56 protein-coding genes (1 of these 56 cut by a window edge) are annotated in these 57,052 nt (G+C 73.4%); 40 read left to right on the forward strand and 16 right to left on the reverse strand.

The features are described 5' to 3' along the window. Window positions 1-87 precede the first annotated feature (87 nt). From IEX22_RS11170 to IEX22_RS11180, 3 genes are all read right to left on the reverse strand, one after another. Window positions 88-435 carry a DUF2200 domain-containing protein gene (locus IEX22_RS11170; protein WP_188668494.1) on the reverse strand — a complete coding sequence of 116 codons (348 nt, stop codon included), beginning with the start codon at window positions 433-435 and terminating at the stop codon, window positions 88-90. 72 nt (window positions 436-507) lie between these two features. Further along, window positions 508-1,035, reverse strand: a complete 528-nt coding sequence (locus IEX22_RS11175; protein WP_188668495.1) for a DUF1697 domain-containing protein — start codon at window positions 1,033-1,035, stop codon at window positions 508-510. Beyond that, complete coding sequence (locus IEX22_RS11180; RefSeq protein ID WP_188668496.1) at window positions 1,032-1,832, reverse strand: IclR family transcriptional regulator; 801 nt, start codon at window positions 1,830-1,832, stop codon at window positions 1,032-1,034. The genes IEX22_RS11175 and IEX22_RS11180 overlap by 4 nt, the downstream gene beginning before the upstream one ends. A gap of 81 nt (window positions 1,833-1,913) precedes the next feature. Here IEX22_RS11180 and leuC point away from each other — a divergent pair, with 81 nt between their 5' ends. From leuC to IEX22_RS11210, 6 genes are all read left to right on the forward strand, one after another. Further along, window positions 1,914-3,362 (forward strand): 3-isopropylmalate dehydratase large subunit, encoded by a 1,449-nt coding sequence (gene leuC / locus IEX22_RS11185; RefSeq protein WP_188668497.1) that lies wholly within the window; start codon window positions 1,914-1,916, stop codon window positions 3,360-3,362. Window positions 3,363-3,374: 12 nt separating this feature from the next. Further along, a complete protein-coding gene (gene leuD / locus IEX22_RS11190) occupies window positions 3,375-3,971 on the forward strand; it encodes a 3-isopropylmalate dehydratase small subunit (RefSeq protein ID WP_188668498.1) in 597 nt (198 codons plus the stop codon). Window positions 3,972-4,210: 239 nt separating this feature from the next. Further along, window positions 4,211-5,539, forward strand: coding sequence for a UDP-N-acetylglucosamine 1-carboxyvinyltransferase (gene murA, locus IEX22_RS11195; RefSeq protein WP_188668499.1), 1,329 nt, complete (start codon window positions 4,211-4,213; stop codon window positions 5,537-5,539). 40 nt (window positions 5,540-5,579) lie between these two features. After that, the gene (locus IEX22_RS11200) at window positions 5,580-6,401 is read left to right on the forward strand and encodes a lysophospholipid acyltransferase family protein (RefSeq protein WP_229659970.1); all 822 of its coding nucleotides are present in this window, start codon (window positions 5,580-5,582) and stop codon (window positions 6,399-6,401) included. Further along, entirely contained in the window at window positions 6,398-7,444 is a 1,047-nt protein-coding gene (locus tag IEX22_RS11205) for an NAD(P)H-dependent glycerol-3-phosphate dehydrogenase (protein ID WP_188668500.1), read from the forward strand. Before IEX22_RS11200 ends, IEX22_RS11205 begins: the two co-directional genes overlap by 4 nt. Then, a complete protein-coding gene (locus tag IEX22_RS11210) occupies window positions 7,441-8,595 on the forward strand; it encodes a D-alanine--D-alanine ligase family protein (protein ID WP_229659971.1) in 1,155 nt (384 codons plus the stop codon). Before IEX22_RS11205 ends, IEX22_RS11210 begins: the two co-directional genes overlap by 4 nt. 37 nt (window positions 8,596-8,632) lie before the next feature. Here the strand turns inward: IEX22_RS11210 and IEX22_RS11215 are convergent, their stop codons facing one another. Further along, a complete protein-coding gene (locus IEX22_RS11215; RefSeq protein ID WP_229659972.1) occupies window positions 8,633-9,205 on the reverse strand; it encodes a DUF3515 domain-containing protein in 573 nt (190 codons plus the stop codon). Window positions 9,206-9,396: 191 nt separating this feature from the next. Between IEX22_RS11215 and IEX22_RS11220 the strand changes: the two genes are divergently transcribed. The 5 genes from IEX22_RS11220 to rsmD all read left to right on the forward strand — a co-directional run bounded on the left by IEX22_RS11220 (window position 9,397) and on the right by rsmD (window position 15,614). After that, a complete protein-coding gene (locus tag IEX22_RS11220) occupies window positions 9,397-10,461 on the forward strand; it encodes an LCP family protein (RefSeq protein ID WP_188668501.1) in 1,065 nt (354 codons plus the stop codon). A gap of 62 nt (window positions 10,462-10,523) precedes the next feature. Beyond that, window positions 10,524-11,606 carry a thiamine-phosphate kinase gene (thiL, locus tag IEX22_RS11225; protein ID WP_188668502.1) on the forward strand — a complete coding sequence of 361 codons (1,083 nt, stop codon included), beginning with the start codon at window positions 10,524-10,526 and terminating at the stop codon, window positions 11,604-11,606. After that, the gene (locus IEX22_RS11230; RefSeq protein WP_229659973.1) at window positions 11,596-12,690 is read left to right on the forward strand and encodes a DAK2 domain-containing protein; all 1,095 of its coding nucleotides are present in this window, start codon (window positions 11,596-11,598) and stop codon (window positions 12,688-12,690) included. Before thiL ends, IEX22_RS11230 begins: the two co-directional genes overlap by 11 nt. A gap of 44 nt (window positions 12,691-12,734) precedes the next feature. Next, on the forward strand, window positions 12,735-14,984 hold the full coding sequence (locus IEX22_RS11235) for an ATP-dependent DNA helicase RecG (RefSeq protein WP_188668558.1): 2,250 nt from the start codon (window positions 12,735-12,737) through the stop codon (window positions 14,982-14,984). A gap of 66 nt (window positions 14,985-15,050) precedes the next feature. Next, a complete protein-coding gene (rsmD, locus tag IEX22_RS11240; RefSeq protein ID WP_188668503.1) occupies window positions 15,051-15,614 on the forward strand; it encodes a 16S rRNA (guanine(966)-N(2))-methyltransferase RsmD in 564 nt (187 codons plus the stop codon). 46 nt (window positions 15,615-15,660) lie between these two features. Here rsmD and IEX22_RS11245 read toward each other — a convergent pair whose 3' ends face one another. Further along, window positions 15,661-16,899 carry an aminotransferase class I/II-fold pyridoxal phosphate-dependent enzyme gene (locus tag IEX22_RS11245; RefSeq protein WP_188668504.1) on the reverse strand — a complete coding sequence of 413 codons (1,239 nt, stop codon included), beginning with the start codon at window positions 16,897-16,899 and terminating at the stop codon, window positions 15,661-15,663. Window positions 16,900-17,011: 112 nt separating this feature from the next. On the opposite strand from IEX22_RS11245, the gene coaD reads away from it, so the two are divergent. From coaD to mutM, 5 genes are all read left to right on the forward strand, one after another. Further along, window positions 17,012-17,497: a pantetheine-phosphate adenylyltransferase gene (gene coaD / locus IEX22_RS11250; RefSeq protein ID WP_188668505.1), complete on the forward strand. Its 486-nt coding sequence runs from the start codon at window positions 17,012-17,014 to the stop codon at window positions 17,495-17,497. 113 nt (window positions 17,498-17,610) lie between these two features. After that, window positions 17,611-18,150 carry a YceD family protein gene (locus IEX22_RS11255; RefSeq protein WP_188668559.1) on the forward strand — a complete coding sequence of 180 codons (540 nt, stop codon included), beginning with the start codon at window positions 17,611-17,613 and terminating at the stop codon, window positions 18,148-18,150. A gap of 15 nt (window positions 18,151-18,165) precedes the next feature. After that, complete coding sequence (rpmF, locus tag IEX22_RS11260; RefSeq protein WP_076692848.1) at window positions 18,166-18,369, forward strand: 50S ribosomal protein L32; 204 nt, start codon at window positions 18,166-18,168, stop codon at window positions 18,367-18,369. 58 nt (window positions 18,370-18,427) lie between these two features. Further along, the gene (rnc, locus tag IEX22_RS11265) at window positions 18,428-19,279 is read left to right on the forward strand and encodes a ribonuclease III (RefSeq protein ID WP_188668506.1); all 852 of its coding nucleotides are present in this window, start codon (window positions 18,428-18,430) and stop codon (window positions 19,277-19,279) included. 18 nt (window positions 19,280-19,297) lie between these two features. Further along, complete coding sequence (mutM, locus tag IEX22_RS11270) at window positions 19,298-20,254, forward strand: bifunctional DNA-formamidopyrimidine glycosylase/DNA-(apurinic or apyrimidinic site) lyase (protein ID WP_188668507.1); 957 nt, start codon at window positions 19,298-19,300, stop codon at window positions 20,252-20,254. Between the two features lie 158 nt (window positions 20,255-20,412). On the opposite strand, the gene IEX22_RS11275 is transcribed toward mutM, so the two are convergent. From IEX22_RS11275 to IEX22_RS11285, 3 genes are read right to left on the reverse strand one after another with little or no spacing between them, the layout of a single operon-like run. Then, window positions 20,413-21,423, reverse strand: coding sequence for an NAD-dependent epimerase/dehydratase family protein (locus IEX22_RS11275; protein ID WP_188668508.1), 1,011 nt, complete (start codon window positions 21,421-21,423; stop codon window positions 20,413-20,415). After that, window positions 21,420-24,101 carry an alpha/beta fold hydrolase gene (locus tag IEX22_RS11280; RefSeq protein WP_188668560.1) on the reverse strand — a complete coding sequence of 894 codons (2,682 nt, stop codon included), beginning with the start codon at window positions 24,099-24,101 and terminating at the stop codon, window positions 21,420-21,422. Before IEX22_RS11280 ends, IEX22_RS11275 begins: the two co-directional genes overlap by 4 nt. Continuing rightward, window positions 24,095-25,120 (reverse strand): 3-oxoacyl-ACP synthase III, encoded by a 1,026-nt coding sequence (locus tag IEX22_RS11285; RefSeq protein ID WP_188668509.1) that lies wholly within the window; start codon window positions 25,118-25,120, stop codon window positions 24,095-24,097. The genes IEX22_RS11280 and IEX22_RS11285 overlap by 7 nt, the downstream gene beginning before the upstream one ends. Window positions 25,121-25,374: 254 nt before the next feature. On the opposite strand from IEX22_RS11285, the gene smc reads away from it, so the two are divergent. Then, window positions 25,375-28,953 (forward strand): chromosome segregation protein SMC, encoded by a 3,579-nt coding sequence (gene smc / locus IEX22_RS11290; protein ID WP_188668510.1) that lies wholly within the window; start codon window positions 25,375-25,377, stop codon window positions 28,951-28,953. Window positions 28,954-29,011: 58 nt separating this feature from the next. Here smc and IEX22_RS11295 read toward each other — a convergent pair whose 3' ends face one another. Then, window positions 29,012-30,313: an MFS transporter gene (locus tag IEX22_RS11295; protein WP_188668511.1), complete on the reverse strand. Its 1,302-nt coding sequence runs from the start codon at window positions 30,311-30,313 to the stop codon at window positions 29,012-29,014. A gap of 110 nt (window positions 30,314-30,423) precedes the next feature. Between IEX22_RS11295 and ftsY the strand changes: the two genes are divergently transcribed. The 3 genes from ftsY (at window position 30,424) to IEX22_RS11310 (ending at window position 33,566) form a co-directional block, all read left to right on the forward strand. Further along, a complete protein-coding gene (ftsY, locus tag IEX22_RS11300) occupies window positions 30,424-31,566 on the forward strand; it encodes a signal recognition particle-docking protein FtsY (RefSeq protein WP_188668561.1) in 1,143 nt (380 codons plus the stop codon). Between the two features lie 324 nt (window positions 31,567-31,890). Then, window positions 31,891-33,231, forward strand: coding sequence for an ammonium transporter (locus IEX22_RS11305; protein ID WP_188668512.1), 1,341 nt, complete (start codon window positions 31,891-31,893; stop codon window positions 33,229-33,231). Beyond that, the gene (locus IEX22_RS11310; RefSeq protein ID WP_188668513.1) at window positions 33,228-33,566 is read left to right on the forward strand and encodes a P-II family nitrogen regulator; all 339 of its coding nucleotides are present in this window, start codon (window positions 33,228-33,230) and stop codon (window positions 33,564-33,566) included. The genes IEX22_RS11305 and IEX22_RS11310 overlap by 4 nt, the downstream gene beginning before the upstream one ends. A gap of 77 nt (window positions 33,567-33,643) precedes the next feature. Here the strand turns inward: IEX22_RS11310 and IEX22_RS11315 are convergent, their stop codons facing one another. Further along, entirely contained in the window at window positions 33,644-33,949 is a 306-nt protein-coding gene (locus IEX22_RS11315) for a DUF6480 family protein (RefSeq protein WP_188668566.1), read from the reverse strand. 219 nt (window positions 33,950-34,168) lie between these two features. Between IEX22_RS11315 and ffh the strand changes: the two genes are divergently transcribed. From ffh to IEX22_RS11415, 20 genes are all read left to right on the forward strand, one after another. Next, window positions 34,169-35,758: a signal recognition particle protein gene (gene ffh / locus IEX22_RS11320; RefSeq protein ID WP_188668514.1), complete on the forward strand. Its 1,590-nt coding sequence runs from the start codon at window positions 34,169-34,171 to the stop codon at window positions 35,756-35,758. Then, on the forward strand, window positions 35,755-36,243 hold the full coding sequence (locus IEX22_RS11325) for an NUDIX domain-containing protein (protein ID WP_229659974.1): 489 nt from the start codon (window positions 35,755-35,757) through the stop codon (window positions 36,241-36,243). Before ffh ends, IEX22_RS11325 begins: the two co-directional genes overlap by 4 nt. Window positions 36,244-36,349: 106 nt before the next feature. Continuing rightward, window positions 36,350-36,958: an alpha/beta fold hydrolase gene (locus IEX22_RS11330; protein WP_188668563.1), complete on the forward strand. Its 609-nt coding sequence runs from the start codon at window positions 36,350-36,352 to the stop codon at window positions 36,956-36,958. Between the two features lie 52 nt (window positions 36,959-37,010). After that, the gene (locus IEX22_RS11335; RefSeq protein ID WP_188668515.1) at window positions 37,011-37,883 is read left to right on the forward strand and encodes a VOC family protein; all 873 of its coding nucleotides are present in this window, start codon (window positions 37,011-37,013) and stop codon (window positions 37,881-37,883) included. Window positions 37,884-38,075: 192 nt separating this feature from the next. Then, window positions 38,076-38,492, forward strand: a complete 417-nt coding sequence (rpsP, locus tag IEX22_RS11340; RefSeq protein ID WP_188668516.1) for a 30S ribosomal protein S16 — start codon at window positions 38,076-38,078, stop codon at window positions 38,490-38,492. After that, complete coding sequence (locus tag IEX22_RS11345; protein ID WP_188668517.1) at window positions 38,489-38,737, forward strand: RNA-binding protein; 249 nt, start codon at window positions 38,489-38,491, stop codon at window positions 38,735-38,737. Before rpsP ends, IEX22_RS11345 begins: the two co-directional genes overlap by 4 nt. Before the next feature lie 171 nt (window positions 38,738-38,908). After that, complete coding sequence (gene rimM / locus IEX22_RS11350; RefSeq protein ID WP_188668518.1) at window positions 38,909-39,529, forward strand: ribosome maturation factor RimM; 621 nt, start codon at window positions 38,909-38,911, stop codon at window positions 39,527-39,529. A gap of 3 nt (window positions 39,530-39,532) precedes the next feature. Then, a complete protein-coding gene (gene trmD / locus IEX22_RS11355; RefSeq protein WP_188668519.1) occupies window positions 39,533-40,267 on the forward strand; it encodes a tRNA (guanosine(37)-N1)-methyltransferase TrmD in 735 nt (244 codons plus the stop codon). A gap of 210 nt (window positions 40,268-40,477) precedes the next feature. After that, window positions 40,478-40,819 carry a 50S ribosomal protein L19 gene (gene rplS / locus IEX22_RS11360; protein ID WP_188668520.1) on the forward strand — a complete coding sequence of 114 codons (342 nt, stop codon included), beginning with the start codon at window positions 40,478-40,480 and terminating at the stop codon, window positions 40,817-40,819. A gap of 70 nt (window positions 40,820-40,889) precedes the next feature. Next, window positions 40,890-41,546: a signal peptidase I gene (gene lepB, locus IEX22_RS11365; protein ID WP_188668521.1), complete on the forward strand. Its 657-nt coding sequence runs from the start codon at window positions 40,890-40,892 to the stop codon at window positions 41,544-41,546. Between the two features lie 54 nt (window positions 41,547-41,600). Further along, window positions 41,601-42,539, forward strand: a complete 939-nt coding sequence (gene lepB / locus IEX22_RS11370) for a signal peptidase I (RefSeq protein WP_229659975.1) — start codon at window positions 41,601-41,603, stop codon at window positions 42,537-42,539. Between the two features lie 4 nt (window positions 42,540-42,543). Continuing rightward, complete coding sequence (gene rnhB, locus IEX22_RS11375) at window positions 42,544-43,374, forward strand: ribonuclease HII (protein ID WP_188668522.1); 831 nt, start codon at window positions 42,544-42,546, stop codon at window positions 43,372-43,374. 66 nt (window positions 43,375-43,440) lie between these two features. Further along, a complete protein-coding gene (locus tag IEX22_RS11380) occupies window positions 43,441-43,749 on the forward strand; it encodes a DUF2469 domain-containing protein (protein ID WP_188668523.1) in 309 nt (102 codons plus the stop codon). A gap of 44 nt (window positions 43,750-43,793) precedes the next feature. After that, window positions 43,794-44,765: an alpha/beta hydrolase fold domain-containing protein gene (locus IEX22_RS11385; protein WP_188668524.1), complete on the forward strand. Its 972-nt coding sequence runs from the start codon at window positions 43,794-43,796 to the stop codon at window positions 44,763-44,765. 119 nt (window positions 44,766-44,884) lie between these two features. Beyond that, window positions 44,885-45,253 (forward strand): YraN family protein, encoded by a 369-nt coding sequence (locus IEX22_RS11390; protein WP_188668525.1) that lies wholly within the window; start codon window positions 44,885-44,887, stop codon window positions 45,251-45,253. A 1-nt stretch (window position 45,254) separates the two neighbouring features. Continuing rightward, the gene (locus IEX22_RS11395; RefSeq protein WP_188668526.1) at window positions 45,255-46,793 is read left to right on the forward strand and encodes a YifB family Mg chelatase-like AAA ATPase; all 1,539 of its coding nucleotides are present in this window, start codon (window positions 45,255-45,257) and stop codon (window positions 46,791-46,793) included. Beyond that, entirely contained in the window at window positions 46,790-48,130 is a 1,341-nt protein-coding gene (locus IEX22_RS11400) for a DNA-processing protein DprA (RefSeq protein WP_188668527.1), read from the forward strand. Before IEX22_RS11395 ends, IEX22_RS11400 begins: the two co-directional genes overlap by 4 nt. Before the next feature lie 88 nt (window positions 48,131-48,218). Further along, window positions 48,219-49,190: a tyrosine recombinase XerC gene (locus IEX22_RS11405; RefSeq protein WP_188668528.1), complete on the forward strand. Its 972-nt coding sequence runs from the start codon at window positions 48,219-48,221 to the stop codon at window positions 49,188-49,190. Window positions 49,191-49,265: 75 nt separating this feature from the next. After that, complete coding sequence (locus IEX22_RS11410; protein ID WP_188668529.1) at window positions 49,266-50,030, forward strand: hypothetical protein; 765 nt, start codon at window positions 49,266-49,268, stop codon at window positions 50,028-50,030. 170 nt (window positions 50,031-50,200) lie between these two features. After that, complete coding sequence (locus tag IEX22_RS11415) at window positions 50,201-50,704, forward strand: DUF3145 domain-containing protein (RefSeq protein WP_188668530.1); 504 nt, start codon at window positions 50,201-50,203, stop codon at window positions 50,702-50,704. A gap of 157 nt (window positions 50,705-50,861) precedes the next feature. Here IEX22_RS11415 and IEX22_RS11420 read toward each other — a convergent pair whose 3' ends face one another. The 6 genes from IEX22_RS11420 to aceE form a co-directional block, all read right to left on the reverse strand. Continuing rightward, entirely contained in the window at window positions 50,862-52,097 is a 1,236-nt protein-coding gene (locus IEX22_RS11420; RefSeq protein WP_188668531.1) for a beta-ketoacyl-[acyl-carrier-protein] synthase family protein, read from the reverse strand. A gap of 81 nt (window positions 52,098-52,178) precedes the next feature. After that, complete coding sequence (locus IEX22_RS11425) at window positions 52,179-52,427, reverse strand: acyl carrier protein (protein WP_188668532.1); 249 nt, start codon at window positions 52,425-52,427, stop codon at window positions 52,179-52,181. 147 nt (window positions 52,428-52,574) lie between these two features. Beyond that, window positions 52,575-53,633, reverse strand: a complete 1,059-nt coding sequence (locus tag IEX22_RS11430; RefSeq protein ID WP_188668533.1) for a beta-ketoacyl-ACP synthase III — start codon at window positions 53,631-53,633, stop codon at window positions 52,575-52,577. Continuing rightward, window positions 53,630-54,583 carry an ACP S-malonyltransferase gene (locus tag IEX22_RS11435; RefSeq protein WP_229659978.1) on the reverse strand — a complete coding sequence of 318 codons (954 nt, stop codon included), beginning with the start codon at window positions 54,581-54,583 and terminating at the stop codon, window positions 53,630-53,632. The genes IEX22_RS11430 and IEX22_RS11435 overlap by 4 nt, the downstream gene beginning before the upstream one ends. Window positions 54,584-54,660: 77 nt before the next feature. After that, window positions 54,661-55,941 carry a PucR family transcriptional regulator gene (locus IEX22_RS11440; RefSeq protein WP_188668535.1) on the reverse strand — a complete coding sequence of 427 codons (1,281 nt, stop codon included), beginning with the start codon at window positions 55,939-55,941 and terminating at the stop codon, window positions 54,661-54,663. 169 nt (window positions 55,942-56,110) lie between these two features. Beyond that, window positions 56,111-57,052, reverse strand: partial view of a pyruvate dehydrogenase (acetyl-transferring), homodimeric type gene (aceE, locus tag IEX22_RS11445; RefSeq protein ID WP_438816626.1) — the 3' portion only. It continues 1,797 nt past the right edge of the window; 942 of the gene's 2,739 nt are visible here — the last part of the coding sequence; the start codon falls outside the window, past its right edge — the gene reads right to left on this strand; it ends in the stop codon at window positions 56,111-56,113.

The following is a 57,052-nucleotide window of genomic DNA, read 5'->3' on the forward strand; positions in this document are numbered from 1 at the left end:
CACCACCCCGTGAACGACGAAGCGGGGCCCTCCCCGGCCAGGAAGGGCCCCGCTTCACCCTGCCCCCTTGACAGGAACGACTACATATCAGTCGACCCGGCGGAGAATCTTCTCCATCGGGCGACCCTTCGCGAGTTCGTCGACGAGCTTGTCGAGGTAACGGATGCGGCGCATCAACGGGTCCGCGACCTCCTGCACCTTCACCCCGCACACCGAGCCGGTGATCCGCGCGGAGGCCGGGTTCAGCGTCGCGGCGGCGAAGAAGTCCGCGAAGGTCGTCCCGTCCCGCAGATGACGCTCCAGGGTGGCCTGATCGAAGCCGGTCAGCCACCGGATGACCTCATCGACCTCGGATCGGGTGCGGCCCTTTCGCTCCGCCTTGGCGACGTAGAGCGGGTGGACCGACGCGACGCTCGAGGTGAAGATGCGGCTCATGCCCTCAGGCTAGAGCGCGTGGGCCGCCGGAGCGGCGACCGGCGGGCGACCCGCGACCTCACGGTACCGCGGTCAGTCGGCCGCGACGACCTTGAGCAGCGTGCGCAGATTGCGCGTCGTGGTGGTCTCCTTGAAGCGTTTCTTCGCCGACACCTTCGTCAGGGGCGACGCGAGCGTTCCCCCCACCGGCGCCGTCCAGGCGATGGCGTACCGGTCCAGCCGTACCGGCTCGTCGCCTCCGGCCGCCACCGCGGCGGCCACCAGCTCGTCGAGCGCCGCCGGGTCGGACGCCAGCGTGACGTAGGCGTGCTCGTCCGCCGAGTCGGCGGGGAACGGGCAGGCGGCCGCGATCCGCTCCACCGCCTTCCGGGACAGCACCACCACCCAGGCGTCGTAGCCGAACGCGTCCCGGAGCCGCTGCTCGATCGTGGCCTTGGCCTCCGCTGCACTCAGCGTCGTCGAACAGAGCACGTTGCCGGAGGCGAGCAGGGTTCGCACCTCGGTGAGCGGGTCGTCGTCGAGGGCGGCGCGCAGCTTCGCCGAGGTGATGGTCACCCCGCCGACGTTGACGCCGCGCAGGAAGACGGCGAAGCGGTTCACGCGCGCCCGCGCCGTGGGGCGGCGGAGAGGCCGTCCGCCGAGAGCTGCTCGGCGGCATCCCCGAGTCCGTCCGCGCCGGCCTCGGCGGCCGACCGCAGGGCGTCGGTCAGCTGCCGGGCGGAGCGCACGACGACGTCGGCGTGCAGCCGGCCCGGCTGCCGGGTGAGCCGTTCGATCGGCCCGGAGATCGAGACGGCGGCGATCACCCGGCCGGACGGGGCCCGCACCGGGGCGGAGACCGACCCGACGCCGGGCTCCCGTTCGGCCAGGCTCTGCGCCCAGCCGCGGCGGCGCACCCCGGCGAGCACGGTGGGGGTGAAGCGGGCGCCCTGCAGACCCTCGAGCAGGCGATCGTGGTCCTCCCACGCCAGCAGCACCTGGGCGGCCGAGCCGGCCCGCATGGACAGCTGGGTGCCGACGGGAATGGTGTCGCGCAGGCCGATCGGGCGTTCGGCCGACGCGACGCACACGCGCCGATCGCCCTGCCGGCGGTACAGCTGGGCGCTCTCCCCGGTCGCGTCCCGCAGGCCGATCAGCACCGGACCGGCGGCGGCGGTGAGCCGGTCCTCGCCGGCGGCCGCGGCGAGCTCCACCAGCCGGGAGCCGAGCACGAAGCGGCCCTGCACGTCCCGGCCCACCAGGCGATGGTGCACGAGGGCGAGCGCGAGGCGGTGCACGGTCGGGCGCGCGAGCCCGGTCGCCGTGACCAGCTGGGCGAGCGTCGTCGGCCCCGCCTCCAGCGCATCGAGCACGAGAACCGCTTTGTCGATGACGCCGACTCCACTAGAGTTGTCCATGTACTGATATTGCCGTCTCAATATTCGAGACGCAAGCCCGGCTCGGGAACGGCCGGACACGACGACGAAGGAGTGAGGGTCGTGGGCAGGACACTGGCGGAGAAGGTATGGGACGACCACGTCGTGCGACGGGGCGAGGACGGCCAGCCCGATCTCCTCTACATCGACCTCCACATGCTCCACGAGGTGACCTCGCCGCAGGCGTTCGAGGGGCTGCGCCTGGCCGGCCGGCCGCTGCGCCGGCCCGACCTCACGATCGCCACGGAGGACCACAACACCCCCACGATCGCCATCGACAAGCCGATCGCCGATCCGACCAGCCGCACCCAGATCGAGACCCTGCGCGCCAACTGCGCGGAGTTCGGCGTCCGGCTGCACTCCCTCGGCGACGCCGAGCAGGGCATCGTGCACGTCGTCGGTCCCCAGCTGGGGCTCACCCAGCCGGGGCAGACGGTCGTCTGCGGCGACTCCCACACCTCCACGCACGGTGCCTTCGGGGCGCTGGCGTTCGGCATCGGCACGTCCGAGGTGGAGCACGTGATGGCCACCCAGACGCTGCCCCTGAAGCCGTTCAGGACGATGGCGATCACCGTCGAGGGCGAGCTGGGCGAGGGGGTCAGTGCCAAGGACATCATCCTGGCCGTGATCGCCAGGATCGGCACCGGCGGCGGGCAGGGCTACGTCCTGGAGTACCGCGGTTCCGCGATCCGGGCCCTGTCCATGGAGGCCCGGATGACGATCTGCAACATGTCCATCGAGGCCGGTGCCCGCGCCGGCATGGTGGCCCCGGACCAGACCACCTTCGACTACGTCGCCGGCCGGCCGCACGCGCCCACCGGTGCCGACTGGGACGACGCCGTCGCCGCCTGGTCGCAGCTGCACACCGACGACGACGCCGTGTTCGACGCCGAGGTGTTCCTGGACGCGAACAGCCTGGAGCCGTTCGTCACGTGGGGGACCAACCCCGGGCAGGGTGTCTCGCTCTCCGAGACCGTGCCCGACCCCGAGAGCTTCGGCGACGAGGACACCAAGGCCGGCGCCCGGCGGGCGCTGGAGTACATGGATCTGACCGCCGGGACCCCGATGAAGGACATCCGCGTCGACACCGTGTTCCTCGGGTCGTGCACCAACAGCCGGATCGAGGACCTGCGCGCCGCCGCCGACGTCATCCGCGGCCGCACGAAGGACCCGGCCGTGCGCATGATGGTGGTGCCGGGATCGGCCCGGGTCCGGCTGCAGGCCGAGGCCGAGGGCCTGGACCGCGTGTTCACCGACTTCGGCGCCGACTGGCGCTTCGCGGGCTGCTCGATGTGCCTGGGCATGAACCCGGACCAGCTGGCGCCGGGGGAGCGCTGCGCGTCCACGTCGAACCGCAACTTCGAGGGCCGGCAGGGCAAGGGCGGCCGCACCCACCTGGTGTCCCCGGTGGTCGCGGCCGCGACCGCGGTGCGCGGCACCCTGTCCTCGCCGCTGGACCTGCCCCCCGCCGGCACGCCGGTCTCGCCCGCGCCCGAGCCCGTCGCCGTCTGAGAGGAGACACCCATGGACAAGTTCAGCAGCCACCGCGGCATCGGCGTGCCCCTGCGCCGATCGAACGTCGACACCGACCAGATCATCCCCGCCGTCTACCTCAAGCGGATCACCCGCACGGGGTTCGAGGACGGGCTGTTCGCCGGCTGGCGCAAGGACGAGGACTTCATCCTCAACCGGGAGCCGTACGCCCGCGGCAGCGTGCTCGTCGCCGGACCCGACTTCGGCACGGGCTCCAGCCGGGAACACGCCGTGTGGGCCCTGAAGGACTACGGCTTCGCCGCCGTGCTCTCCTCCCGGTTCGCCGACATCTTCCGCGGCAACGCGGGCAAGCAGGGCCTGGTCACCGCGCAGCTGGGGCAGGCCGACATCGAGCTGATCCTCAAGGAGCTGGAGAACGCGCCGGGCACCGAGGTCGACGTCGACCTGGTGAACCAGGTCGTCACCTGCGGCTCGATCGTCGCCCCGTTCGAGATCGACGCGTACACGCGGTGGCGCTTGATGGAGGGCCTCGACGACATCGGCCTGACCCTGCGCCACGCGGACGACATCGCCGCCTTCGAGGCGCAGCGGCCCGCGTACAAGCCGACCACGCTGCCCGTCCGGTGAGCCGCGTCATCGCCGCCCGTGTCGCGCGTGAGCAGCGACCGCCGCGCTGACCTGCGCCCGCGATCGGCTCGTGCCGTGGTGAACGCCACGAGCCGATCGGGATGATCAGCGCGTCCTCCCGTGTTGCACCGGGGTGCGTGCGTCATGCTCTTATGCTTGACGTCAGGCCGGCGGGCGCCGTCCCGCCGACGACAGTGCTGACAGCAGCAGAGCAGTATCGATGAACGAGGTCTTGATCCATGGCACGTGTGTTGACGATCCGGGGTGGTGTTCCCCTGGCCGGTCGGGTGACCGTCCGCGGCGCGAAGAACCTGGTTCCCAAGGCCATGGTGGCGGCCCTGCTCGGCAACGAGCCCTCCGTGCTGCGCAACGTCCCGGAGATCAAGGACGTCACCGTCGTGACGAATCTGCTCAAGCTGCACGGCGTGGAGGTGGCGAAGGACCCGGTCAGCGGCGATCTCACCCTCGACCCGACGCACGCGACGCAGGCGAACCGCGCCGACATCGACGCGCACGCCGGGGACTCCCGGATCCCGATCCTTCTGGTCGGGCCGCTGATCCACAGCATCGGCGAGGCGTTCATCCCGGACCTCGGCGGCTGTCGCATCGGGGATCGGCCCATCGACTTCCACCTGTCCGTGCTGCGCAAGTTCGGTGCCATCGTGGAGAAGGGTGACGCCGGCATCCACATCACCGCCCCGCGCGGCCTCAAGGGCGCCAAGCTCGAGCTGCCGTTCCCGTCGGTCGGCGCCACCGAGCAGGTCCTGCTCTCGGCGACCCGCGCCGAGGGCATCACGGAGCTGCGCAACGCCGCGACGGAGCCCGAGATCCTCGACCTGATCGCCGTGCTGCAGAAGATGGGCGCCATCATCAGCGTCCTGACCGACCGCACCATCCGCATCGAGGGCGTCAAGAGCCTCGGCGGTTACCAGCACCGGGCCCTGCCGGACCGCATCGAGTCCGCGTCGTGGGCCTCGGCGGCCCTGGTCACCCGCGGCGACATCTACGTCGAGGGTGCCAAGCAGCAGGACATGATGACCTACCTGAACGTGTTCCGGAAGATCGGCGGCGCGTTCGACATCGACGACGCCGGCATCCGGTTCTACCACCCGGGCGGCAAGCTCAGCCCCCTCGTCCTCGAGACGGACGTGCACCCCGGGTTCATGACGGACTGGCAGCAGCCCCTCGTCGTCGCGCTGACCCAGGCGGACGGCGTCTCCATCGTGCACGAGACGGTGTACGAGAACCGGTTCGGCTTCACCGACGCCCTGGTGCGGATGGGCGCGAACGTCCAGCTGCACCGCGAGTGCCTCGGCAGCGTGCCGTGCCGATTCGGGCAGCGCAACTTCCTGCACTCCGCCGTCATCTCCGGCCCCACCCAGCTCAAGGGCACCGACATCGACGTGCCGGACCTGCGGGGCGGATTCAGCCACCTGATCGCGGCGCTGGCCGCGACCGGCACCTCGCACGTGACCGGCATCGAGCTGATCAACCGCGGGTACGAGCGGTTCACGGAGAAGCTGGAGGGCCTCGGCGCCGACTTCGACCTGACCACCACCGATCGCTGACACCGCCCGCTGCAGTGCAGCAGTGGCACGGGAGGATGACGTGACGCCGCAGAACGCGCCTGTCGACAGTCGGCAGATCTGGACGTTCCGGAGCCTGGCCGCCGTCGTGCGGCCCGGCCTCAACGCCCTGATCTCCCACACGTGGCGGGGCGCCGAGCGACTGCCCCGGGACACCGGTTTCATCGTGGTGCCCAACCACGTCACCGAGATCGACCCCCTGATCGTGGGCCACTTCCTCTACAACCAGGGGGTGTTGCCGCACTTCCTGGCCAAGGAGTCCCTGTTCCGCGTGCCCGGCCTCGCGGCCCTGCTCCGCTGGACCGGGCAGGTGCCCGTCTCGCGCGGCGCGACGACGGCGGGCGGTTCACTGGAGGTCAGCCGGCGCGTGATCGACGAGGGCGGGGGGATCATCGTCTACCCCGAGGGCACGCTGACCCGCGACCCGGACCTGTGGCCCATGCGGGGACGTACCGGGGCGGCACGGCTCGCGCTGCGGACCGGCGCCCCGGTCGTGCCGGTCGTGCACTGGGGCGCCCAGGACCTGTTCCCGCGCTACGCCAAGCGGCTGCACCCCTTCCCGCGCAAGCACGTCACGGTGGTCGTCGGCGACCCGGTGGACCTCTCCGAGTTCGCCGGGCAGCCGCTGACCCGCACCGTGCTCGCCGCCGCGACCGAGAAGATCATGGCCGCCATCACCGACGAGCTGGCCCGGCTGCGCGGTGAGGAGCCGCCGGCCGTCCGCTGGGATCCGGACCAGCATGGTCAGCCCGCCACCGGCCGCCACTTCGACGCCGGGACCGACGGCGCCGGTGCCACCGAGGCCGGCACCGAGGCCGCGGGCGACCGCGCGGACGACCGGTGACGCCGGCCCGCTTCTCGCGGATCGCGGTCATCGGCGCCGGCAGCTGGGGCACCACGTTCGCCAAGATCCTCGCGGACACGGCAGCGGCCTCCGCCGAACCGGGGCAGCCGACCGAGGTGCGGATCTGGGGGCGTCGCACCGCCGTCGTCGAGGACATCACGACCCGGCACCGCAACGACGCGTACCTGCCCGGCATCGCCCTGCCGACCACGCTGACCGCGTCCACCGACCTGCCCGGCGTCCTGCACGGGGCGGACCTCGTCGTCCTCGCCGTGCCGGCGCAGTCGCTGCGCGCCCAGCTGCCCCGGATCCGGGAGCTGCTCGCCCCGGACGCCGTCGTCGTGTCCCTGATGAAGGGGCTCGAGCTGCACACCAACGCCCGGATGAGCGAGGTGATCACCGCCGGGCTCGGCCTGCCGGCCGAGCGCGTCGTGGTGGTCTCCGGGCCGAACCTGGCGATGGAGATCGCCCGGGAGTCGCCGACCGCGTCCGTGGTGGCCTGCGCCGACGAAGCCGTCGCCGCGCGGGTGGCGGCCGCCTGCTCCCCGTCCTACTTCCGGCCCTACACCAACACCGACGTGGTCGGCGTGGAGTTCGGCGGCATCGTCAAGAACGTGATCGCGCTCGCCGTGGGCATCTGCGAGGGCCGGCAGATGGGGGACAACGCGAAGGCGTCCGTCATCACCCGCGGCCTGGCCGAGACCACCCGGCTCGCGCTCGCCCTCGGGGGACGGGTGGAGACGATGGCCGGGCTCGCCGGCCTCGGCGACCTCGTGGCCACCTGCTCCTCGCCGTTGAGCCGCAACCACACCGCCGGCCGGCTGCTCGCCACCGGCCTGAGCGCCGAGCAGGTCACCGCGACGATGCGGCAGACCGCCGAGGGCGTCAAGTCGGCCCGCCCGGTGCTCGACCTCGGCCGCAGCCTCGGCGTGCGGATGCCGATCACCGAGAACGTCGTCGCGGTGCTGGACGGGGAGATCTCCGTCGACGAGCTCGCCCCGCGCCTGCTCGACCGCGACCTGAAATCCGAAGGAGAACAGTGACCGAATCCGCCCAGCCCGGGACCGCCGCTCGCGGACAGGACGGGAGGATCCGCGTCGCCGTGCTGTTCGGGGGTCGGTCCAGCGAGCACGCCGTCAGCTGCGTCACCGCCGCCGGCGTGCTGCGCGCCATGGACCGCCGCCGGTACGACGTCGTGCCCATCGGGATCAGCCGGTCCGGCCAGTGGGTGCAGATGGACGACGCGCGGGTGCAGGCCTTCAGCCTCGACGGCGGTGCCCTGCCGGCCATCGAGGACGCGCACGCCACCGTGGTCACCGCGCCGGGTGCCGGCTCGCACGAGCTGCTCGTGACCGCGCCCGGCGAGCCGCCGCGCAGCCTCGGCACCGTCGACGTCGTGTTCCCGCTGCTGCACGGCCCGTTCGGGGAGGACGGCACCATCCAGGGAATGCTCGACCTGCTCGGCGTGCCGTACGTCGGTGCGGGCGTGCTCGCCAGCGCCGTCGGCATGGACAAGGACTTCATGAAGATCGTGTTCGAGCACGCCGGCCTGCCGGTGGGCCCGTACGAGTCGATCACCGACCGGCAGTGGGCGAACGACCGGGCCGGCTGCCTGGATCGGGTGGCCCGGCTCGGCCTGCCGGTGTTCGTCAAGCCGGCCCGCGCCGGATCGAGCATGGGCATCACGCGGGTGACGGACCCGGCGGCGCTGGAGGCCGCGATCGAGACGGCCCGCGAGCACGACCCCAAGGTGGTCGTCGAGGCCGGCATCGTCGGGCGGGAGATCGAGTGCGCCGTGCTGGATCGCCCCGCGCCCGAGCGACCGATCGCGAGCCTGCCCGGGGAGATCGTCGTCGCCGACGGGCAGCACGCCTTCTACGACTTCGACGCCAAGTACGTCGACGCCGCCGCGGCCGAGCTGAGCTGCCCGGCGGACCTGCCCGCCGAGGCGACCGCCCGGATCCGGCAGCTGGCCGTCGAGGCGTTCGAGGCGATCGCGGCCGAGGGGCTCTCCCGGGTGGACTTCTTCTACACGCCCGAGGGCGACCTGCTGGTCAACGAGATCAACACGATGCCCGGTTTCACCCCCATCTCGATGTACCCGCAGATGTGGGCCGCCACCGGGGTGGACTATCCCGAGCTGATCGACCGGTTGCTGGAGCTGGCGCTGGGGCGGAGCACGGGGCTGCGCTGACCGCGGTCGAGTCGAGTCGGGGCGGGTTCGGCGCCGGTCAGCCGGTGCTCGGCAGCGGGACGTCCCGCACGTCCAGGCACTGACGGGTCCGGGGCAGGGCCGAGACCGGGCCGGCCAGCTCGACCAGCACGGTGCTGGACGCCGCGCGGCTGGTGTCCAGCAGCAGCTCCACCGCCGGTTCGCGCCCGTACGTGGTCAGTCGCCAGGTGTCGTTCTTCTCCTGGACGGCGATCCAGTCGACACCGTTGACGCTGACGCAGCGCTCCGTCGTCGGTCCCGGCGGGCGGACGCCGCACCGCAGCACCGCCGCCGAGGGGTCGCCCCAGGCGGCGGTGGCCTGGCTGGTCGTGGTGCGCCGGGTCTTGCCGGCGAGCTCGTGCGGCAGGGCGATCATCACGGGCGCACACCGCGGGTCGTTGGACTGCGCGGCCGGGGCCACGTCCACGGTCGGAGCACACCCGGTGAGAGTCGCCGCGATGCCGGTGACGGCGACGACGGCCGCCGTGCGGGTGCGGTCGATCCGGCCGGGCCGGTTCCAGGCCCTCCGGCCGGCTCCCGCGTCGTCCGCGGTCGGGGCGGCGGACGGACGGGGGCGGAGACGGAACGGCACAGCGCGAGCCTATCGGGGTTCGACCCGCGGACAGAGCGCTGGCGAGGCACGTCGCCGGTCGCCGTGAGCCGCCCCACCGGGACGCGGGCAAGATCACCGGCGGCGTGCAGCATCCGGCCAGCGGCACCCCTTAGGATCGTCAGGACCTTTGACGTCGCGTGACCGGGCCGGGCCCGGATGCAGGAGGACAGATGGACGAGCCGGGCACGGCGGACACCCGCCCGCTGGGGCCGCACGCGGCCTCCGAGCAGCGGGTCGCCGCCAGGAAGAAGCTCCGCCGCAGGCGCCTCACCCGCACGATCGTGCTCGCGGTGATCGCCGTCGTCGCGATCGTCGCCATCGTGATCGGCACGTACGTCGGCGGCATCGCCCGTACCTTCGACGAGAAGACGGTGAAGCTGGAGAAGGTCTTCCCCGACGGGGACCGGCCCGAGGCGGCCGGCGGGGGCGCCCGCAACATCCTGCTGCTGGGCAGCGACACCCGGGGCAGCCTCGCCGACCTCAACAACGCCGACGGCAGCGACCAGCGCGCCGACACCATCATGCTCGTGCACATCCCCTCGGACGGGAAGGGCATGTACGCCATGTCGATCATGCGCGACTCCTGGGTGGACATCCCCGGCTCCGGGGAGGGCAAGATCAACTCCGCCATGGCGATCGGCGGCATCCCCCTGCTGGTACAGACCCTCGAGGGCATGCTCGGCACCCGCATCGACAACGTGACCGCCCTGGACTTCGCCGGCTTCGAGAAGCTGACCGACGCCATCGGCGGCGTCAGCGTCAACGTGCCCCAGGACTTCAAGGCCATCGACGGGCTCGAGTTCACGGCGGGGGAGCAGGTGCTCGACGGCGCCCACGCGCTCGCGTTCGTCCGGGAGCGGCACGCGTTCACCGACGGCGACTACCAGCGGGTGAAGGACCAGCAGCTCTACCTGAAGTCGCTGATGAACACGCTGCTCTCCCCGGCCGTGCTCGCGAACCCGGGCATGGTCGCGAACGCCGTCTCGGAGTTCTCCCCCTACCTCGGCGTCGACCGCACGCTCACGTCCGGCGAGCTGATGGGCCTGGGCTGGAAGCTGCGCAGCGTGCGCGGCGGGGACGTGCACATGTTCACCCTGCCGAACTCCGGCACCTCCTTCTCCAGCGACGGCCAGTCGATCATCGTGGTCGACGAGCAGGCCGTGGCGGAGGTGGGCAAGGCGCTGCGGGACGACACCATGGCCCAGTACATCGCCGACCACCCGGACGGTCAGTAGTCCCGGCCGGTGGGCGGACCGCCCGCGGGGAATCGTCGGTGCACCCGGTTAGGGTCGGGTGCATGACCAGCTCGGGCGCGCCGGCGCCATCCGATCCGCCCCCCGGCCTCGGCGACCAGGGGGATCCCGCCACCCGCGTCGGGGCCCTGAGCGAGGCGCAGCTGCTGGCGGCGTTCCTGCCGCGGCTGCCGCAGGCAGCCCCGGAGCACGGGCACGACGTCGGCAACGGCGACGACGCGGCGGTCCTGCGGATCGGCGACGAGCGCGTCGTCGTCACCGTCGACACGCTCGTCCAGGACCTGGACTACCGCGCCGTCTGGCCGAACGGGCGCGTCACGCTCGGCCACGACGTCGGGTTCAAGGGCGTCGCCCAGAACCTCTCCGACCTCAACGCCATGGCCGCACACCCCGTCGGGCTCCTGGTCAGTCTCGCCATGCCGCCAGGCACCCCGGTGGACTGGGTGCTCTCGCTGGCCGACGGCATCGCGGACGCCGTGCGCGCGCTCGGCGCGCAGGGCTGCACGGTGGCCGGCGGTGACCTCTCCGGCGCGCGGGAGGTGGTGCTGACGATCACCGCCCTGGGCCGGCTGGACGAGGCCGGCCCGGTGCTGCGCAGCGGTGCCCGTCCCGGCGACGAAATCGCGGTCACGGGGCGCGTGGGGGAGGCCGCCGCGGGCCTGGCGCTGCTGGACGCCGCGGTACCGGCCGGCACGGCCCAGGGCACGACCGGGCGGGAGCGGGCGCTGGTCGAGGAGCTCGTGCTCGCCCAGCTGCGTCCCCGGCCGCCGCTGGGAGCCGGGGCCGTTGCCGCCCGCGCCGGCGCGCATGCGCTGATGGACGTCTCCGACGGCCTCGTCCGCGACGGCGAACGGCTCGCCCGGGCCAGCGGCGTGCGCGTCGACCTGGACACCGCGCGGCTGGCCCCGTTCGCCGACCGGCTCGCCCCGGCCGCCGCCCTGCTCGGTGCCGATCCGCTGCGCTGGTGCCTCACCGGCGGGGAGGATTTCGGACTGCTCGCGGCCTTCCCACCGGGCACCGTCCCGCCCGGATTCACTGCGATAGGCTCGGTCGCGGACGGCCCCGCGGAACTGCTGGTCGACGGTCGTCCGTCGCCGACGACAGGATGGGATCACTTTGCAGCCTAGGGCCGGGTCCTCCACCGCGGTCATCCACCGCTGGCTGACCCACGCCGAGGCCGTCCTGACCGACCACCGCAGCGAGCTGAACGCCATCAACGTCTTCCCGGTGCCGGACTCGGACACCGGGTCCAACCTGGTCCAGACCGTGACCGCCGCCGTGGCCGGCCTGCCGGCGATCCCGCAGCCGCCCCATCACGGGGAGGACCGCGCCGCGAACGGCGTCGTCGACCTGGGGGCCATCCTCGGGGCGGCCGGCGCCCAGGCGTTGGAGCACGCCCGCGGCAACTCCGGCACCATCCTCGCCGTCATGCTCAGCGCCATGGCCGAACCGCTGGCGGGGCAGTCCCGGCTCACTCCCCCCACCCTCGCCGCCGCTCTCGAACGCGCCAGCGTGCGCTGCTGGTCCGCGCTCAGCGACCCCGTCCCCGGCACCATGCTCTCGGTGATCGAGGCGGCCGCGGCGGCGTGCGCCCGGCACGCCTCGGGCCGTGACGGCGACGAGAGCCACGCCGGCCTGGTCGCCGTGCTCGACGGCGTGCTCGACGCGGCGGCGACCGCGGTCGAGGCCACCGAGGAGCAGAACGACGTCCTGGCGCGCGCCCGCGTCGTCGACTCCGGCGCCGTCGGTCTGCTGCTCATCCTGCAGTGCCTGCGCTGGGCGTTGACCGGCGACCCGGTGGCCGTCGAGCCCCTCGAACACCTCGACGGCCTCGACCACGGCGGCCACGTCGAGGCGATGGACGGCGTCGAGATCATGTGCAGCATCAACCTCAGCCCCCTCGACGCCGCCAGCCTGCGCATCGCGCTCGACGAGCTGGGCGACTCGGTGATCCTCACCGCCATCACCCCGGTCGGGGAGCAGTCCGCCGGGGTCGCCGGCTCCGGTACGGCCGGCGCTGGTACGGCCGGCTCTGGTACTGCCGGCTCTGGTACTGCCGGCTCTGGTACTGCGTACCGGTGGCGTCTGCACGCGCACGTCCCCCACGACGCCCACGACCGCGCGCTCGCCGTCATCAGCGGCAGCGGCAGCCCGGAGAACCTGGTGGTCTCCTCGCTGCGCGCCGAGGAGACGCCGGAGCCGCACCAGTGACCGGGCCGGCGCCGCAGCGCCGGCGCTCCGCCTCCGCACCGAGGATCCTCGACCCGCGGGCGCACCGGCTCGACCGCGTCCTCGGCAAGGCCAACGCCACCAAACTGGAGAAGGGCCTCGGCCTGCGCACGGTCGGGGCCCTGCTGAACCACTTCCCGCGCCGCTATCTGGAGCGCGGGGAACTCCAGAGCATCGCCGGGCTGCCCATCGACGAGGAGGTCACCCTCATCGCGGAGGTCCTCTCCAGCTCGCAGCGACCCATGCGCAACCGGCGCGGCAGCATCGTCGAGGTCGTCATCACCGACCGGGACGCGCTGCGGCCCGGCACCCTGACCCTCTCCTTCTTCTCCGGCTACCAGGCCTTCCGGGACCTGCAACCGGGGGTGACGGCGCTGTTCAGCGGCAAGGTCAGCGTCTACCGGCACCAGCCGACGCTGACCAACCCCCACTACCTCCTCCTCGAGGACGACACGACGGGCGAGGACCTGGCGAACCGGCCCATCCCGGTCTACCCGGCCACGGCGACGCTCACCAGCTGGTGGGTCGCCCAACGGGTCGCCACCGTGCTCGCCCACCTGGGCATCACGGGCGACCCGGACGACGCCGTGCGCCTGCCCGACGTCGTGCCCGCCGGGATCGCCGCGCGCGAACACCTCGGCGACCTCGTCACCGCCTACCGCGACATCCACGCCCCCGCCGAGGTCGCCGACGCCTACCGGGCCCGGCACCGGTTCCGGTACCAGGAGGCGCTCATCCTACAGACGGCGCTCGCCCGGCGCCGGGCCGAGCAGCAGGCGCAGGTCGCGGTGGGGCGGCCCCGGCGGGACGACGGGCTGCTGGCGGACTTCGACGCCGTCCTGCCCTTCACCCTCACCACGGGGCAGCGGGAGGTGGGGGAGAGCCTGGACGCGGCGCTGTCCGCCGACCATCCGATGAACGCCCTGCTGCAGGGCGAGGTGGGCTCCGGCAAGACCCTGGTGGCGCTGCGGGCCATGCTGCAGGTGGTCGATGCGGGTGGGCAGGCGGCCCTGCTCGCCCCCACCGAGGTGCTCGCCGCCCAGCATCACGCCTCCATCACCTCGACCCTCGGCCCGCTCGCCCAGGCCGGCATGCTCGGTGGTGCCGAGCACGCCACCCGGGTCGTGCTGCTCACCGGGAGCATGTCCACCGCCGCGCGCCGCGAAGCGCTGCTCGCCGCGGCGTCCGGGGAGGCCGGCATCGTCGTCGGCACGCACGCGCTGCTGTCCGAGACCGTCCAGTTCGCCGAGCTGGGCCTCGTCGTCGTCGACGAACAGCACCGGTTCGGCGTCGAACAGCGGGACACGCTGCGCACCCGGGCCGGCGTGCCACCGCACCTGCTCGTCATGACCGCCACGCCCATCCCGCGCACCGTCGCCATGACCGTCTTCGGGGATCTCGGCACGCTCTTCCTCGACGGGCTGCCCGCCGGCCGCGCCCCCATCGACACCCACATCGTCCCGCTCACCGAGCACCCCGTGTGGCGGGAGCGGATCTGGCAGCGCGCCCGCGAGGAGGTCGACGCCGGCCGGCAGGTCTACGTCGTCTGTCCCAAGATCGAGGGCGACGGCACCGGGGCCCGGGCCGGCGGCTTCGACGACGGCGACGGCGTGGAGCTCGAGCTGGCCACGGACGACGACGGCCCGGACTCGAAACGCGCGCCGCTGGCCTCCGTCGAGGACACCGCCGCGGCGCTGCGGCGGGCGCCCGCGCTGGCCGGGGTGCGGATCGGCGAGCTGCACGGCCGGCTCGACCCCGGCGACAAGGTCGCGACCATGGCCGCCTTCCACCGCGGCGATCTGGACGTCCTCGTGTCCACGACCGTCATCGAGGTCGGGGTCGACGTCGCCCGCGCCACCCTGATGGTGATCCTCGACGCCGACCGGTTCGGCATCTCGCAGCTGCACCAGCTGCGCGGCCGCGTGGGCCGCGGGGGACTGCCCGGGACGTGCCTGCTCGTCACCTCCCTCGAGGAGGGTCACCCGTCCCGCGCCCGGCTCGATGCCGTCGCGAGCACGACCGACGGCTTCCGGCTCGCCGAGGAGGACCTCAAGCTGCGACGCGAGGGCGACATCCTCGGCGCCCGCCAGTCCGGCGGCCGGTCCACGCTCAAGCTGCTGCGGGTGATCGAGGACGAGAAGATCATCGTCGCGGCCCGGCAGGACGCGCAGGCCATCATCGAGGACGATCCCGGGCTCACGGGCCACCCCGTGCTGGCCGGCGCCATCGACGACTACCTCGACCCCGAGGCCGAGGAGTGGCTGGACCGTGGCTGACGACAGGGCCCGGAACCGGGTGCGCACCGCGACCGACGCGACGAATGCCGTCCGGCAGGGGGCGGCATGAGCCGGATCATCGCCGGGATCGCCGGTGGGCGCGCCCTGGCCTCCGTGCCCGGGGACCACACGCGCCCGACGACGGACCGGGTCAAGGAGTCACTGTTCTCCGGCCTGGAGGCCGCCGACGCGATCCGCGGGGCGTTGGTGCTGGACCTGTTCGCCGGGTCCGGCGCGCTCGGCCTCGAGGCCCTCAGCCGGGGCGCCCGCCGGGCCACCCTCGTCGAGGCGGCTCGTCGGGCCGCCGACGTCTGCCGCCGCAACGCGCGCCTGCTGCAGGCGGAGCTCGGTCCCGCGGCCGTGCGGGTCAGGCAGGAGAAGGCCGCGTCGTTCCTCGCCGAGCCGGACCCGCACGGCTGGGATCTGGTCTTCCTCGACCCGCCCTATCCGATGCCCGAGCCCGAGCTCGCGGGCGTGCTGGCCCTGCTGCGCCCGGCCCTGGCCGCCGGTGCCCTGGTCGTCGTCGAGCGCTCCTCCCGGTCCCCGGAGCCGACCTGGCCGGACGGCCTCGAACCCGTCCGCGACCGGAAGTACGGCGAGACCCGGCTCTGGTACGCCTCGCCGGCCTGAGCGCCGCCCGGACCGCGCCCTGCCTGCCCCGGCGCGGGCAACGCCGTCAGCCGGCCGACCCGAAGGCCGTGAGCCGTCGCACCGCCTCGGCCAGCACGTCCTCCCGCTTGCAGAACGCGAACCGGATCAGCCGGGATGCCGTCGCGGCCGCCGCGCTGCCGGGATGGCAGAACGCGGTGAGCGGGATGGCGGCGACCCCGGCCGCGGCCGGCAGCCGCCGGCAGAGCGCCGCGCCGTCCGCGACGTCACCACCGAGCAGCGGCGTCGCATCGGCGACGACGAAGTAGGTGCCCGCCGGCACGGTGACCGCGAACCCCGCGCCGCGCAGGCCGTCGACGAGCAGGTCGCGCTTGCGCTGCAGGGTGGTGGCCAGGCCGGTGTAGACGTCGTCGCCCAGTCCCAGGCCCAGCGCCACCGCACCCTGCAGGGGGCTGCCCGAGGAATAGGTCAGGAACTGCTTGACCGTGCGCACCGCCGCGACCAGCGGTGCCGGTCCCGTCAGCCAGCCGACCTTCCAACCGGTCACCGAGAACGTCTTGCCGGCGGAGGAGATGGTCAGGGTGCGTTCCGCGGCGCCGGGCAGGGTCGCCACCGGCACGTGCCGCAACCCGTCGAACGTGAGGTGCTCGTACACCTCGTCGGTGACGATGATCGCGTCGTGCCGGGCCGCCGCCTCCACGAGGGGCGCCAGCACGTCGGCCCCGAACAGGGAACCGGTCGGGTTGTGCGGGTTGTTGAGCAGGACGACCCGGGTGCGGTCGGTGACGGCGGCGGCCAGCTCCTCCGGGTCGGGCAGGAAGTCGGGTTCGCGCAGCGGCACGGTGGTGTGCCGGGCGCCCGTCAGCTCGATCAGGGCGCCGTACGAGTCGTAGAACGGCTCGACGGTCAGCACCTCGTCGCCGGGCCCGGCGAAGGCGAGCAGCGCGGCCGCGATCGCCTCGGTGGCCCCGGTGGTGACGATGACCTCCTCGGCCGGATCCACGGTCAGCCCGTAGAACCGCCGTTGGTGGGCGGCGATCGCCTCCCGCAGCACCGGCACGCCGCGACCGGGCGCGTACTGGTTGGCGCCGTCGGCGATGGCGCGCCGGGCCGCCTCCAGCATGGCGGCGGGACCGTCCTCGTCCGGGAACCCCTGGCCGAGGTTCACCGCGTCGTGCGCGCCCGCCAGCGCCGTCATCTCCTCGAAGATCGTCCCCGCCAGCGTGCCGTCCGCGTCGAGCAGGTTCGCGCCCCGCGCGGCCCGCTGCCAGGGGGCGACCGGGGTGCCGGTGTTCGTCGTCGTCATGGGACCAGTCTGTTCCCTCCGGTGCCGCCGATCCATCTCGCGCGCCCGGTGGCGGCGCGCGGATGACGCCGCCACCCTGCCCGTGAGGCGGGCCGTCGGTACCATGCGGAGTATGCGTCGCGCCGTCTGTCCCGGATCCTTCGACCCCCTGCACAACGGGCACCTGGAGATCATCGCCCGGGCCAGCAACCTCTTCGACGAGATCATCGTGGCGGTGTCCACCAACCCGGCCAAGCGGTACCGGTTCAGCCTGGACGAACGGCTGCAGATGGCGCGGGAGACGCTGTCCGCGCTGCGGGGCATCACCATCGAGGCGATGGGGGAGGGCCTGCTCGCCGACTTCTGCCGCCGGCACGGGGCCGACGCCATCGTCAAGGGGGTGCGGACGTCCGCCGACCTGACGTTCGAGGTGCCGATGGCGACCATGAACCGGCACCTGACCGGCGTCGAGACGGTGTTCCTCGCCGCCGACCCGGCGTACGTGCACCTCTCCTCGACCCTGCTCAAGGAGGTCGGCTCCCTCGGCGGGGACATCTCCGGATTCGTGCCCCGCTCGGTGTACCGGCGGATGACCGCACCACCCGCCGGACGCGCCTGACCGGCCCGCTTTTGAGGTATCGGGGTCCGGCGGGCTAGAATGGTCAGTCGGTCATCTGTTCTTTTTCGGGAGTCGTCATCAGCCGCCCTCATCAGCGCCAGGCACAGGATGCCCTGGTGGTCAGTGTCCGGGAACTGCAGCGCAGTCCCGGGGCGATGCGTGCTCTCGAGGAACGGATCGGGGCTCCGGAGGAGTTCGGAACCCCGACGATCGGCATCCCCGCAGGCTCGGACATCGAGCTGGACCTGCGGCTGGAGGCGGTGCACGAGGGTGTCCTGGTGTCCGGAACGGCGACGGCCCGCGCGGCCGGCGAGTGCGTCCGGTGTCTGGACCCCATCGCGTACGACCTCACGGTGGACGTGCAGGAGCTGTTCTTCACCGACCCCGAGCCGGCGACGGACGAGGACGGCGAGGCCCTGCCCCGGGTCGAGCACGAGAGTGTCGACCTGGAGCCGCTGCTGCGCGATGCCTTCGTGACCGACCTGCCGTTCCAGCCGGTGTGCAAGCCCGACTGTCAGGGCCTGTGCCCGCAGTGCGGGGTACGGCTGGAGGACCACCCGGGTCACCGGCACGAGTCGCGCGATCCGCGCTGGGACGCTCTGGAGTCCCTGCTGACGGACCCGGGCGAGACCGACCAACGCAAGAGCAACTGAAGAAAAGAGTCAATCGTGGCTGTTCCCAAGCGGAAGACCTCCCGCTCGAATACGCGTTCCCGCCGTGCCCAGTGGAAGGCCGAGGTGCCCACCCTGGTCAAGACCGTCGAGAACGGCCGGGTGTCCTGGAGCCTGCCGCACACCGCCAAGGTCGTGACGGACTCCGCCGGCACCCCACTGTTCCGCGAGTACAAGGGCCGCAAGGTCGCCGACGTCTGAGATCCCCGCGGTCTCGGCCGGACCCGCCGTTCGCGGTGGTGTTGGCCCGACCCGTCCGATGAGCGATCTCGACTGGCTTCAGGAGCAGCTCGGCGTCACGATCGACGCCGAGCTGCTCTCGCTTGCCCTCACGCACCGCTCGTACGCCTACGAGCACGGCGGCATCCCCACCAACGAGCGCCTCGAGTTCCTCGGCGACTCGATCCTCGGCTTCGCCGTCACCGACTTCCTGTTCCGGGAGAACCCGGACCTCTCCGAGGGTGAACTCGCCAAGCTGCGCTCCGCCGTCGTGAGCACCCGGGCGCTGGCCAACGTCGCGCGCGGCCTCGGCGTCGGGGACCACATCCACCTCGGCCAGGGCGAGAAGATGACCAACGGCCGGGACAAGGCGTCCATCCTCGCCGACACCATGGAGGCCATCTTCGGCGCCACCTACGTCGACCGGGGCATCGAGGTGGCTCGCGACCTGGTGATGCGCCTGGTCGGCCCGCTGCTCACGGACGCCGAGGCGCTGATGGCCAGCACCGACTGGAAGACCAGCATTCAGGAGTACGCGGCGTTGCGGCAGCTCAGCCCCGTCGACTACGACGTCGTCGGCGAGGGCCCCGACCACGCCCGCCGTTTCACCGCGACGTTGACGATCGCCGGCGAGGTCTACGGCGTCGGGCGCGGGCACTCCAAGAAGGAAGCCGAGCAGGAGGCCGCGGCCGCCGGCTGGCGCGTGGCCGCCAAGCGCACCGCGGTGCTCGGCACCGAGAACGGGCACGGGCCGCGGCCCGCCGGCGCTGCTGCCGGTGCCGCCGGGAACCCGGCAGCGACCAACGGCCAGCGGTCCGCGGCGCGCGACGCCGCGCCCCACCCGGCCGCGACCGCCGACCTGGCATCGGCCGACGCCGAACCCGCTTCCTGACCGGCCGGACCGCCGACCGTGCCGGAGCTACCCGAGGTCGAGGTCGTCCGCCGCGGGCTCGCCCCGTGGGCCGTCGGCCGGACCGTGACCGACGTCGACGTGGTCGACCCCCGGTCGATCCGCCGCCACCCGGGCGGCACCGAGGCCTTCACCGCCGCGCTGACCGGACGTCGGTTGACCGCCGCCGTCCGCCGCGGCAAGTTCCTCTGGCTGCCGTTGGCCGCTCCCGGCGCGGACGCTGAGCCGACCGCCCTCGTCGTGCACCTGGGCATGAGCGGACAGGTGCTGATCCAACCCGCGGCCTCGCCCGACGAGAAGCACCTGCGGATCCGGCTGCGCCTCGATCCCGCGGCCGACGCACCCCCGAGCGACGGTCCCGAGCGCCAGTTGCGTTTCGTCGACCAGCGCATCTTCGGCGGCATGCACGTCGACCGGCTCGTCTGCACCGAGGACGGCGCGCCGGGCGGGTCCGGCAGCGAACTGACGCTGATCCCCGCCAGCGCGGCGCACATCGCCCGCGACCCCCTCGATCCGGCCTTCGACGTGGCCGCGTTCACCACCCGACTGCGGCGCCGCCGCACCGGCATCAAGCGCGCCCTGCTCGATCAATCGCTCATCTCCGGCATCGGCAACATCTACGCCGATGAGTCCCTGTGGCGGGCACGACTGCACTACGCCCGGCCCACCGAGACGCTGCGCCGGCCCGAGGTCGAGCGGCTGCTGGCCGCGTGCCGGGAGGTGATGGGCACCGCGCTGGACGCCGGCGGCACCAGCTTCGACGCGCTCTACGTCAACGTCAACGGCCAGTCCGGGTACTTCGACCGGTCGCTCGCCGTCTACGGGCAGGCGGGCCGGCTGTGCCCGCGCTGCGCCGCGAACGGCCGGCACAGCGTGGTCCGGCGCGACTCCTTCATGAACCGGGGCTCCTTCACCTGCCCCGTGTGCCAGCCGAAGCCCCGCCGCGCCCGCTGGTAGGGCGCGTTCCGTCGGCTCCGGGCACGACGGTGCGACGGCGACATCGAGTGGGACGCCCGTGACCCGTGTGGCGTGCGCGCTGTCTCATGGGCCTCATCCGTCACACTCGCGGTAGCCCTTGCGCCGCCGCTGGCGGACTGTCCCCGCGTTCCGGCGGCCTAGCCGCCGTAGTGCGCCGCCAGGCGGGCCAGGCCGTCGTCGATGGTGACCGCCGGCGTCCAGTCCAGCACCTCGCGGGTGCGCCGCTGGTCGAACCAGTGCGCCGTGGAGAGCTGCTCGGCGAGAAACCGCGTCATGGGCGGCTCGTCGGTGCTGTCCTTCGGGAAGCGCCGGACCCGCCACGCCGCCTCGATCACCCCGCCCGCGGCCCGGGCGACCCGGCCCGACACGTGCCACGCCGGCTCCGGCACGCCCGCGGCCCGGCAGATGCCGCCGATCAGCTCGCCGACCATGCGCGGCTGCCCGTTGGTGACGACGAGGGCCTGCCCGTGCGCCTGCTCCATCCGGTGCAGCCCGGCGACGATCGCGGCGGCCGCGTTGTCCAGGTAGGTGGTATCGATCAGGGCGGCGCCGGCGTCCAGCAGCGGCAGCCGGCCGCGCCGGGCCCGGTCGACCACCCGCTCCACCAACTGGGTGTCGCCCGGTCCCCAGACGATGTGCGGCCGGATCGCGGTGACCCGGAACCCCGGGGCGTCGGCGGCGAGGGCGAGCAGTTCGGCGGCGGCCTTGGTGCGGGCGTAGTCGCCGCGGGCGTGCCGCGGGTCGGCCGGACCGGCACCGGCACCGACGAGGGACGTCCCGTGGTGGGCCACGGAGGGGGAGGAGACGAACACGACGTCGCCGACCCCGGACGAGCGGGCGGCGTCCAGCAGGGCGGCCGTCCCGTCGACGTTGACCGCGACGAACTCACGCGGGTCCCCGGCGAAGGACACCTTCGCCGCGAGGTGGATGACCGCGTCGACGCCGCCGACGGCACGCGCCAGGGCCTCCGGGTCGGTCATCGCACCGAGGACGTCGGCCGCGGCCGGTACCCGCGCCGGGCGGCGCTGGAACGTGCGGACCGTGTGCCCCTGGGCGACGAGAAGCCGCGCGACGGCGGAGCCGAGCAGCCCGCTGGCCCCGGTGACGAGCACCCGGCGGGAGCCGTGCCTGCCGGACCCGGCGCTCACGGCGCGGACACCCGCTTCCCGGCCAGGACGTCGGCTGCCCAGCCGGCCAGCGCGGTGCGGTCCACCTTGGAGTTGTGCCGGATGTCGGTGGGCAACCGGCGCACCTGCAGCACGGCCGCGAGGTCGAGGTGGGGGAGTACCGGGGCGAGCGCCGAGCGCAGGGCCTGCGCGGTGTGCCGCGGCGCGGGCCCGTCCGTGCGGGCGCCCGGGTCGGTCTCGACGACGGCGACCGCGACCTGCGCACCCGCCGGGCCGACCCCCACCAGGGCGGTGCGGGCGACGCCGTCGACGGTGGACATCCGCTGCTCGGCCTCGACCGGCGTGACGGGTCCGGCGCTGGTGCTCAGGACGTGCTGCAGCCGCCCCTCGACCCACAGTCGGCCGGCCGCGTCGAGGTGGCCGACGTCGCCGGTGCGGTGCCAGCCGCGATCGAACGCCGCGGCCTCGGTCCGGTACAACCGGTCGTAGTGGTCCTTGACGTGCGGGGCGGCGACGAGGATCTCACCGGACACGCCCGGGACGCCGGACGGGTCGCCGACGGGTGAGCCGGCCGCGTCGAAGGCGCTGATCGCGACACGCGCACCCGGCACCGGCGTGCCCACGCAGACCCCGTTGCCGGCGCCCGTCACTGTACCGGCGGAACCGGGAGCGACCAGCGCGTCGGCCGCGGCGGCCCTGATCCCGGGCAGGTCGATGTCCGTGATCGGCAGCGCCTCGGTCATGCCGTACGGGGTGTGCAGCCGGGCGTGCGGCACGAGCGCGGCGACCGCGGTGAGCAGCGGTTCCCCGATCGGGGCGCCGGCGGACAGGAGCAGGTCGACCCGGGCGAGGGTCTCCCGCTGGACGCCGTCGAGCCCCTCGGCGGTCGCGAGCACGTTGACCAGCGCGGCGGGGGAGGCGAACACGGCGGTCGCTTCGACGGCCGCGGCCGCGTCGGCCAGCGCGGACGCCGTCAGCGTCGCCGGCGCGGTCACGTCCATGGCCGGGCTCACCGACGTCGCGCCCAGCGCCGGCCCGAGCAGCGCGAACGGCGCGAAGGCGGCCACCAGCGCGGTGCCGGGGGCGAGGCCGTAGGTGGTGGACACCGCCCGGCACATCGCGGCGAGCTGCCGGTGCGTGTAGGCGACGCCCTTGGCCGGTCCGGTGGACCCGGAGGTGAACAGGATCGCGGCCGGATCGTCCGGCTGCGGCTCGTGACCCGGATCCGCCGGTGCGGGCGCCGCGTCCCCGGCGGCGAGCACCTCGGCGAGGCTGTGGTCCACGCCGAGCACCCGGCGGGTCACCGGGTCCGGGGTGCGCATCGCGATCCGCCGGCCCGGCCAGCCGAAGGCCCGGGCAGCGACGAGGGCGCGGTCGATGCCGATCACCCAGTCCGGCCCGGCGCCGCGCACGGCGCGGGAGAGCCCGCGGGGGCCGAGGCCGGCGTCGGCGACGACGATCACGGCGCCCAGCCGCAGGCTCGCGTAGATCAGGCAGGTCAGGTCGATGCCCGGAGGCACCAGCAGACTGATCCGGTGCCCGGGGCGGACGCCGACGGCGAGCAGGCCGCGGCGCAACCGGTCGACGCGGGCGGCCAGGGCGTCCCAGCCCAGGCGCGCAGCCGTGCCCCCGGGGCCGCCCATGTCGACGACCGCGGTGGCGGTGTCGTCGGCCCGTTCCTCGAGGGTCGCCCACAGGGGCCGGTGGTCGCGGTCGGCCAGGGTCAGGCGGGACCCGCGCCCCTGGTCGGTGTCGGGGCGGTCGGCCGGCAGTCGGCGGTCGAGCCAGTCGAGGACCGTGGCGGCGACCGGGGCGTCCTCGATGACGAGATGGCCCGCGCCCTCGAACCGGTGGACGTCCGCGTGCGGGAGCCGGTCGATCAGGTCGCGCAGGTACCGGTCCGAGAAGATCGGGTCCTCGGGTCCCCAGAGCATCAGCGCGGGCACGGTCAGGGCGCGGATCCCCTCCGCGATCCGGTCCAGCTCCGGGAAACTCGGGGTGCCCGCGTCGACCGGGATGTCGGCGACGAACTGGCCGACACCACCGCGGCGGCGGGTGTGCCGGTACGGGGTCCGGTAGGCGCGGCGGACGGCCGGGTCGAGGGCCGGCCGGGCGAGGCCGAGGGTGACGTCGATGAACGCCGTCGTGCCCACCGTGCCGGGCCGGTGCACGGCCGGGTGCAGCGCCAGCCGCAGCGGCCACGGGATCGGCGTGCCGGTGGGCTGGTGGACCGCGGTGTTGGTCAGCACGACGCCGGCCAGCAGGTCGGGGTGGTCCAGGGCCCAGCCGAGGCTGATGCTGCCCCCCCAGTCGTGACCCACCGTGACGACGGGCCCGGTCACCCCGAGCGCGTGGGTGAGGTCCCCGAGGTCGGTCACGCGGTCCGCGAGCCGGCGCGGGCCGGTGCGGGCGGAGAGGCCCATGTCGAGCTGGTCGACGGCGATCACCCGCCAGGGGCCGCCCTCCTCCGCGGTGCGGCGGGCGGCCGGCTCGAGGAGGGAGCGCCACAGGTAGCTCCACGTGGGGTTGCCGTGCACGCACAGCAGGGTGCCGGCGGGTTCGACGTCGGCGGGCAGCAGGGCGGCATTGTCGAGCACGTGCCAGCGGTGCACGGCACCGGCGTCGACGGCGGCGGAGGAGGTGACCGGCAGGTACCGGGAGCAGCCCTCCGGTACGCCGGGCCAGGCGGATGTCACCAGGCGATCTCCAGCATCGCCGTGTTCAGGCCGGAGCCCACTCCCATGCACAGCACCCGGTCCCCGGCGTTGAGCGTCTGCGACTCCGTGGCCAGGGTCATCGGCAGGGACGCCGGACCGACGTTGCCCCAGGTCGGGAAGGTCATCGGCACCCGCGACTTGTCCAGCCCGACGGCCTCGATGATGGCGTCGGTGTGGATGGTGCTGACCTGGTGGGTGACGTAGCGGTCCATGTCGGTCCAGTCCCACCCGTGTTCGTGGGCCTCGCGCCAGGCGTCGGTGACGAGGGCGAGACCGCCCTTGAGCAGACCCCCGTGGTCGGTGTACATGCCGCCGACCCCGCCCACACACAGCTCGTGGTGCTCGCTGCCGGCACGGGAGACGCCGCCGACGATCCGATGGGAACCGGGGTGCGCGTCCGCGGGGCCGAGGACCGCGGCCGCGGCGCCCGAGCCCAGCGTGAGCGTGGCGAACTCGCGGTTGAAGTCGGCCCGCGTGGCGTCCGGGCCGTTCAGCCGCTCGATGGTGGCCTCCTGCGTGGCCTGCGCGTCCTCGCCGTTGACGATGACGGCGTACTGGATCTGCCCGGCGTCGATCATGTTCGCCGCGAGGGAGATGCCGTTGACGAAGCCGAGGCACGCGTTGGCGACGTCGAAGTTGAGGGCCGAGGACGGCAGGCCGAGCCCGTGGTGGATCTTCACGGCGACGGACGGCTCGAGGTTGGCGCGCGTGACCGACGTGTTGATCAGCAGGCCGACCTGGCCGGGCTCGATGCCGGCGGCGGCCAGGGCCTTCGCCCCCGCCTCGGTCGCGGCGTCGTCGAACGCGGTGCCCGGGGCCCACCAGCGGCGTTCCCGGATGCCGGCCACCCGTTCCAGCAGCTTGCGGGAGAGCCGCAGGCGCTTGAGCGCCCCCGCGAGCCGGTCGTCGAACTCCGTGCTGGGGACCACCACGGGCGCCTCGATGCTCGTGACGGAGAGCAGGGCGGTGTTGCGGTGGAGGAAGGTAGCGTTGCCGGTCAAATCACGAGCTTTCGTCGTCTGGAGCTGGCTGGAGCAGCGCGGCCCGCAGCGTCGCCGGAGCCACGCCCCGGGGGGACGCGGCCCACGCCGGGCCTGGTGGACGCGACACGAGTCTCTACCACTATGGACCGTCACCGCCCCTGCCTGCATATGCGCCTCCGTGAATACTATCCGTGCTTACCGATACGCTGGACCCCAGCGCGGCCGGATCCGGTGCGCCATCTCACCCCTGGTGCGGCGACGGGAGGGCCACGGTGCACCTGAAGACGCTCACGGTGCGCGGCTTCAAATCGTTCGCGTCGGCGACCACGTTCCAGTTCGAACCGGGCGTCACCGCCGTCGTCGGGCCCAACGGATCGGGCAAGTCGAACGTCGTCGACGCCCTCGCCTGGGTGATGGGGGAGCAGGGCGCCAAGACCCTGCGGGGCGGCAAGATGGAGGACGTCATCTTCGCCGGCACCTCCGGCCGGCCGCCGCTGGGCCGGGCGCAGGTGTCCCTGACCATCGACAACACCGACGGCGCCCTGCCGATCGAGTACACCGAGGTCACCATCTCCCGGACCCTGTTCCGGTCCGGGGGCTCCGAGTACGCCATCAACGGCGCCACCTGCCGGCTGCTCGACATCCAGGAACTGCTCTCCGACTCCGGGCTCGGCCGGCAGATGCACGTCATCGTGGGCCAGGGCCAGCTCGACGCCGTGCTGCACGCCACCGGGGAGGACCGCCGCGGGTTCATCGAGGAGGCCGCCGGCATCCTCAAACACCGTCGCCGCAAGGAGAAGACGGTCCGCAAGCTCGAGGCGATGCAGGCCAACCTCACCCGGCTCACCGACCTCACCGGGGAGATCCGGCGGCAGCTGACCCCGCTCGGCAAACAGGCCGCGGTCGCCCGCCGCGCCCAGCAGGTCCAGTTCGAGGTCCGCGACGCGAAGGCCCGGCTGCTCGCCGACGAGCTCGTCACCCTGACCGAACGCCTCGCCACCGACCTGGCCGACGAGGAGGCCATGCGCGCCCGCCGCGCCGAGCTGGAGACCGGGCTCGAGGCCGGCCGGGAACGGCAGGGCGAACTCGAGGCGGCGGCAGCCCGGGCCACGCCGGCCCTGAACGCCGCCCGGGACACCTGGTACCAGCTCTCCTCCCTGCGGGACCGGTTCACCGCGCTCGCCCAGCTGGCCGAGGAGCGCCGCCGGCTGCTCGGCAGCGCCGAAGCGCCCGCTCGCAGCGGCCGGGACCCCGAGCAGCTCGAGCAGCAGGCCGCCGCCGTCCGCGCCGAGGAGACCGAACTCGGGCGGGCGCTGGAGGCGGCCCGTGGGACGTTGACCGCGGCGCTCGACGCCCGTGCCCGCGCCGAGGCCGACGCCGCCGCCGAGGACAAACGCCTCACCGCCCTGATGCGCGCCGCCGCCGACCGGCGGGAGGGCATCGCCCGGCTCACCGGGGCCGTCGGAGCCGCGCGCACCCGCGTCGAGTCCGCCGAGGCGGAGCTCGGCCGGTTGCGGGAGATGATCGCCGACGCCACGGCCCGCGCCGAGGGTGCCCGCTCCGAGTTCGCCGCCCTGGAGGGCCAGGTCGCCGGGGTCGAGGAGGGGGAGGAGGGCCTGGACGCCGCGTACGAGCAGGCCAGCGCCCGCGTCGAGCAGCTGGAGGCGGAGCTGGAGACCGCCCGGCAAGAGGAGCGCGACGCCGAGCGCGAGCGGGATGCGCTCACCGCCCGGATCGAGGCGTTGCAGGTGGGCCTGGACCGCCGTGACGGCGCGGAGACCCTGCGCGGTGCCGTGCTCGAGGGGCGGCTCGACGGGGTGGTCGGCGGCGTCGCCGAGCTGGTCGGGGTGGCCCAGGGCTACGAGCCGGCCATCGCCGCCGCCCTGGGCGCCGCCGCCGAGGCGCTCGCCGTCACCGACCACGAGGCCGCCGAGCGGGCCCTCGACCTGCTGCGCGAGCGGGACGCCGGCCGGGCCGACCTGCTCATCGACGACGCCCCCGCCCTGCCGTCGCTGCTGCCGGCCGACGCCGCCCTGCCCGCGGGCGCGACCCGTGCCACCGCGCTGATCCGCGCCGACGAGGCGCTGGGCAGCACGCTGGACAGCCTGCTCGCCGACGTCGTGGTCGTGCCCGACGCCCGGGTCGGCGCCGCCGTGCTCGCCGCACACCCGCGCGCCCGGGTGGTGACCGAGGACGGCGACGTGTTCACCGCCGTCAGCGCCCACGGCGGCGCCGCCAGCGAGGCCAGCCTCATTGAGCTGCAGGCGGCGATCGACGAGTCGCGGACCGCGCGCGACGCCGCCACCGCCCGCTGGGAGCAGGCCCGCTTCGCCCAGTCCGGCATCACGGCACGGCTCGCCGACGCGAAGACCGAGGCCGACGCCGCGCTGGACGACCTGCACACCTCGGACGCCCGGCTCGCCGCCGTCGCCGAACGGCTCGCCGGCTTCGGCTCCGCGATGCGGTCGGCCGAGGCGGAGCGCACCCGGCTGGACGCCGCCGTCGAGACGGCCCGCGCCACCATCGAGCGGGAGCAGGCCGCCCTGGCCGCGGCGGCCGACCGGCTGACCGCCGCCCGGGAGGCGCCCGAGGAGGCCGCGGAACCGGACACCGACCGCCGGGACGAGCTCGCGGCCGCGGCCACCGCCGCCCGCGCCGCCGAGATGGAGGCGCGGCTGAGCGTGCGCAGCACCGAGGAGCAGCTGACCTCGTGCAGCCAGCGGGCCCAGTCCCTGGAGCGGGCCGCCCGCACCGAGAAGGCCGCCCGGGCCGAGGCGGAGCAGCTGGCCCGCCGCCGCCGATACCAGGCGGGCAAGGCGCTCGCCGTCGGGTCCGCCGCCGTCGTCGTCGCCGACCACGTGACCGTCTCCCTCGAGTTGGCCGCCGCCGCGCGGGACGCGGCCGAGCAGACCCGCGCCCGGCTGGACGCCGACCTGACCGAGATCCGCGGCGGCAACGAGGACATCGGCCGGGAACTCGCCCAGCTGGTGGACAGCGTGCACCGGGACGAACTGGCCCGGGAGCGGCAGCGCGCGGCGATCGAGGCCCTGCAGAACCGGGCCGCGGACGAGCTCGGCCTGAGCGCCGAGAACCTGATCGCGGAGTACGGGCCGGAGGTGCCCGTGCCGGTCACGGCGCCGGTCGAGGACAAGTGGGCCGACCTCGGGCCGGCGACCGTCGAGACGGTGCCGTTCGTCCGGGATGAGCAGGCGAAGCGGCTGCGCAGGGCGGAGCGGGATCTCGCGGCGCTCGGCAAGGTCAACCCGCTGGCGCTGGAGGAGTTCGCGGCACTGGAGGAGCGGCACCAGTTCCTGTCGAGCCAGCTCGAGGACCTCAAGTCCAGCCGGGCGGACCTGCTGCAGATCATCGCCGAGGTGGACCAGCGGGTGCAGGAGGTCTTCGGCGCCGCCTTCGCCGACACCGCCGCCCAGTTCGAGCACGTCTTCTCCCGGCTGTTCCCGGGCGGCGAGGGCAGGCTCGTGCTCACCGACCCCGACGATCTGCTCGCCACCGGTGTCGAGATCGAGGCGCGGCCGGCGGGCAAGAAGGTCAAGCGGCTGTCCCTGCTCTCGGGCGGGGAGCGGTCCCTGACGGCGGTGGCGCTGCTGGTGGCGATATTCATGGCCCGGCCCAGCCCGTTCTACGTCATGGACGAGGTCGAGGCGGCCCTGGACGACACCAACCTGCAACGCCTCATCGGCATCCTCGAGGAGCTGCGCGCGTCGAGCCAGCTCATCATCATCACGCACCAGAAGCGGACGATGGAGATCGCCGACGCCCTGTACGGGGTGAGCATGCGCGGTGACGGCGTCTCGGCCGTCATCAGCCAGCGGATCGGGGTTCTTCACTAGCTGTCCCGCAGGAGGGGTCACGTCGAAGGTGGCCTGCAGGAGGGCTGCCTTGCCGGCGTCAGCTGCCTGCCGGCTCCGTCGTCGTCGCCGGAAGCGTCTCGCGCGCCACCAGCCACGGCACCATCGCCAGCAGGCACACGGCGCCGGTGACGGCGAAGGCCCACCCGTAGGAGAGGGTGTCCACCAGGAAGCCGGCCAGCAGCGGGCCGATGATCGTGCCCGTGTCGGCGGCCATCTGGAACGCGGCGAGCACGCGGCCCGAGCTGCGCTCCGGCCCGATCACGTCGGCGACCGCGGCCTGCTGCGCCGGGCCGAGTAGCCCGGCACCGACCCCGGCGACGATCGAGGCCACGATGAAGACGGCGACGTTCGGCACCAGCCCGAGGGCCATCGTCGCGATCCCCGTGGTGGCCAGCCCGGCGAGCACGAGCGGACGGCGTCCGTAGGCGTCCGTCAACCGCCCGGCCAGCGGCAGCGCGAGGGCGTTGCCGACGGCGAAGATCGCCAGGGCGGCGCCGGCCAGCGCCGGTCCGGCGCCCAGCGCCGCGGTGGCGAACAGCGGCACCAGCGCCACCCGGACCCCGAAGACACCCCACCCGTTGGCGAAGCTGGAGCCGATCGCCGCCCGGTAGGCGCTGTCCCCGAAAGCCGTCCGGAGGGGCAGCACCGGCGGAGTCCCCGCCTCGCCGCCGATCGTCGCGGCACTGCCGGTCGCGGCGCGCAGACGCACGAACACGAACGCCGCGGTCGCCAGCAGCAGGAGGCCGTAGACGACGAACGGCACCCGCAGGCCCAGGCCGCCGAGCACGCCGCCGACCACCGGGCCGGCGATGTTGCCGAGCAGGAACGAGCCGGCGTAGTAACTGGAGATCCGCCCGCGGGCCCCCGCCGGGGCGAGCCGCACGATGAGCCCGAGCGCCGAGACCGTGAACATCGTCGACCCGAGGCCACCGAGGCCCCGGAACAGCAGCAGCTGGACGTAGTCGGTGGCGAAGGCACAGGTCAGCGACGAGAGTCCGACGATCGCCAGTCCCGCCACATAGACCGGCCGCTCACCGAGTCGCTCCACCAGTCGGCCCCCCGCCGGGGCGAACACCAGCCGGGCGAGGGCGAAGACGCTGACGATGGCGGCGGCCGCCGTGGTGCCGACGTCGAAGGAGTGGGCCAGCTGGGGCAGCACGGGCGCGACCAGGCCGAAACCCAGCGCGATGACGAAGGCCGCCGCGATGAGGACGAGGATGGCCGGCGGGATCGGGGTCCGCGGCGCTCGCGGCCGCCGGCGGCGTGACCCGGCCGGCAGGGCGCGGTCGGCGGGCGGAGGCACGGGGGCGGGCGCGGGATGGGGCGGAGGAGTCGGCATGGCAGGACGAGTCTGCCACGCGGTGCCGGCCCGGCGGCCGGGCCCGCACCGATCCGCCGGCGCGGGGACCGTGAGAAGCTGGCGGGGTGAATGGTGCACTCGACCCCGTCATGATCATCGTCTTCGTCGTCGCCGCGATCGCCGTCATCGGCACCGTGCTGATCGCGCTGGTGCGCACCACCCGGCGCCCCCGCGGCGGCGCCCGCAGCCCCTACACCTCCACGCGGGACGCCAACGACCCGGGGCCCGGCGGCGTCGGCACCCTCGACCGGCCCGAGCTCGCCGAGCCGGGTACCACGGCACCGCCCGCCCCCGAGATCGAGCGGCCCGCCGCGGTCGGCGGCCGCCTCGTCCGGCTGCGGGATCGGTTGTCCCGGTCCAACTCGACGCTCGGCCGCGGTCTGCTCACCCTGCTCTCGCGCGAGACCATCGACGAGGGCGTGTGGGAGGAGATCGAGGAGACCCTGCTGCTCGCGGACCTCGGCACGGAGCCGTCGATGCAGCTGGTCGACGCCCTGCGCGAGCGGGTGCGGGTCGAGGGCACGCGCGACCCCGAGCGGGTCAAGGCGATGCTGCGTGAGGAGCTCCTTCGCCTGGTCGACCCGACCATGGACCGCACCGTGAAGACCACCCGGCATGACGGCCGGCCCGCCATCGTCCTCGTCGTCGGCGTCAACGGGACCGGCAAGACCACGACCGTCGGCAAGCTGGCCCGTGTGCTGGTCGCCGAGGACAAGGACGTGCTGCTCGGTGCGGCGGACACCTTCCGCGCCGCCGCCGCCGACCAGCTGGCCACATGGGGGCAGCGGGTGGGCGTGCCCACGGTGCGCAGCGACGTCGAGGGCGCCGACCCGTCCTCGGTCGCCTACGACGCCGTCCGCGCGGGTATCGAGGTGGAGGCCGACGTCGTCATGATCGACACGGCCGGCCGCCTGCAGAACAAGGCCGGCCTGATGGACGAGCTCGGCAAGCTCAAGCGCACCATCGAGAAGCAGGCCACCGTCGACGAGGTGCTCCTCGTCCTGGACGCCACGACCGGGCAGAACGGCATGACCCAGGCCGCCGTGTTCGCGCAGGTCGTCAACATCACCGGCATCGTGCTGACCAAGCTCGACGGCACCGCCAAGGGCGGCATCGTCGTCGCCATTCAGCGGGCGCTCGGCGTCCCGGTCAAGCTGGTCGGCCTCGGCGAGGGGCCGGACGACCTGGCCCCGTTCGACGCCGGGGACTTCGTCGACGCCATCATCGACTGACCTTCCCTCGTCCTTCCACCCCTTCACGCCAGCTCGTCACTAGATGTTCCAGAGCGGCCGATTCCGGCCTCGTTCGAGCATCTATTGACGAGCTGGCGTGGTTGGTGTGCCCTGACGGGCCGGTTCACCTGATCGAAACACGCCGGTGACGGCCCTTTTACCCGCGATCCCCATCCGTAACGCCCCGGCAATGCACCCCGCCGGGCCGTGAAACACGCGCCCACCATGCTCGAGATCGGGGCACGGAGCCGTCCCGCCGCACGACCGCGGCCCGACCGCTCCGTCGCATCGGATCGAATGACCTCTTCGAGGAAGGGTATGGGCATGGACACTGGCGCAACCGCCTGGGTGCTGGTCTCGGCCGCACTGGTCCTGTTGATGACGCCGGGTCTGGCGTTCTTCTACGGCGGCATGACCCGCGCCAAGGGCGTGCTGAACATGATGATGATGAGCTTCGGCGCGCTGGCCCTGGTCGGCGTGCTGTGGGTGCTGGTGGGCTACTCCATGGCCTTCGGCACCGACATCGGGGCCGGTCTGGTGGGCAATCCGTTCGAGAAGTTCGGGCTGCAGGGCGTGCTCGACACCGGGGACGGTGCGGCGATGTCCGGCAGCATCCCCGAGATCGTGTTCGTCGGCTTCCAGGCCGTCTTCGCGATCATCACCGTCGCGCTGATCTCCGGGGCGATCGCCGACCGGGCGAAGTTCGGCGCCTGGATGCTGTTCGCCGGGTTCTGGGCCGTGCTGGTCTACTTCCCGGTCGCGCACTGGGTGTTCGACTTCAACACCGACTCCAACGACAACAACATCGGCGGCTGGATCGGCCAGGGCCTCGGGGTGATCGACTTCGCCGGCGGCACCGCCGTGCACATCAACGCCGGTGCGGCGGCGCTCGCGCTGGCCCTCGTCCTCGGCAAACGCAAAGGCTTCGGCAAGGACTCCGGGCACCGCCCGCACAACCTGCCGCTGGTGATGCTCGGCGCGGGCCTGCTGTGGTTCGGCTGGTTCGGCTTCAACGCCGGCTCGGCGCTGGGCGCGAACGCCGTCGCCGGGTACGCGTGGATCAACACGCTGGTCGCCCCGTGTGCCGCGATCCTCGGCTGGCTGCTGGTCGAGCGGCTGCGCGACGGGCACGCCACGTCCCTCGGAGCGGCGTCCGGTGCGGTGGCCGGGCTGGTCGCCATCACGCCGGCCTGCAGTTCCCTCACCCCGCTGTGGTCGATCGTGCTCGGCCTGATCGCGGGCGTCGCCTGCGCCCTGGCCGTCGGCCTGAAGTACCGCTGGGGCTACGACGACTCCCTCGACGTCGTCGGCGTGCACCTGGTGGGGGGCATCATCGGCACCCTGTTCATCGGCCTGGCCGCAGACCCGGGTTCGCCCGCCGGTGCCACCGGTCTGTTCTACGGCGGCGGGCTGACCCAGCTCGGCCTGCAGGCCATCGGTGCGTTCGCCGTCCTGATCTACTCGTTCGCCATCGCGTTCGTGCTCGCCTGGCTGATCTCCAAGTCCCTGGGCTTCCGCATCAGCGAGGAGCACGAGGTGACCGGCGTCGACCTCACGCAGCACGCCGAGACGGCCTACCAGTACAACGAAGCCGGAGGGAACTTCCACGCGGGACGGCACCTGGTGCAGACTCCCGACGGCGCGATCGAAGAGGTGTCTGCATGAAACTGGTGACCGCGATCATCCGACCGGAGAAGGTCGACGACATCCGCTCGGCCCTCGAGTCCTACGGCGTCCGCGGGCTGACCGTCTCCCACGCCAGCGGCTACGGCCGGCAGCGGGGCCACACCGAGGTGTATCGGGGGGCGGAGTACACCTCGGACCTGCTGCGCAAGACCCGCGTCGAGATCCTGGTCCCCGATCACGCCGCCTCGGACATCGTCGACGTCCTCGTCTCCACCGCCAACACCGGCCGCGCCGGGGACGGCAAGGTCTGGATCACGCAGGTCGAGGAGGCGGTCCGGGTTCGCACCGGCGAGCGCGGCGACGCCGCGGTCTGACCCCCGGCCCCGACCACGGCACCGCCCGGCATCGTGCTCACGATGCCGGGCGGTGCCGTGGTCCGTGCCGGTCCGGGCTACTCGTCGTGGCCCTGGTCCCCGCTCATCTGGTCCTCCGCGGGCGGGGTCTCCCCGGGAGGGACGCCACCGCCCGGTTCCAGCCCCGTGACGCGATCGCGCTCGGGGTCCGGGTGCGGGTCGCCCGCCGCGGACGGCGTCGAGTCGGCGCCGGTGGCGGCGTCCTCCGACGCCGCCTCGGGTCCCGGGGGAGCGGCGTCCGGCTCCGTCGCGCGGGCCGCCGGGTCGTCGCTGCCGGTCTCGGTGATCGGGCCGGGGCCGATCGGGTCGCTCGGCACGCTGCCGGTGCTGGCGTTCTCGCTCACGGTTCCTCCTCGTGCGTCGTCCCGCCGCGCAGGAGCTGCGTCGCGGTCCTGCGAGCCTAGGGTCGGACCGCGCCCCCGGACAAGCAACGCCGGGGGCACCGGCAGGGGTCGCCTTGCTAAGCTGGGTCACTGGTCGCACGCCACGGCCGGCCCGGCGACCGACGCCCGCGATGCCCGGCCCGCGGTGTCCACCCACCGACGAGAGAAGTCTGTAGAACCGTGTTCACTTCACTGTCTGATCGGCTCACCGCCACCTTCAAGAACCTGCGCGGCAAGGGCCGCCTCAGCGAGGCCGACGTCGACGCCACCGTGCGGGAGATCCGGCGCGCGCTGCTCGACGCGGACGTCGCCGTGCCCGTGGTGCGCGAGTTCACCGCCAGCATCCGCGAGCGCGCCCTCGGGGCCGAGGTGGCTGCGGCCCTGAACCCGGCGCAGCAGATCGTCAAGATCGTCAACGAGGAGCTCCAGGGCGTCCTCGGCGGCGCGACCCGGCGGATCCGGTTCGCCAAGCACCCGCCGACGGTGATCATGCTCGCGGGCCTGCAGGGCGCCGGCAAGACGACCCTGGCCGGCAAGCTCGGCAAGTGGCTGGCCGCGCAGGGCCACAAGCCGCTGCTCGTCGCGGCGGACCTGCAGCGTCCCAACGCCGTCACCCAGCTGCAGATCGTCGGCCAGCGCGCCGGCGTCGGCGTGTACGCGCCGCACCCGGGCACCACGAGCGAGGCTGACGTGCCCACCGGGAACCCGGTGCAGGTGGCGCGCGACGGCGTCACCGAGGCACGGAACAAGCTGCACGACGTCGTCATCATCGACACCGCCGGTCGCCTCGGCGTCGACGCCGAGATGATGCAGCAGGCCGCCGACATCCGCGCGGCGACCAGCCCCGACGAGGTGCTGTTCGTCATCGACGCGATGATCGGCCAGGACGCGGTCAACACGGCGCTCGCCTTCCAGGAGGGCGTCGCCTTCACCGGCGTCGTGCTCTCCAAGCTCGACGGCGACGCCCGCGGTGGTGCCGCCCTGTCCGTCGCCTCGGTGACAGGCCAGCCCGTCATGTTCGCCTCCACCGGCGAGGGCCTGGACGACTTCGAGCTGTTCCACCCGGACCGGATGGCCGGCCGCATCCTCGACATGGGCGACGTGCTCTCCCTGATCGAGCAGGCCGAGCGCTCCTGGGACAAGGCCGAGGCCGACCGGATGGCGAAGAAGTTCGCCGACCAGGAGGACTTCACCTTCGAGGACTTCCTCGCCCAGATGCAGCAGATCCGCAAGATGGGCTCGATGAAGAAGATGCTCATGATGATGCCCGGCGCCGCCGGCATCCGTGAGCAGCTCGAGAACTTCGACGAGCGGGAGATCGACCGGGTCGAGGCGATCGTCCGGTCCATGACCCCGCACGAGCGGGTCGCCCCGAAGATCATGAACGGCTCCCGGCGTGCCCGCATCGCCCGCGGTTCCGGCGTCACCGTCTCCGAGGTGAACCAGCTGATGGAGCGGTTCACCCAGGCGCAGAAGATGATGCGGCAGATGGCCCGCGGCGGCGGTGTCCCCGGCATGCCGGGCATGGCCGGCCCGGGGGGCTTCAACTCGCCGCGCAAGAAGGGCAAGAACGCGAAGGCCGCCAAGAGCTCCCGTTCCGGCAACCCGGCCAAGCGTGCCCAGGAGGCCGCGGCCGCTCAGGCGCGCCGCGAGCGGGGTAGCCAGCCGGTCAACACCGGGGCCGCGTTCGGCAAGGACGCCGGCGCGGAGGACTTCGACCCGTCGGCCCTGAACCTGCCCGCCGGTTTCGAGAAGTTCCTCGGCAAGTGATCGACTCCTACCTCAGCGAGCCCGAGCTCGCCGCGTTCATCGCCACGCTGCCGCGTCGTCGGCTCGCGGCGGGCGCGCTGATCCGGGACCCCGACGGTCGCGTGTTGATGGTCCAGCCCAACTACAAGCAGGGCTGGGAGCTGCCCGGGGGCACGGTGGAGGCCGGCGAGGACCCGCGGACGGGCTGTACCCGTGAGGTGCTCGAGGAGGTCGGCCTCGACCTGCCGGTGGGCCGGCTGCTCGTCGTCGAGCACGGCATCTCCCACGGTGTCTGGGGCGACGCGACGATCTTCCTCTACGACGGCGGCACGATCGACGCCGACACGGCGGTCAGCGTGCAGGCCGAGGAGCTGCTCGGTTATCGCTTCGTCCCGCCCGCCGACGTCGCGACCCTGGCGATGCCGGGACTGGCGAACCGGATCGCCGTCGGGCTGGCCGCCCTCGCGGACGGCCAGACGCGGGAACTGGTCAACGGCCGGGGCTGAGTCCCGGACGCCGCGGGTGCCGTCGCCTCCGGGCCGGTACCTGTTGCTCGAGGCCGCCGACCGCGCCGGGACCGTCCCGGGACCGTCGGTGGCGGATGCCAAGGTGGTGGACATGAAAAGAGTGGTCTTCGTGCACGGGTCCGACGGCGCGGGAGCGGCCGCCTGGCCGGAGCAGCACCTGCTGGCGGGGCGGTGGGACTGCCTGTTCCTGCGCCGCAGCGGCCACGAGGTCGCCGGCCAGGTCCGGGAGCCCGACGTCGACGTCGATGCCGCCTCGATCCTGAGCCATCTGGCCGCCGCCGGCGGCGGTCACCTGGTGGCGCACGACGTGGGGGCGGTCAGCGCCCTGCTGGCCGCCGTCCGGCGCCCCGACCTGGTCAGGTCGCTCACCCTGTTCGAGCCGGCCGCCTTCGCCCTGACCCGAGACCTTTCCGTCACCGCGGCCCACCTGACGGCGGCGCAGCCCGCGATCCCGCCGGTGCCCGCCGCCCTCGTCGACCGCGACACGCGGCCCGACCTCGGCATCGTGCCCGGTGTCCCGACCCTCGTCGTCACCGGCGGCTGGGAGCCGCTCTACGAGGAGGTCGCGGGATTCCTCGCGTCCACCGGCGCCCGCCACGTCGTCGCCGGCCGGGACCACCGTCCGCAGGACGATGCCGAGGGGCACGCCGTGCTCACCGCGTTCCTCACCGGGACCGCGCGGGCCGCGGCGTGACCCGCCGGCTCCCCGCGGGAATGTCCGCCGGCACCCGCGCGTTGGGATAAACATGAAGCTTCAAGTAAATGACCGTCTGCCCGACGACACCGCCATGGGCGTGCTCACCCTGCGCGCCGGTGACCTGCCCGCCCTGGTCGGCTACTACCAGGCCGCGCTCGGCCTGACCGAGGTCGCCTCCGACGCCGACGGCGTGCTGCTGGGCCGCGGCGGCGCCGGCCTGGTGCGGATCACCGACGGCCACGGCCTGCGCCTGCCGTCCCGGTCCGAGGCCGGGCTGTTCCACACGGCCCTGCTGTTCGAGGACCGCAGTCAGCTGGCCGACACCGTCGCCGCGGCGCTGCGCCGCCCCGAGGGCCGGTACGTCGGCGCGCAGGATCACGCCGTGAGCCAGGCGTTCTACTTCCAGGACCCCGAGAACAACGGCATCGAGCTGTACTGGGACCGGCCGCGGGAGGCGTGGCACTGGCAGCACGACGCGGTGCACATGACCGTGGATCCGCTCGACGGGCGGGCGTTCCTGGACGAGCACGTCCGGCACGACGAGCCGCAGGCGGACCCGGCGACGGTCGGGCACGTGCACCTGCAGGTCGGTGACGTCGCCACCGCGCACGACTTCTACGTCGGCGCCCTCGGGTTCGCGGCCACCGCCCGGCTGGGGGAGACCGCCCTGTTCGTCTCTGCGGGCGGGTACCACCACCACATGGCGATGAACGTGTGGAACAGCGCCGGTGCCGGTCCGCGGCGGGACACCCTGGGCCTCGGCCGGGTCGAGATCGCCGTGCCGTCCGACGCCGATGTCGCCGCCCTGCGCGAGCAGCTCGACGCGGCCGGCATCCCGGTCGCGGTGCAGGACCACGGGCGCGGCAACGCCCTCGTCTTCGCCGATCCGTGGCGGAACGAGCTGCGCGTCGCCGCCGCCTGACCCCCACCGTCGACGTCATCGGCGGCGTTGGCCTCCGGCGTCCGTCCCTTCTGGCATAATGGACGGGTACTCGGTGCGCCCGGCCCCTCTCAACCGGGCGGTCACCAGTCCCCAGAACCCCACGGATCGGCCTGCCCCACGGGTGCGTCATACGGGTTCGACTTTCGACCAGCACAGGAGTGAGTCACACCAGTGGCCGTCAAGATTCGCCTCAAGCGCATGGGCAAGATCCGTGCCCCCTACTACCGCATCGTCGTCGCCGACTCCCGCACCAAGCGGGACGGTCGCGCGATCGAGGAGATCGGCAAGTACCACCCGACCGAGAACCCCTCGTTCATCGAGGTCGACTCGGATCGCGCGCAGTACTGGCTGGGCGTCGGCGCGCAGCCGACCGAGCAGGTCCTCGCCATCCTCAAGGTCACCGGTGACTGGCAGAAGTTCAAGGGTCTGCCCGGCGCCGAGGGCCGGCTGAAGACCCGCGAGGGCAAGGCCGCCTTCGTGGCCCCCGAGAAGAACTCGGTCATCATCCCCGAGTCCAAGAAGGCTCCCGAGGCGCCCGCCGCCGAGGCTCCCGCCGAGACCGCCGAATCGGCTGACGCGGACCAGTGAGCGTCCTTCCGGAAGCGCTCGAGCACCTCGTGCGCGGCATCGTCGACAGCCCCGACGACGTCAACGTCACCGCGAAGAACAACCGTCGCGGTGAGACCCTCGAGGTCCGGGTGCACCCGGACGACCTCGGCCGGGTCATCGGCCGGCAGGGCCGGACGGCGCGTGCGCTGCGCACCGTCGTGTCCGCCCTGGAGGGCGGCGACGACGTGCGTGTCGACGTCGTCGACACCGACCGTCGCCGCTGAGCACCACGGAATCGTGCTCGACACCGAGCAGTGCACGGCCCCGCCGCTCCCCACCGAGCGGCGGGGCCGCGCTGTTTCCCGGCCTTCCCGGCCGTGACCCCCGACACCGGCGTTCCGCCGGTGCATTCGTCTGCGCCGGCTCTCGGCGACCCCACGGAAGGCAGGCCCACAGTGCAGGTGCGCATCGCCCGGATCGGTAGACCCCACGGCATCCGGGGCGAGGTGACCGCCGAGGTGCTGACCGACGATCCCGAGAACCGGTTCGTTCCCGGGGCCGTGCTCGAGGTCGAGGCGGCCGGCTCGGACAGCGCCGACGGTCCGCTGACCGTCCGATCCGCCCGCTGGAACAAGGGCATCCTGCTGCTCGGCTTCGACGAGGTCGACGACCGCAACCAGGCCGAGCGCCTGCGCGGAGCGCGCCTGCTGCTGGACACCGAGGAGGACGAGGGCGACGACGACGCCTGGTACGAGCACGAGCTCGTCGATCTGGACGTCGTGCTCGCCGCGGACGACGCCGACGACGCGGGGGAGCGCGGCCGGCGGATCGGCCGGGTCATGGCGCTGCAGACCATGCCCGCCCAGGACCTGCTCGTCATCGAGCTGACCGACGGGCGGGAGGTGCTCGTGCCGTTCGTCGAGCAGATCGTGCCGACCGTCGACCTCGAGGCGCGCCGCGTGATCCTCACCCCGCCCCCGGGCCTGCTGGAGCTGAACACGGCCGACGCCGCCGAGGAAACGGCTGGCGGGCAGGCGCCCGGCGACGTGGGCCCCGACCGCGACGGGTCGGCCTGAGACGTGCGCATCGACGTCGTCAGCATCTTCCCCGAGTACCTGGCCGCCCTCGACCTGTCCCTGATCGGCAAGGCGCGCGCGTCGGGTCTACTCGACCTGACCGTCCATGACCTGCGGGACTTCACCACCGACCGGCACCGCACCGTCGACGACACCCCGTACGGCGGGGGCGCCGGCATGGTGATGAAGCCCGAGCCGTGGGCGCAGGCGCTGACCGCCGTGCTCGACGGCGAGGGCGGCGCCGCGGACCCGGGCGGCACCACCGCGGGGGACCAGCGACGTCCGGTGCTGATCATCCCGTCGCCCGCGGGCGAGGTGTTCCGGCAGGCCACCGCGCACGAGCTGGCGGAGACCGACCATCTGGTGTTCGCCTGCGGGCGGTACGAGGGCATCGACGAGCGCGTCGCGCTCTGGGCCGCCGAGCGGTTCGACGTCCGTCCGATGAGCATCGGCGACTACGTGCTCAACGGCGGCGAGGTGGCGACCCTGGCGATGGTGGAGGCCATCGTCCGGCTCATCCCCGGCGTCATCGGCAACCCGGGGTCGCTGACCGAGGAGTCGCACGCCGACGGGCTGCTCGAGTACCCGATGTACACCAAGCCGGCGAGCTGGCGCGGCCTGGACGTGCCCGACGTGCTGCTCAGCGGCGACCACGGCCGGATCGCGCGCTGGCGGCACGAGCAGCAGCTCACCCGCACCGCCGAGCGCCGTCCGGATCTGCTGCCGCCTCCCGCCTGACGTGCCGCGGGCGCGCCGATGTGGCAGAATGGACAGCTGTGCCGGCTGGGCGCGCGCCTGCCACAGGGGGAGCGACGCCGACAGCTCGGCACGCGCGTGCGCCCGACGGGCCGCGCGTCCCCTCACCTCGCGGCACAGCACCGGCCCTCGGGTCCGCCGTGCCGCACCGATCCACGTGGATGACCTGTGGCGTTCACCAGGAGATGCAGCATGCACATCCTCGACTCCGTCGATTCCGCGTCCCTGCGCACCGACGTCCCGGACTTCCGTCCCGGTGACACGCTGAAGGTGCACGTCAACATCGTCGAAGGCAACCGCAGCCGCGTGCAGGTCTTCCAGGGCTTCGTCGTCGGCCGCCAGGGCCACGGCATCCGCGAGACCTTCACCGTCCGCAAGGTCAGCTTCGGTGTCGGCGTCGAGCGTACCTTCCCGGTGCACTCGCCCGTCATCGACAAGATCGAGCTCGTCACCCGCGGTGACGTGCGCCGCGCGAAGCTCTACTACATGCGCGATCGCCACGGCAAGGCCGCGAAGATCCGCGAGAAGCGCTGACCACCCCTTCCGGGATGTCCCCCGCCGTGCGGTGGGCCGCACCGGTCATGCCGGCCCCACCGGGGGCGGCATGAGCGCGACGAGACGCCAGTCCCTGAGGGGCTGGCGTTTCGTGCTCGTGGGGGTGCTCGCGGTCGTCCTGCTCAGCTGTCTCCTGCGCGCCTTCGTGCTCGAGGTGTACACGATCCCCTCGGCCTCGATGGAACCCGGCCTCGCGCCGGGGGACCGCATCGCCGTCGCCCGGGTGGGTGTCGCGCCCTGGCACCGGGGCGATGTGGTGGTCTTCGACGGCCGGGGAAGCCTGGATCCCTACCGCAGCACCGACCCCGCCTGGCTGCAGGCGCTGGCCGGGGTGGGGCAGTTCCTCGGGCTGGTCGGCAGTCCCACCGTCCACGTCAAGCGCATCGTCGGGCTGCCCGGCGACCAGGTCAGCTGCTGCGGCACCGACGGCCGCGTGCGGCTGAACGGACAGCCGGTCACCGAGCGGTACCTCGCCCCGGGCACCGCGCCCAGCACCACCCGGTTCGACGTCGTGGTACCCGCGGGCAGCGTGTGGCTGCTCGGGGACAACCGGGGAGACTCCTACGACTCCCGGGCGCTGCTCGGGGCACCCGGCGGGGGCATGGTGGCGATGGACCGTATCATTGGCACGCCGGTGGCGCGGGTCTGGCCGCTGGACCGGGCCGGGGCCCTGGAACGGATCCAGCTCGGACCCAGCCCCGGGTGAGACGGTGGCCCGCGAGGCCAGGCAGCCGAGAACATCAGGGAGCGGAAGCAGCGAGTGAGCAGCAGCGACAACGAGAACGAGCGGCGGCCACGGGGCCGGCACACCGGTGAGCCGGTGCGGGGCCGGGACGGCGAACCGGGAACCGCGACGGGCGCGGACGAGGCCGCTGTGCACGGCGGCGCGGCCGCCGCGCGCGACGGCCACCGGCCGACCGTCGGTCAGCGGCTGCGCCACCTGGCGGCCGGCCGCCGCGCCGACGGCACCCGCCCGTCCGGGGGCGCCTCGTTCGCCCGGGAGGTGGCCGGCATCGTCGTCGTCGCTCTGGTGCTCTCGTTCCTGATCAAGACCTTTCTGTTCCGGGCCTATTTCATTCCGTCCCAGTCGATGGAGCAGACCCTGCTCGTGGACGACCGGATCTTCGTCAACCTGCTGGTGCCGAAGGTGGCCGAACTGCACCGCGGCGACATCGTCGTGTTCAAGGACACCAACGGCTGGCTGGAGAACGAGCCGATCGCCCGCAGCGGGGGCCGCAGCCCCCTGACCGACGTGCTGGTGTTCCTCGGCCTCGCGCCGGACGACTCGCAGCAGCACCTGGTCAAGCGCGTGATCGGCATGCCGGGCGACCACGTGACCTGCTGCGACGCGCAGGGTCGGCTGACCGTCAACGGCGCCTCGATCACCGAGCCGTACGTGAACGCCGGTGCCGCGCCGTCGGACACCAGGTTCGACATCACCGTGCCCGAGGGCCGGCTGTGGGTGATGGGTGACAACCGGGGCAACTCCGCCGACTCCCGGGCCCACGTGCCCTCCGCCGCCCAGCCGGACGCGCAACCGTTCGTGAGCATCGACGACGTCGAGGGCACGGCCACGGTCATCGCCTGGCCCCTGAACCGCATGCGCGTCCTCGAGAACGACCAGGACGTGTTCGCCACCGTGCCCAGCCCCAGCTCCTCCGCCAGCCCCCGGCCGACGGTGACGACGTCCGGTCGGTGACACGGTGGTCGTCAAGCGTCCCAGTCTGCGCGTCGAGCGTTCCCTCGCCGGTCCCGGCTGCCGCCTCGTCGCCGGCATCGACGAGGTCGGGCGTGGCGCCCTCGCCGGACCCGTCGCGGCCGGCGTGGTCGTCATCGACGCCCACACCCAGCGCGCCCTGACCGGCGTCGCGGACAGCAAACTGCTCAGTCACCAGCGCCGCGTCGACCTGGTGCCGCGGATCCGCCGGTGGGCGGTCGGCAGCGCCGTCGGGATGGCCACGGCCGCCGAGGTGGACGCCCTCGGGCTGACCCATGCCCTCCGGCTGGCCGGGCTGCGGGCCCTGCACGTCCTGGCCGACGACGGCATCGTGCCCGACCTGGTCCTGATGGACGGCAACCACAACTGGTTGCGCCGGCCCGAGCCCACCCTGCTGGACGCGCTGGTGCCGGACGACGGCGACCTCGACGTCGCTCCCGTGCCGCCGGGGCCGCACGGCTCCACCGCGGTCGCTGCCGCGGACCCCACCGTGCTCACCCGCATCAAGGCGGATCTGACCTGCACCAGCGTCGCCGCGGCGTCCGTGCTGGCCAAGGTGGAACGGGACCTGCTGATGATCGAGGCGGCCGAGCGGTATCCGGATTTCGGCTGGGAGATCAACAAGGGCTATGCGACGCCGTCGCACCGCGCCGCGATCGACGCCGTGGGCCCGAGCGAGCTGCACCGCCGCACGTGGCGGCTCGGCTCCCTGCCCGGCGCGGGCGAGGCCACGGCGGACGGCGACGAGGGCGCATTCGGGGACGCCCCGGTGGAGGACACCGCCGACGCCGACGCCGGCCTGTTCGCCCGAAGCTGACGCTCCGAGTCGTGCCCGTCGGCCTCCGCCTGCCGCATTCGCCGGGGCGTGGGAGAAGATGGAGCCATGAGCGCTGAGGACCTCGAGAACTACGAGACCGACATGGAGCTGGCCCTGTACCGCGAGTACCGGGACGTGGTCGGGCTGTTCAGCTACGTCGTGGAGACCGAGCGCCGCTTCTACCTCGCCAATCACGTCGACCTGCAGACCCGCTCTGCCGACGGTGAGGTCTACTTCGACCTCACGCTGACGGACGCGTGGGTGTGGGACGTGTACCGGTCGGCCCGGTTCGTCAAGAAGGTCCGTGTGATCACCTTCAAGGACGTCAACGTCGAGGAGCTGACCAAGACGGACGACCTGCAGCTGCCGGACTGAGGCGGCGTCCGGGCGCGGGCTCCCTCTCGGGTAGCGTCACCGGCATGAACCTCGACCGCGTCCGCCCTGAACTGCGGGGACCCGTCCGGCGCCTGCCCCCGCTCGGCCTCCAGTACCCCTGGCTCCGCCGACTCGTCCGCTGGGCCCAGCCCCGGTTCACGCCCGGGGCGGTCGGCGACGGCGTGGCGGTCGAGACCAGGACGACGCCGAGTGGCGTTCCGCTGCGCGTCTACCGGCCGCTGGATCCGGATACCCCCGCCTCGGGTCCGCGGCCGGGTCTGCTGTGGATCCACGGCGGCGGGCTGGTGATCGGCGACCCGATCATGGACGACCCGCTGTGTGCCGGCTTCGTCCGCGCCACCGGGGCGGTGGTCGTCTCCGTCGACTACCGGTTGGCGCCCGAGCGTCCGTTCCCTGCCGGTCTCGACGATGTGGCGGCCGGGTGGGCGTGGTTCGGGGAAGCCGCGGCCGGCCTCGGCGTCGACCGCGGCCGGATCGCCGTCGGCGGCCAGAGCGCCGGCGGGGGGCTGGCCGCGGCCCTGGCCCAGCGGCTGCGGGACGCCGAACCGGCGCCCGAGCGGCGCCCGGTCGCCCAGCTGCTGTTGTGTCCCATGCTCGACGACCGCACCGCCGCCCGGACGGAGCTGGACGCGGTGCGCCACCGCGCGTGGACCAACCGACAGAATCGCTTCGGCTGGGGCGCGTACCTCGGAACCACACCGGGCGCGCCGGACGCCGTGGTGCCGGCGTACGCCGTCCCGGCTCGTCGGGAACGGCTGGACGGCCTCCCGCCGGCCTGGATCGGCGTCGGCGACATCGACCTCTTCCGCGAGGAGGACGAGGCCTACGCCGCCCGGCTGGCGGACGCGGCAGTCCGCTGCGAGCTCGTGATCGTGCCCGGGGCACCCCACGGCTTCGAGTCGTGGGCGGCGGACACACCGATCGCCCGCGAGTTCCTCGCGCGGGCCGGCGCCTGGCTGCGCGACGCGCTGGTGGGTGATCCGCTGCCCGACTGAGTCGGCGGGCCGGCTTCTCCCTCCCCAACCCACGCCGCCGGGCTCGTCATCCACATCCGCGGGAGCGCCCGTCGCCGTCGTCGCCGCGCCCGACGATCGTTGGTCGTGGAGGTGGACGCATGCGACGGAAGGACCTGCTGGGCCGCGCGGGCGAGGAGTTCGCGGCCCGGTACGTGACGGAGCTGGGATGGCGGCTGCTGGACCGCAACTGGCGGTGCCCGGCCGGCGAACTCGACCTGGTGGCCCTGGACCCGATGGGCGCGGCCGGGCCGGTGATCGTGGCGGTGGAGGTCAAGACCCGGCGGTCCCTGGATTTCGGGCACCCGTGGGAAGCGATCGACGCGGCGAAACTGGCCCGCCTGCACGCCCTGATCCGGCTCTGGGCGCACGAGCACGGCGTGTCCGGCCCGGTCCGGGTCGACGCGGTGGCCGTGGTCGGTGCCGCGGCGGCCGACATGCGCTGCGAGCACCTGCGGGCGGTGGCCTGACATGCCGCTGGGTCGCGCGTTCGCCGTCGCGCTGATCGGGTTGAACGGGCATGTCGTGGAGGTCGAGGCGGACATCGGGCAGACCCTGCCGAACTTCGTGCTGCTCGGGCTGCCGGACTCGTCGTTGCACGAGGCGCGTGAGCGGATCCGCTCGGCCGCGCAGAACACCGGGCTGCCGTTGAGCCGGCGCAAGCTGACGGTCAATCTCATCCCGGCCACGCTGCCCAAGAGCGGGTCCGGGTTCGACCTGGCGATCTGCGTGGCCGCCCTGCGGGCCGCGGGGGACGTGCACGAGACAGGACGCACCGTGTTCCTCGCGGAACTGAGCCTGGACGGCCGGCTCCGCCCCGTGACGGGGATCCTGCCGGCCGTGATGGCCGCGGTGGCGGCAGGATTCGGGCCGGTCGTCGTCGCCCGCGGCAATGAGCACGAGGCCGCACTCGTGCCCGGGGCGGAGGTGCTGGCGTTCAACACACTCGCGCAGGTCGCGCTGCACTTCGGGGCCGATCCGCAGCGGCTGGCCCTGGAAGACCAGCCCGAGCCGGAGGCGTCGTCGCCCGCGGCGCCCGACGCCGGACCCGTCCGCGACCTGAGCGAGGTCGCGGGTCAGGCGGACGCCCGGTTCGGGCTCGAGGTCGCCGCGGCCGGGGCGCACCACCTGCTCATGGTCGGGCCGCCCGGGGCCGGCAAGACGATGCTCGCCGAACGGCTGCCCACTATCCTGCCGCCCCTGACCGACGCCGAGGCGATGGAGGTCACCGCCATCCACTCGCTCGCCGGTCGGGGCGCCCCGCGGCTCGACCTGATCCGCCGGCCGCCGTACGAGCACCCGCACCACACGGCGACCGTGGTCTCCGTCGTCGGCGGCGGCAGCGGCCTGCCTCGTCCGGGCGCGGCCACCCGCGCCCACCGGGGCGTGTTGTTCCTCGACGAGGCGCCCGAATTCGACCGGCGGGTGATGGACGCCCTGCGGCAGCCGCTGGAGGACGGTCGGCTCGTGGTCCATCGCGCCGGGGGAGCGGCCGACTACCCCGCCCGGTTCCAGCTGGTGCTCGCCGCCAATCCCTGCCCCTGCGGGCAGGACGGCGTCCGGGGCGCGCAGTGCCGCTGCACGTCGCTGGAACGACGCCGCTACCCGACGCGGATGTCCGGGCCGGTCCTCGACCGGGTGGACGTCCGCCTGGACGTCCCCCGCGTGAGTCTGCGCGAGATGAACACCCGCGAGGCGGCGGAGAGCAGCGCGGCCGTCGGCGCCCGGGTGGCCGCGGCTCGGGCGGTCCAGCGGGAACGGTTGGGCGCGTACGGCGTGACCACGAACGCCGAGATCGGCGGGCGGGTGCTGCGCGGGCCGCTGCACCCCGGCCGAACGGCGACGAGGGAACTGGAGGTGGCGATGGAACGATCCCTGATGACGGCGCGTGGGCACGATCGGGTGCTGCGCCTGGCCTGGACCCTGGCCGATCTGGCCGGGCACCCGGTGCCGGACGCCGACGATGTCGGGCAGGCGCTGATGTTCCGGGAACGGCGGGCCGTCGCATGACCGACACGACGCCGGTCGCGGCCGATGCGCGGACGGCCCACCGGCTGGCCCGAGCGGCGCTCTCCCGGCTCGCCGAACCGCAGGACGTGGTTGCCGGCGCCCTGATCGCCGTCGCCGGGCCGGTGGATGCGCTACGCGTGGCCACCGGTGCGGTGCGGTCGGGGCCCCGGCTGGAGCGGGCGGTGGCGGACCAGCTCGGCCGGCACGACGACGGCCCGGCGTTGGTCGCCGCCGCGGTACAGCGCTGGGCGGCCCGCGTCCCCGCGCTGGCGCCCGAACGGGACCTGACCGTGCTCGACCGGCTCGGCGGCTGGCTGCTGACGCCGGAGGACGAGGCCTGGCCGGCCGGGCTGGCCGACCTCGGTCCCGAGGCACCGCTGTGCCTGTGGGGACGGGGACAGCCGGCGGATGCGCTGCCCGCCACGGCGCGCGCGGTCGCCGTGGTCGGCGCTCGGGACAGCACCGCCTACGGCGAGGCGATCAGCGCCGACCTGGCCCACGGCCTGGTGTCCGCCGGCTGCACCGTCGTCTCCGGCGGCGCGTTCGGCATCGACGCGCAGGCCCATCGCGGGGCACTCGCCGCTCACGGGTCGCGTTCGGCTCGCGACGCCGCGAATCGCGCGGCCGGGCCGGCGATGCCGACCGTCGCGGTGATGGCCTGCGGCGTCGACCGCTTCTACCCGGCCGCGCACGAGACCCTGCTGCGCGCGGTGCTGGCAGAGGGCTGCCTGCTGGCGGAGGTGCCGCCGGGGTCCTCACCCACGCGCTGGCGTTTCCTGCAGCGGAACCGGCTGATCGCGGCGTTGAGCGGCGTCACCGTCGTGGTCGAGGCCCGCTGGCGGTCCGGTGCCCTGAACACCGCGCACCACGCTGCCGGCCTGGGCCGGGAGGTCGGGGCGGTGCCCGGGTCGGTGCATGCGTCGACCTCCGCCGGCTGCCACCGGCTGCTGCGGGAGAGCGACGCGGTCTGCGTCACCGACGTCGAGGACGTCCTCGCCCTCCTCGACCCCTTCCGACTGCCCGCACTACCGGCGGCCGGTCAGGCGGGGCGCGACCCGGACGAGTCCACCAGCGTCGGCCCGCCCGGCAACCACCCGCCCGGCGTCGCCCTTCCCGTGCGGTCAGCCCCTCCGGCCGCCCATGACGGCCTGAGCGCCCAGGACCTCATCCTGTACGACGCGTTGCCGATGAGGACCGGCAGCACCACGGCCCGGCTGGCGTCGGTGGCCGGGCTGAGCGAGCCCATGGTGCGCGCCGGCCTGGGTCGCCTGTCCCTGCGCGGCTTGGCCGTGACGATGAACGGTTCCTGGCGGAAGGGAGGCGCGACCCGCGGCTGAGTCGGCCCCCGTCGTCCGTTCCCGCGGGACAGCCCGTGACGCCGGCGCACGACCCGGACCGCGTGGCGAGTCGTGTCGTGCGGCCGTCATGGCCGACAGTAGAGGGGTGGTGAGCGAGCAGGAGCAGCGCGATGCGGACACCGCCGACGTCCCGCCCTGGGCGGCGGCCGCGGTGGACGGCTTCGCGCGCCACCTGGCGTTGGAGCGCGGCCGGTCCGCCCACACGGTGCGGGCCTACCGGAGCGACCTCGCGTCGCTGTTCACCCATGCCGCGCGGCAGGGCGTGGACGGGCTGGATGTCCTCGACCTCGGCCTGCTGCGCAGCTGGCTCGGCGCCCAGACCGACACGGGTGCCGCCCGGTCGAGCCTCGCCCGTCGCGCCGCCGCTGTGCGCACCTTCTGCCGCTGGGCCGTGCGTGAAGGACTGCTCGACACCGACCCGTCCGTGCGGTTGCGCGCCCCCCGCCGGGACCGCACCCTGCCCGCCGTGCTGCGCGAGCCGCAGATGTCCGCCGTCCTCACCCGTGCCGCGGACGCCGCCACCCCGGAGCACCCCGCCACCCTGCGCGACACCGCGATCCTCGAACTGCTCTACGCCACCGGCGTCCGGGTGGGGGAGCTGACCGCCCTGGACATCGATGACATCGATGCGGAGCGGCGCACCCTGCGGGTGCTCGGCAAGGGCAACAAGGAGCGCACCGTGCCCTACGGCGTCCCGGCCGCCCGTGCGCTCGACACCTGGCTGGTCTCCGGTCGCCCCGCCTTGGCGAGGGAGGGGTCGGGACCGGCCCTCTTCCTCGGCGCCCGCGGCGGGCGGCTGGACCAGCGCCGCGTCCGGGACATCGTCCACCGGGCCACCGCCGCCGATGGGCGCGGCCCGTCCGCCGGACCCCACGCCCTCCGGCACACGGCCGCGACGCACCTGCTCGACGGCGGGGCGGATCTGCGCGCGGTCCAGGAGCTGCTCGGTCACTCCTCGCTGGCCACGACCCAGATCTACACCCACGTCTCGGTCGAGCGGCTGCGGGCGAGCTACCGGCAGGCGCACCCGCGCGCCTGACGACTCGGCCATCGCGGCCAGGCCCGGCGTGTCCTTGATACGATCGCGCCACGTGCGACTCTCCAGGAGGTCTCGATGCCGAGCCGTCGCCGGTTCACGCTGCCCGCGGACGCCGCGACGTGGCCACCGAAGCAGGTCCGGCGTGTCGTGGCGGAGCACCTGGCGGACGTGCTGCCCGGCTCGTGGACGGTCCTGCGCGACGGGCTGACGTCCACCACCGAGGGGCGGAGAACCCGGATCGAACTGCAGTCGATGTCGATGTCCCGCACCGGTCACCTCGTGCTCGCGCCACGGGTCGCGGTCGAGGTCGCGGCGGTGCGGGCCTGGACCACCCGACACCTCCCCGGGGAGCGGGTCACCACCCGGGTGCTGAACTCCCTGCTGATGAACGTCACCGAGGTCAGCTACGTCGACGTCGTGAGCGACCCTCGCCTGGGGGACGAGGAGGAGACGTCCGTCGACGACCTGGTGCGCGTCCTCGTCGACGACGTGCAGCCCGTGATCGACCTGCTCGCCGACCCGGAGCGGGTCGTCCGAGAGCTCCCGGAGGCGTGGGTCACCTGCAGTCTCGTCTCTCCGGACCTGCTGATCTGGCTGATCACGCAGGGCCGTCCCGACCTCGTGTGGCCGCTGATGCTGCGCTGCGTCGGTGAGCAGGAGCTGTCGTGGTTCGCCGCGGCCCTGCGCGCGGCGCGCGCCGGCGCGGACCTCGATGCCTTCGCCGGCGACGTGGATGCCACCGCCGCCTACTGGATGGCCTCGTTGGGCGATCACGCCGAGCTCGGGCCCGACCCCGACCCGGTAGCGGCCGCCCTGCGGGAGAAAAACACGTGGCGGTAATTACAGTGGCGGAAGATGTGCCGATAGTGCACAATGTCTGTGACAACTGAAGATTCGACCACGGGTTGAAGGTAGGTCTTGCTACCCGTGGTCACACCAGGGTGAACATGCGCGTATCCACCGTGCTGAAGGTCGTTGGGGAAGACGTCCCTACAGCAACGGAGGATGGAATGAGTGACGTGTTGACCCGAGGTGTTCTCTTCGTGCACTCGGCGCCTGCCGCGCTGTGTCCGCATGTGGAGTGGGCCATCGGTTCCGTCGTCGATCAGAGGACGGACCTGACCTGGACCGCTCAGCCTGCTGCCCCCGGAATGTTCCGGGCGGAGCTGGCGTGGACCGGAGCGCAGGGTACCGGTGCCGTGCTCGCGTCCGCTCTGCGGGGGTGGGCTCATCTGCGCTACGAGATCACGGAGGAGCCGAGTGCCGGCGCCGACGGTGGTCGGTGGTCGCACACCCCCGAACTGGGTATCTTTCACGCCACGACCGACGTGCATGGCAACATCATGGTCTCCGAGGACCGGATCCGGTACGCCTACGAGTCCGGCGCGGGCGACCCGAGCGCCGTCTACCAGGAGCTCTCCCTCGCGCTCGGCGAGGCCTGGGACGAGGAGCTGGAGCCCTTCCGGCACGCGGCCGAGGGCGCCCCGGTGCGCTGGCTGCACCGCGTCGGCTGACCCCTCTCTTCTGCCAGCTCGTCAATAGATGCTGACCGGACCCCGGATTCCGGGCCGGATGGAACATCTATTGACGAGCTGGCGCGGCCCGGAACCGATCGGACGAACGAAGGGTCCCGCTCCGAGGAGCGGGACCCTTCGTCATGTCGCGGCCCGATCAGGCGTTGCGGAACACCGCCACGGCGTTGTGACCGCCGAAGCCGAACGAATTGCTCATCGCCACCACGTCGCCGGACGGCAGATCCCGCGCGGTGGTGACGACGTTCAGCGGGATGGCCGGGTCCTGGTGATCCAGGTTGATGGTGGCCGGCGCCTTCCGCTCGTGCACCGCCAGGACGGTCAGCACCGCCTCCACCGCACCGGAGGCGCCCAGCAGGTGACCGGTCTGCGACTTGGTCGCGGACACCGCCACGTCGTCCAGGCTGGACCCGAGCGCCTCCAGCAGGGCCGTGTACTCCGGCGCGTCGCCCACCGGGGTGGACGTCGCGTGCGCGTTGACGTGCACCACGTCGGCCGGGTTGACCCGCGCGTCGTACATCGCGGCCTTCAGCGCCCGGATCGCGCCCTGCCCCACGGGGTCGGGAGCGGTGATGTGGTGGGCGTCGGCCGTGATCGCGGCACCGGCCAACTCGGCGTAGATCCGCGCCCCGCGTGCCCGGGCGAACTCCTCCGCCTCGAGCACGAGCGCACCCGCGCCCTCGCCCATGACGAACCCGTCGCGGTCGACGTCGTACGGGCGGGACGCCGCCTGCGGGTCGTCGTTCCGCCGCGACAGGGCCTGCATCGACGAGAACGCCGCCATCGGCAGCGGGTGGATGGCCGCCTCCGCGCCGCCGGCGACGACGACGTCGGCGCGGCCGGAACGGATCATCTCCAGCCCCAGTTCGAGCGCCTCCGTACCCGAGGCACACGCCGAGACCGGGGTGTGGGCCGCGGCCCGCGCCTCCAGATCCAGGCTGACCGCGGCGGCCACGCCGTTGGGCATGAGCATCGGCACCGTCATCGGCAGCACGCGCCGGGGCCCGCGCTCGCGCAGGGTGTCCCAGGCGTCCAGCAGCGTCCAGACGCCACCGATGCCGGTGGCGAAGGCGACGCCGAGGCGGTCCTTGTCCATGTCCTCGATGCCCGCGTCCGCCCAGGCCTCCCGGGCGGCGACGACGCCGAACTGGGTCGAGGGGTCCATCCGCTTCATCTCGACGCGGGAGAGCACCTCGGAGGCGGGGTTCGAGACCCGGCACGCGAAGGTGACGGGCAGCTGGTACTTCTCGACCCAGTCGTCCTCCAGGGTCGCGGCCCCCGACGTGCCCGCCAGGGCGTTGCGCCAGAAGGTCGGCACGTCACCGCCGATCGGCGTCGTGGCGCCGAGGCCGGTGATGACCACTTTCCGTGTCATGTTCCACACTTTCCGCGCCGCGGCAGCGGCGGTCGGGACGGGCACCGGTCGGCGTCGATGTCGCCCACCGGTGACCTGCGGTCAGGACTCCTGCGCGTTGGCGATGTAGTCGACGGCGTCACCGACGGTCTTGAGGTTCTTGACCTCTTCGTCGGGGATCCGCACACCGAACTTCTCCTCGGCGTTGACCACGATGGTCATCATCGAGATGGAGTCGATGTCCAGGTCGTCCGTGAAGGACTTGTCCAGCTGCACCGCGTCGGGCGCCAGGCCGGTCTCCTCGTTGACGATCTCGGCCAGGCCGGACAGGATCTCTTCTTTGCTCGCCATGACGGCTCCTTTTCTTCTGTCACCGCCGGGCGGCGGTTCCGTGTCCGGAGCACTCGGTAGCACTCCGTGATCTGTGGTGTCGTCCTCGGCGGGGCACGGGACTGGCCCCAACCTACGACGGCGCGTTCGGCTCGGGGAAGGCCTCACTCAGGGGAGGACGACGACCTGCGCGCCGAACACCAGGCCGGCACCGAAGCCGATCTGGAGAGCGAGGCCGCCGTGCAGCTGAGGGTTCTCGGCGAGCAGCCGGTGCGTGGCGAGGGGGATCGACGCCGCGGAGGTGTTGCCCGCGTCGGCGATGTCACGGGCGATGACGACCGACTCGGGCAGCTTCAGCTGCTTGGCCATCTCGTCGATGATCCGCATGTTCGCCTGGTGCGGCACGAAGGCGGCCAGGTCGTCGGCGGTGACGCCGGCCGCCTCCAGGGCGCGGCGGGCCACCTTGGCCATCTCCCAGACGGCCCAGCGGTAGACGGTCTGCCCGTCCTGGCGCAGGGTCGGCCACAGCTGGGCTTCGGTCTCGAGCGCGGTGATGGCGCTCTGGGCGTCGTCCTGCGCGGTCGCGGAGAGGTCCCGCACCTCGAGCATCGAGTGGGTCATGCCGATGGTGTCCCAGTGGGAGCCGTCGGAGCCCCAGATGGAGGGCCCGATCCCCGGCGAGTCCGAGGGGCCGACCACGACGGCGCCGGCACCGTCCCCGAGCAGGAACGAGATGGTGCGCTCGTGGTTGTCGATGACGTCGGAGAGCTTCTCCACGCCGACGACGAGGACGTTCTCGGCGGCGCCGGAGCGGACCAGGGCGTCCGCCTGGGCGATGCCGTAGCAGTAGCCGGCACAGGCGGCGGAGACGTCGTACGCGGGGGCCGGGGTGGCGCCGATCCGGTCGGTCAGCTGCGCCGCGAGCGACGGGGTGGCATACGGGTGGGTCACGGTCGCGACGATGACCGCGCCGATGTCCGAACCGGCGACGCCGGCCGAACGCAGCGCCTCCTCGGCGGCGCCGAGCGCCATGTCGAGCACCGACGTGTTCGCGTCGGCGCGATGCCGGGTGACGATGCCGGTGCGCTTGCGGATCCACTCGTCGGAGGAGTCGATCCACTGGCAGACGTCCTCGTTGGTGACGATCTGGTCCGGGCGGTAGGCGCCGATACCGAGGATGCGCGCGTGCTCGCGGGCGGGGGACTGTTGCAGGGTCGGGGTGCTCACGCCTGTCCTTCGTTCGTCGGGGCGGCGGCCGCCGCGTGGGCGGCCACGAAGTCGCGGGCGGCCGGCAGGTCGTCCGGGGTCGAGAGGGCGAAGCCGGCGACGCCGCGCAGACCGCGCTTGGCCAGTCCGGTCAGGGTACCGGCCGGGGGCAGTTCGAGCAGGCCGGTGACGCCGGCATCGGCGAGGTACCGCATGCAGGCGTCCCAGCGCACCGGCCGGGAGACCTGCCCGATGAGGGCCGCGAGCGCGTCGTCCCCGCCGGTCACGGGCGCGCCATCACGGTTGGAGAGCAGGGTCCGCGTCGGCGTGGTCGGATGCAGCGCGGGAGCCAGCCCCTCGAGAGCGGCGACTGCCGGTCGCATGTGCGCCGTGTGGAAGGCGCCGGCGACCTTCAGGGGGATGACGCGGGCCCGGGCGGGCGGGGCGGCGACGAGCGCGTCGAGCTGGTCGCGGGTCCCGGCGGCGACGATCTGACCGCCACCGTTCATGTTGGCGGGCGTCAGCCCGGCCGCCTCGATGGCCGCCAGCACGTCCTCCTCGACACCGCCGACGACGGCGGCCATCCCGGTGGGCTCGGCTGCGGCGGCGCGGGCCATGGCGGTGGAGCGTTCCTTGACGAACGCCATCCCGTCGGCCTCCGTCAGTGCGCCGGCGAGCACGGCGGCGGTGATCTCCCCGACCGAGTGTCCGGCCAGCACGGCCCCCTCGGGCACTCCGTGCTCGCCGAACAACGCGCGTGCCCCCACCAGCCCGGCGGCCACGATCAGCGGCTGGGCGACGGCCGTGTCCTTGATGGTGTCGGCGTCCGAGACGGTGCCGTGGGCCACCAGGTCGATGCCGGTCGCGTCACTGAGCACGCGCAGGAGGGGTTCGACACCGTCGAGCTCGAGCCACGGTGAGAGGAAGCCCGGGGTCTGGGAGCCCTGTCCAGGGCAGACGATCGCAAGCACCATCCCAGCCTTTCACCAGCTTCGTGCTTCCCGCCGGATTCGAGGCACCAAGGTCGAGCCGCGCGATTGTAGGGAACCTACAACGCCGCTCGCTCGGGGAGGCGGACCGCCGGGGCCGCGGCGGAGGCATCGCCGGCCGCGTCGCCCGCGCTCAGCCGCCCCGCGACCAGCGCCGTCTGCAGCACGAACGCCTCGCGAGGGACCAGCGGATCCCACCCGGTCACGTCGGTGACCTTGCGCAGCCGGTAGCGCACCGTATTGGTGTGAACGAACAAGGCGCGGGCGGTGGCCTCCAGGGAGTGGCCGAGACTCAGATAGGCCGACAGGGTCTCCAGCAGCCCGTTCGACGCCGACGTCAGCGGCCGGTAGATGGCCCGCACCAGGGCACGCCGGGCGGTGTCGTCACCGGCCATCAGCCGCTCGGGCCAGAGATCGTCCGCGGCCACCGGGCGCGGGGCGTCCGGCCAGGCCCGGGCGGCGACGAGGCCCGAGAAGGCCGCCTGGGCGGCCGGGCCCGCGTCCACCAGGGACGCGGCCGGTCCGGCATGGACGATCGGGCCGTCCCCGAACACCGGGGCCAGCTTGACCAGGGCGGTGTCCCGGTCCCGCAGCCCGCCCAGGAGCAGCAGCAGACGGTCGCCCTGGATGCCGATCAGGGTGTCCTCGGCCAGCCGGGTGGTGGTGCGACGCAGGCCGGAGAGGTAGGCCGGATGGGGATCGGCCGGGGCGGCGCCGACGACGATCGTCACCTCGGCCTTGCTGCTCCAGCCGAGGGCCGCGATCCGGGAGCGGAGCGAGTCGGAGCTCTCCCCGCGCAGGATGCCGTCCACGACGAGCGCCTCCAGGCGGGTGTCCCACGATCCGCGTGACTCGGCGGCCCTGGCGTACACGTCGGCCGCGGCGAAGGCGACCTCCCGGGAGTAGCGCAGCACCGCCTCGCGCAGGGCGGGTTGCTCCGGCTCCTCCGCCAGGTCGGGGACCCGCTGCTCGACCGTGTCGACCACGATGCGGATCAGCTGCAGCGCCTTCTGCAGGCTGATCGAGCGGGTGAGCTCCGTGGGCGCGGTGCCGAACACGTCGGACATCACCCAGGCCGGGTTGCCGGGCTTCTCGTACCACGTGACGAAGGAGGCGATGCCCTTCTGCGCCACGAGCCCCAGGGCGGACCGCTCGTCGGGGCGCAGGTGCCGGTACCAAGGGAGGGCAGAGTCGAGCCGCCGCAGGGTGACGGTGGACAGGCTGCCGATGTTGGAGCGGAGCGTCTCCAGCGTCCGCGCCCGGTCGGTGTCGCCCGCGGCCGGTGCCCCGGGGACGCCGCGGCGGGCGCCGGGGGCGGGCTGGTCCTGCTGAGCGCTCATGCCCCCGAGCATACGACCGCCCCCGGTCCCCGCTCCGACCGGGCGGTCCCGGTCGCGGGGCGGCCCGCCGAGCGACGGGCCGGACGCCGCGAGGCCGCCGCACGTGCGTGCGGCGGCCTCGCGGTCACCGGGTGGGACACCCGGACGGTTTGCCGATGGGCGGCGTCGGTCAGGACTCCCCGCCGGCGTTGCCGGACCGGCCGGCCCGCACGTCGTGCAGCCGGTACTTCTCGATCGCCTGCGCGGGCGCCCCGGCGTCGACCTCACCGCGGCGGGCCAGCAGTTCGAGCGCCCGGACCACCATGGAGTGTGAATCGATGTGGAAGTACCGCCGGGCGGCGGCCCGGGTGTCGGCGAAGCCGAACTCGTTGCCACCGAGCGTGGCGAACTCGTTGGGGATGAACTGACGGATGCCGTCGGGCAGGTCGGACCGGTAGTCCGTCGTCGCGATGACCGGTCCGGTGGCGCCGGCCAGTCGCTGGGTCACGAACGGCACCCGCGCCTCGGCGTCCGGGTCGAGGAACGCCTCCCGCTCGGCGGCGAGGCCGTCCCGGCGCAGTTCGGTCCAGGACGTCACCGACCAGACGTCGGCCGAGACGTTCCAGTCCTCGGCGAGGATCCGCTGGGCGTCCAGGGCCCACGGGACCGACACGCCGGAGCCGAGGAGCTGGACCCGGGGACCGTCGATCTCGGCCTCCTTGATCCGGTGGATGCCCTTGACGATGCCCTCGACGTCGACGTCCTCCGGCTCGGCCGGCTGGACGATCGGCTCGTTGTAGACCGTGAGGTAGTAGATCTTGTCCGGGTCCTCGGAGTCCGGCCCGTACATCTCCTCGAGGCCGCGCTTGACGATGTGCGCGATCTCGTACCCGTAGGCCGGGTCGAAGGTGCGCACCGCCGGGTTGGTGGAGGCCAGCACGGGGGAGTGCCCGTCCATGTGCTGCGTGCCCTCACCCGCCAGGGTGGTGATGCCGGCCGTCGCGCCGATCAGGAACCCGCGCGCCAGCTGGTCCGCGGCCGCCCAGATGAAGTCGCCGGTCCGCTGGAACCCGAACATCGAGTAGAAGACGTACACGGGCACGAGCGGCTCGCCGTGAGTGGCGTAGGACGT

The organism is Tersicoccus solisilvae, from assembly GCF_014643255.1.
Classification (GTDB): Bacteria; Actinomycetota; Actinomycetes; order Actinomycetales; family Micrococcaceae; genus Tersicoccus; species Tersicoccus solisilvae.

What these genes read in the sequence shown, in the direction of transcription:
- ftsY (WP_188668561.1), top strand. Translation starts at nt 30,424, where the DNA reads ATGATCATCGTCTTCGTCGTCGCCGCGATCGCCGTCATCGGCACCGTG.
- IEX22_RS11410 (WP_188668529.1), top strand. Translation starts at nt 49,266, where the DNA reads ATGCCGAGCCGTCGCCGGTTCACGCTGCCCGCGGACGCCGCGACGTGG.
- IEX22_RS11440 (WP_188668535.1), bottom strand. Translation starts at nt 55,941, where the DNA reads ATGAGCGCTCAGCAGGACCAGCCCGCCCCCGGCGCCCGCCGCGGCGTC.
- IEX22_RS11170 (WP_188668494.1), bottom strand. Translation starts at nt 435, where the DNA reads ATGAGCCGCATCTTCACCTCGAGCGTCGCGTCGGTCCACCCGCTCTAC.
- rplS (WP_188668520.1), top strand. Translation starts at nt 40,478, where the DNA reads ATGCACATCCTCGACTCCGTCGATTCCGCGTCCCTGCGCACCGACGTC.
- IEX22_RS11405 (WP_188668528.1), top strand. Translation starts at nt 48,219, where the DNA reads ATGGCCGACAGTAGAGGGGTGGTGAGCGAGCAGGAGCAGCGCGATGCG.
- rnc (WP_188668506.1), top strand. Translation starts at nt 18,428, where the DNA reads ATGAGCGATCTCGACTGGCTTCAGGAGCAGCTCGGCGTCACGATCGAC.
- IEX22_RS11425 (WP_188668532.1), bottom strand. Translation starts at nt 52,427, where the DNA reads ATGGCGAGCAAAGAAGAGATCCTGTCCGGCCTGGCCGAGATCGTCAAC.
- leuD (WP_188668498.1), top strand. Translation starts at nt 3,375, where the DNA reads ATGGACAAGTTCAGCAGCCACCGCGGCATCGGCGTGCCCCTGCGCCGA.
- thiL (WP_188668502.1), top strand. Translation starts at nt 10,524, where the DNA reads ATGACCAGCTCGGGCGCGCCGGCGCCATCCGATCCGCCCCCCGGCCTC.
- coaD (WP_188668505.1), top strand. Translation starts at nt 17,012, where the DNA reads ATGCGTCGCGCCGTCTGTCCCGGATCCTTCGACCCCCTGCACAACGGG.
- IEX22_RS11415 (WP_188668530.1), top strand. Translation starts at nt 50,201, where the DNA reads ATGAGTGACGTGTTGACCCGAGGTGTTCTCTTCGTGCACTCGGCGCCT.
- IEX22_RS11335 (WP_188668515.1), top strand. Translation starts at nt 37,011, where the DNA reads ATGAAGCTTCAAGTAAATGACCGTCTGCCCGACGACACCGCCATGGGC.
- IEX22_RS11295 (WP_188668511.1), bottom strand. Translation starts at nt 30,313, where the DNA reads ATGCCGACTCCTCCGCCCCATCCCGCGCCCGCCCCCGTGCCTCCGCCC.
- rsmD (WP_188668503.1), top strand. Translation starts at nt 15,051, where the DNA reads ATGAGCCGGATCATCGCCGGGATCGCCGGTGGGCGCGCCCTGGCCTCC.
- murA (WP_188668499.1), top strand. Translation starts at nt 4,211, where the DNA reads ATGGCACGTGTGTTGACGATCCGGGGTGGTGTTCCCCTGGCCGGTCGG.
- IEX22_RS11395 (WP_188668526.1), top strand. Translation starts at nt 45,255, where the DNA reads ATGCCGCTGGGTCGCGCGTTCGCCGTCGCGCTGATCGGGTTGAACGGG.
- IEX22_RS11180 (WP_188668496.1), bottom strand. Translation starts at nt 1,832, where the DNA reads ATGGACAACTCTAGTGGAGTCGGCGTCATCGACAAAGCGGTTCTCGTG.
- IEX22_RS11220 (WP_188668501.1), top strand. Translation starts at nt 9,397, where the DNA reads ATGGACGAGCCGGGCACGGCGGACACCCGCCCGCTGGGGCCGCACGCG.
- IEX22_RS11390 (WP_188668525.1), top strand. Translation starts at nt 44,885, where the DNA reads ATGCGACGGAAGGACCTGCTGGGCCGCGCGGGCGAGGAGTTCGCGGCC.
- IEX22_RS11385 (WP_188668524.1), top strand. Translation starts at nt 43,794, where the DNA reads ATGAACCTCGACCGCGTCCGCCCTGAACTGCGGGGACCCGTCCGGCGC.
- lepB (WP_188668521.1), top strand. Translation starts at nt 40,890, where the DNA reads ATGAGCGCGACGAGACGCCAGTCCCTGAGGGGCTGGCGTTTCGTGCTC.
- IEX22_RS11245 (WP_188668504.1), bottom strand. Translation starts at nt 16,899, where the DNA reads ATGACGACGACGAACACCGGCACCCCGGTCGCCCCCTGGCAGCGGGCC.
- IEX22_RS11400 (WP_188668527.1), top strand. Translation starts at nt 46,790, where the DNA reads ATGACCGACACGACGCCGGTCGCGGCCGATGCGCGGACGGCCCACCGG.
- IEX22_RS11420 (WP_188668531.1), bottom strand. Translation starts at nt 52,097, where the DNA reads ATGACACGGAAAGTGGTCATCACCGGCCTCGGCGCCACGACGCCGATC.
- IEX22_RS11305 (WP_188668512.1), top strand. Translation starts at nt 31,891, where the DNA reads ATGGACACTGGCGCAACCGCCTGGGTGCTGGTCTCGGCCGCACTGGTC.
- IEX22_RS11310 (WP_188668513.1), top strand. Translation starts at nt 33,228, where the DNA reads ATGAAACTGGTGACCGCGATCATCCGACCGGAGAAGGTCGACGACATC.
- IEX22_RS11380 (WP_188668523.1), top strand. Translation starts at nt 43,441, where the DNA reads ATGAGCGCTGAGGACCTCGAGAACTACGAGACCGACATGGAGCTGGCC.